The organism is Achromobacter sp. T5-5 (genome assembly GCF_055397965.1).
Genome location: NZ_AP027919.1, coordinates 4,341,982 through 4,399,652, shown reverse-complemented (window position 1 = coordinate 4,399,652; position 57,671 = coordinate 4,341,982). Strand labels below are relative to the sequence as shown.

The 57,671-nt window shown below is 65.4% G+C and carries 40 protein-coding genes, 2 tRNA genes and 3 rRNA genes (2 of these 45 only partly in view); 21 read left to right on the top strand and 24 right to left on the bottom strand.

The window, feature by feature from the left end; all coding sequences use genetic code 11:
* Both ACZ50Q_RS19925 and ACZ50Q_RS19920 read right to left on the bottom strand, forming a co-directional pair.
* Positions 1-388 carry the 5' portion of a YdcF family protein gene (locus tag ACZ50Q_RS19925; RefSeq protein WP_076519848.1) on the bottom strand. The gene continues 377 nt to the left of window position 1, outside the view, so only the first 388 of its 765 coding nucleotides appear in the window; the start codon lies at positions 386-388; its stop codon lies beyond the left edge, outside the window.
* Positions 389-404: 16 nt separating this feature from the next.
* Positions 405-1,376: a glycosyltransferase family 9 protein gene (locus tag ACZ50Q_RS19920; protein WP_464079367.1), complete on the bottom strand. Its 972-nt coding sequence runs from the start codon at positions 1,374-1,376 to the stop codon at positions 405-407.
* A 103-nt stretch (positions 1,377-1,479) separates the two neighbouring features.
* Here ACZ50Q_RS19920 and msbA point away from each other — a divergent pair, with 103 nt between their 5' ends.
* The 4 genes from msbA (at position 1,480) to ACZ50Q_RS19900 (ending at position 7,284) form a co-directional block, all read left to right on the top strand.
* A complete protein-coding gene (gene msbA / locus ACZ50Q_RS19915) occupies positions 1,480-3,255 on the top strand; it encodes a lipid A export permease/ATP-binding protein MsbA (RefSeq protein ID WP_092581607.1) in 1,776 nt (591 codons plus the stop codon).
* Positions 3,256-3,420: 165 nt separating this feature from the next.
* Positions 3,421-5,226 carry a monovalent cation:proton antiporter-2 (CPA2) family protein gene (locus tag ACZ50Q_RS19910; RefSeq protein WP_464079366.1) on the top strand — a complete coding sequence of 602 codons (1,806 nt, stop codon included), beginning with the start codon at positions 3,421-3,423 and terminating at the stop codon, positions 5,224-5,226.
* A 134-nt stretch (positions 5,227-5,360) separates the two neighbouring features.
* On the top strand, positions 5,361-5,591 hold the full coding sequence (locus tag ACZ50Q_RS19905) for a hypothetical protein (RefSeq protein ID WP_076519852.1): 231 nt from the start codon (positions 5,361-5,363) through the stop codon (positions 5,589-5,591).
* A 220-nt stretch (positions 5,592-5,811) separates the two neighbouring features.
* Positions 5,812-7,284: a GGDEF domain-containing protein gene (locus ACZ50Q_RS19900; protein ID WP_464079365.1), complete on the top strand. Its 1,473-nt coding sequence runs from the start codon at positions 5,812-5,814 to the stop codon at positions 7,282-7,284.
* 95 nt (positions 7,285-7,379) lie between these two features.
* On the opposite strand, the gene ACZ50Q_RS19895 is transcribed toward ACZ50Q_RS19900, so the two are convergent.
* Positions 7,380-8,081, bottom strand: coding sequence for a DUF3053 domain-containing protein (locus ACZ50Q_RS19895; protein ID WP_092581604.1), 702 nt, complete (start codon positions 8,079-8,081; stop codon positions 7,380-7,382).
* Positions 8,082-8,389: 308 nt separating this feature from the next.
* Positions 8,390-9,853, bottom strand: a complete 1,464-nt coding sequence (gene rng / locus ACZ50Q_RS19890; RefSeq protein WP_076521997.1) for a ribonuclease G — start codon at positions 9,851-9,853, stop codon at positions 8,390-8,392.
* An 890-nt stretch (positions 9,854-10,743) separates the two neighbouring features.
* On the opposite strand from rng, the gene ACZ50Q_RS19885 reads away from it, so the two are divergent.
* From ACZ50Q_RS19885 to rrf, 5 genes are all read left to right on the top strand, one after another.
* Positions 10,744-12,274: ribosomal RNA gene (locus ACZ50Q_RS19885) — 16S ribosomal RNA — on the top strand.
* A gap of 132 nt (positions 12,275-12,406) precedes the next feature.
* Positions 12,407-12,483: transfer RNA gene (locus tag ACZ50Q_RS19880), tRNA-Ile, on the top strand.
* 24 nt (positions 12,484-12,507) lie between these two features.
* Positions 12,508-12,583, top strand: a tRNA-Ala gene (locus ACZ50Q_RS19875).
* 293 nt (positions 12,584-12,876) lie between these two features.
* Positions 12,877-15,759, top strand: a 23S ribosomal RNA gene (locus tag ACZ50Q_RS19870).
* A 200-nt stretch (positions 15,760-15,959) separates the two neighbouring features.
* A 5S ribosomal RNA gene (gene rrf, locus ACZ50Q_RS19865) occupies positions 15,960-16,072 on the top strand.
* The 16S, 23S and 5S rRNA genes sit together here with 2 tRNA genes alongside, the layout of an rRNA operon.
* A 127-nt stretch (positions 16,073-16,199) precedes the next feature.
* On the opposite strand, the gene ACZ50Q_RS19860 is transcribed toward rrf, so the two are convergent.
* On the bottom strand, positions 16,200-17,573 hold the full coding sequence (locus ACZ50Q_RS19860; RefSeq protein ID WP_464082018.1) for a sigma-54-dependent transcriptional regulator: 1,374 nt from the start codon (positions 17,571-17,573) through the stop codon (positions 16,200-16,202).
* Positions 17,574-17,590: 17 nt separating this feature from the next.
* Between ACZ50Q_RS19860 and ACZ50Q_RS19855 the strand changes: the two genes are divergently transcribed.
* A complete protein-coding gene (locus ACZ50Q_RS19855; protein WP_464082017.1) occupies positions 17,591-17,728 on the top strand; it encodes a pentapeptide repeat-containing protein in 138 nt (45 codons plus the stop codon).
* On the opposite strand, the gene ACZ50Q_RS19850 is transcribed toward ACZ50Q_RS19855, so the two are convergent.
* Positions 17,686-19,662, bottom strand: a complete 1,977-nt coding sequence (locus ACZ50Q_RS19850) for a sensor histidine kinase (RefSeq protein WP_464079364.1) — start codon at positions 19,660-19,662, stop codon at positions 17,686-17,688. The two genes, ACZ50Q_RS19855 and ACZ50Q_RS19850, sit on opposite strands and share 43 nt — an antisense overlap.
* 268 nt (positions 19,663-19,930) lie before the next feature.
* Here ACZ50Q_RS19850 and ACZ50Q_RS19845 point away from each other — a divergent pair, with 268 nt between their 5' ends.
* On the top strand, positions 19,931-21,274 hold the full coding sequence (locus ACZ50Q_RS19845; RefSeq protein WP_092582272.1) for a dicarboxylate/amino acid:cation symporter: 1,344 nt from the start codon (positions 19,931-19,933) through the stop codon (positions 21,272-21,274).
* A 128-nt stretch (positions 21,275-21,402) separates the two neighbouring features.
* Here the strand turns inward: ACZ50Q_RS19845 and ACZ50Q_RS19840 are convergent, their stop codons facing one another.
* The 7 genes from ACZ50Q_RS19840 to ACZ50Q_RS19810 all read right to left on the bottom strand — a co-directional run bounded on the left by ACZ50Q_RS19840 (position 21,403) and on the right by ACZ50Q_RS19810 (position 26,719).
* Complete coding sequence (locus tag ACZ50Q_RS19840; RefSeq protein WP_464079363.1) at positions 21,403-22,029, bottom strand: Maf family protein; 627 nt, start codon at positions 22,027-22,029, stop codon at positions 21,403-21,405.
* Between the two features lie 32 nt (positions 22,030-22,061).
* Positions 22,062-22,532, bottom strand: a complete 471-nt coding sequence (rlmH, locus tag ACZ50Q_RS19835; RefSeq protein ID WP_076519858.1) for a 23S rRNA (pseudouridine(1915)-N(3))-methyltransferase RlmH — start codon at positions 22,530-22,532, stop codon at positions 22,062-22,064.
* 7 nt (positions 22,533-22,539) lie between these two features.
* Complete coding sequence (gene rsfS / locus ACZ50Q_RS19830) at positions 22,540-22,950, bottom strand: ribosome silencing factor (RefSeq protein ID WP_092582270.1); 411 nt, start codon at positions 22,948-22,950, stop codon at positions 22,540-22,542.
* Positions 22,951-23,023: 73 nt separating this feature from the next.
* Entirely contained in the window at positions 23,024-23,611 is a 588-nt protein-coding gene (nadD, locus tag ACZ50Q_RS19825; RefSeq protein WP_076519860.1) for a nicotinate (nicotinamide) nucleotide adenylyltransferase, read from the bottom strand.
* Positions 23,608-24,519: an oxygen-dependent coproporphyrinogen oxidase gene (gene hemF, locus ACZ50Q_RS19820; protein WP_464079362.1), complete on the bottom strand. Its 912-nt coding sequence runs from the start codon at positions 24,517-24,519 to the stop codon at positions 23,608-23,610. Before hemF ends, nadD begins: the two co-directional genes overlap by 4 nt.
* A 13-nt stretch (positions 24,520-24,532) precedes the next feature.
* Entirely contained in the window at positions 24,533-25,840 is a 1,308-nt protein-coding gene (gene purD, locus ACZ50Q_RS19815; RefSeq protein ID WP_464079361.1) for a phosphoribosylamine--glycine ligase, read from the bottom strand.
* A 147-nt stretch (positions 25,841-25,987) separates the two neighbouring features.
* A complete protein-coding gene (locus ACZ50Q_RS19810) occupies positions 25,988-26,719 on the bottom strand; it encodes a YebC/PmpR family DNA-binding transcriptional regulator (protein ID WP_076519863.1) in 732 nt (243 codons plus the stop codon).
* A 160-nt stretch (positions 26,720-26,879) separates the two neighbouring features.
* Here ACZ50Q_RS19810 and ACZ50Q_RS19805 point away from each other — a divergent pair, with 160 nt between their 5' ends.
* The 3 genes from ACZ50Q_RS19805 (at position 26,880) to ACZ50Q_RS19795 (ending at position 30,600) form a co-directional block, all read left to right on the top strand.
* Positions 26,880-28,418, top strand: coding sequence for a helicase HerA-like C-terminal domain-containing protein (locus tag ACZ50Q_RS19805; protein ID WP_464079360.1), 1,539 nt, complete (start codon positions 26,880-26,882; stop codon positions 28,416-28,418).
* 121 nt (positions 28,419-28,539) lie between these two features.
* On the top strand, positions 28,540-29,607 hold the full coding sequence (locus tag ACZ50Q_RS19800) for a tartrate dehydrogenase (protein ID WP_092582265.1): 1,068 nt from the start codon (positions 28,540-28,542) through the stop codon (positions 29,605-29,607).
* A gap of 33 nt (positions 29,608-29,640) precedes the next feature.
* Complete coding sequence (locus tag ACZ50Q_RS19795; protein ID WP_076519866.1) at positions 29,641-30,600, top strand: hypothetical protein; 960 nt, start codon at positions 29,641-29,643, stop codon at positions 30,598-30,600.
* Positions 30,601-30,667: 67 nt separating this feature from the next.
* Here the strand turns inward: ACZ50Q_RS19795 and ACZ50Q_RS19790 are convergent, their stop codons facing one another.
* The 5 genes from ACZ50Q_RS19790 to ACZ50Q_RS19770 all read right to left on the bottom strand — a co-directional run bounded on the left by ACZ50Q_RS19790 (position 30,668) and on the right by ACZ50Q_RS19770 (position 36,445).
* Positions 30,668-32,281: a DHA2 family efflux MFS transporter permease subunit gene (locus ACZ50Q_RS19790; RefSeq protein ID WP_175493259.1), complete on the bottom strand. Its 1,614-nt coding sequence runs from the start codon at positions 32,279-32,281 to the stop codon at positions 30,668-30,670.
* A complete protein-coding gene (locus tag ACZ50Q_RS19785; protein ID WP_464079359.1) occupies positions 32,278-33,471 on the bottom strand; it encodes an EmrA/EmrK family multidrug efflux transporter periplasmic adaptor subunit in 1,194 nt (397 codons plus the stop codon). The genes ACZ50Q_RS19790 and ACZ50Q_RS19785 overlap by 4 nt, the downstream gene beginning before the upstream one ends.
* A 21-nt stretch (positions 33,472-33,492) precedes the next feature.
* Complete coding sequence (locus ACZ50Q_RS19780) at positions 33,493-34,908, bottom strand: efflux transporter outer membrane subunit (protein ID WP_464079358.1); 1,416 nt, start codon at positions 34,906-34,908, stop codon at positions 33,493-33,495.
* A gap of 93 nt (positions 34,909-35,001) precedes the next feature.
* A complete protein-coding gene (locus ACZ50Q_RS19775; protein WP_464079357.1) occupies positions 35,002-35,517 on the bottom strand; it encodes a MarR family winged helix-turn-helix transcriptional regulator in 516 nt (171 codons plus the stop codon).
* A 31-nt stretch (positions 35,518-35,548) separates the two neighbouring features.
* Positions 35,549-36,445 carry a DMT family transporter gene (locus tag ACZ50Q_RS19770; protein ID WP_092582280.1) on the bottom strand — a complete coding sequence of 299 codons (897 nt, stop codon included), beginning with the start codon at positions 36,443-36,445 and terminating at the stop codon, positions 35,549-35,551.
* A gap of 69 nt (positions 36,446-36,514) precedes the next feature.
* Between ACZ50Q_RS19770 and ACZ50Q_RS19765 the strand changes: the two genes are divergently transcribed.
* Together ACZ50Q_RS19765 and ACZ50Q_RS19760 are read left to right on the top strand one after the other, a co-directional pair.
* Positions 36,515-37,492 carry a DMT family transporter gene (locus ACZ50Q_RS19765; RefSeq protein ID WP_076519871.1) on the top strand — a complete coding sequence of 326 codons (978 nt, stop codon included), beginning with the start codon at positions 36,515-36,517 and terminating at the stop codon, positions 37,490-37,492.
* Positions 37,493-37,581: 89 nt separating this feature from the next.
* A complete protein-coding gene (locus tag ACZ50Q_RS19760) occupies positions 37,582-38,571 on the top strand; it encodes a quinone oxidoreductase family protein (RefSeq protein ID WP_076519872.1) in 990 nt (329 codons plus the stop codon).
* Between the two features lie 123 nt (positions 38,572-38,694).
* Here the strand turns inward: ACZ50Q_RS19760 and ACZ50Q_RS19755 are convergent, their stop codons facing one another.
* Positions 38,695-39,369: an epoxyqueuosine reductase QueH gene (locus tag ACZ50Q_RS19755; protein ID WP_076519873.1), complete on the bottom strand. Its 675-nt coding sequence runs from the start codon at positions 39,367-39,369 to the stop codon at positions 38,695-38,697.
* A 48-nt stretch (positions 39,370-39,417) separates the two neighbouring features.
* Positions 39,418-42,198, bottom strand: coding sequence for a bifunctional [glutamate--ammonia ligase]-adenylyl-L-tyrosine phosphorylase/[glutamate--ammonia-ligase] adenylyltransferase (glnE, locus tag ACZ50Q_RS19750; protein ID WP_464079356.1), 2,781 nt, complete (start codon positions 42,196-42,198; stop codon positions 39,418-39,420).
* A 103-nt stretch (positions 42,199-42,301) separates the two neighbouring features.
* On the opposite strand from glnE, the gene ACZ50Q_RS19745 reads away from it, so the two are divergent.
* On the top strand, positions 42,302-45,937 hold the full coding sequence (locus tag ACZ50Q_RS19745) for a YhdP family protein (RefSeq protein WP_464079355.1): 3,636 nt from the start codon (positions 42,302-42,304) through the stop codon (positions 45,935-45,937).
* A gap of 118 nt (positions 45,938-46,055) precedes the next feature.
* Here the strand turns inward: ACZ50Q_RS19745 and rho are convergent, their stop codons facing one another.
* Both rho and trxA read right to left on the bottom strand, forming a co-directional pair.
* Positions 46,056-47,315: a transcription termination factor Rho gene (rho, locus tag ACZ50Q_RS19740; protein ID WP_043541410.1), complete on the bottom strand. Its 1,260-nt coding sequence runs from the start codon at positions 47,313-47,315 to the stop codon at positions 46,056-46,058.
* Positions 47,316-47,431: 116 nt separating this feature from the next.
* Positions 47,432-47,758 carry a thioredoxin TrxA gene (trxA, locus tag ACZ50Q_RS19735; protein ID WP_006218534.1) on the bottom strand — a complete coding sequence of 109 codons (327 nt, stop codon included), beginning with the start codon at positions 47,756-47,758 and terminating at the stop codon, positions 47,432-47,434.
* A gap of 323 nt (positions 47,759-48,081) precedes the next feature.
* On the opposite strand from trxA, the gene ACZ50Q_RS19730 reads away from it, so the two are divergent.
* The 4 genes from ACZ50Q_RS19730 to ACZ50Q_RS19715 all read left to right on the top strand — a co-directional run bounded on the left by ACZ50Q_RS19730 (position 48,082) and on the right by ACZ50Q_RS19715 (position 54,294).
* The gene (locus tag ACZ50Q_RS19730; RefSeq protein WP_464079354.1) at positions 48,082-50,043 is read left to right on the top strand and encodes a DNA topoisomerase IV subunit B; all 1,962 of its coding nucleotides are present in this window, start codon (positions 48,082-48,084) and stop codon (positions 50,041-50,043) included.
* Positions 50,043-50,642 carry a YcxB family protein gene (locus ACZ50Q_RS19725; RefSeq protein ID WP_092582260.1) on the top strand — a complete coding sequence of 200 codons (600 nt, stop codon included), beginning with the start codon at positions 50,043-50,045 and terminating at the stop codon, positions 50,640-50,642. The genes ACZ50Q_RS19730 and ACZ50Q_RS19725 overlap by 1 nt, the downstream gene beginning before the upstream one ends.
* 45 nt (positions 50,643-50,687) lie before the next feature.
* A complete protein-coding gene (gene parC / locus ACZ50Q_RS19720; protein ID WP_092582259.1) occupies positions 50,688-53,018 on the top strand; it encodes a DNA topoisomerase IV subunit A in 2,331 nt (776 codons plus the stop codon).
* A gap of 76 nt (positions 53,019-53,094) precedes the next feature.
* Positions 53,095-54,294 (top strand): DUF418 domain-containing protein, encoded by a 1,200-nt coding sequence (locus ACZ50Q_RS19715; RefSeq protein WP_464079353.1) that lies wholly within the window; start codon positions 53,095-53,097, stop codon positions 54,292-54,294.
* Positions 54,295-54,298: 4 nt separating this feature from the next.
* Here ACZ50Q_RS19715 and ACZ50Q_RS19710 read toward each other — a convergent pair whose 3' ends face one another.
* Both ACZ50Q_RS19710 and ACZ50Q_RS19705 read right to left on the bottom strand, forming a co-directional pair.
* The gene (locus ACZ50Q_RS19710) at positions 54,299-56,917 is read right to left on the bottom strand and encodes a TRAP transporter permease (RefSeq protein WP_464079352.1); all 2,619 of its coding nucleotides are present in this window, start codon (positions 56,915-56,917) and stop codon (positions 54,299-54,301) included.
* Positions 56,918-57,055: 138 nt separating this feature from the next.
* A protein-coding gene (locus tag ACZ50Q_RS19705) for a TAXI family TRAP transporter solute-binding subunit (protein WP_464079351.1) crosses the window boundary here: on the bottom strand, positions 57,056-57,671 show its 3' portion. The gene runs 389 nt beyond the window's last position; only the last 616 of its 1,005 coding nucleotides appear in the window; the start codon falls outside the window, past its right edge; its stop codon occupies positions 57,056-57,058.

Below are 57,671 nucleotides of genomic sequence, written 5' to 3'. Positions count from 1 at the left end.
GCGCGCCGCCCGACAGCACCACCTTGGGCGCGCGTCCGGCCAGGTAAAGCTCGGCGGCGGCGTCCACCCGCACCACGGCCGTGTCCTTGTCATAGGGCAGGAACCAGTTGGCGCGGCCATTCGCGGTATTTCCGCCCAGCACCACGATCGCGTCGGCCGTCGGCATCTCGGCGGCGGGTTTGTGCGGATAGCGGTTTTCCAGCGCGCCGCCGGCCCACAGCGACGTGACCGGCAGGGACCAGGCCAATGCCCAGAGCAGGCCCGCGGCGACGAGCGTGAGGCCCGTCTTGCGCAGCCGGAGCAGCCCCAGCACCAGGCCGACGACCACCAGGGTGATGCACAAGTTGTAGGGAATGATCAGATTCGTGAGATAGCTGGAAAAGGTCATTTCAAGACAATCCTGTTTACTGCGTACCATCCAGCAGGCGGTTGGCCTGCCGTTCCACTTCTTCCGGCGATGGCCACGCGTGGTCGGTTCCGACGCACACGGCGCGGGGGGACCAGGGACCGGTCCGCTGCGGCTGCGTCACGCCGAACAGCGTGAGTTGCCGGGCCGATGCGGCGGCCGCCACGTGCGACACGCCGGAATCGTTACAAATCACCAGCGTCGCGCGGGCGGTCAAGGCCGCGAAGGCGCCCAGTCCCAGCGGGGGCAGCAATTGCGCCGTCCGGGCATTGCGCCGGGCTTCGTCGGTTTCGGCCGGAGGGGGGCACATTACCACGGTATGGCCGCGGGCCTGCAGGGCGCGCGTCAGTGTATCGAATCCCGGCCAGACCTTGATTCTGCCTTTGTGCAGGCCGGTCGCGGTCGGCGCGATCAGGACAAACGGCCGGCCTTCCAGCCCGGCCGCGGCCAGCGCCTCGTCAGCCGCGCGTTCGTGCGCCGCCGTCAGGGGCAGATCCAGCGTCGGCCCCGGCTTGGCCGGACCGCCGCTCAGGCCCCAGCGGTTCAGGGCTTCGCGGGTCAGGTGATGCCAGGATTCGACCGCGTGCAGCGGCTGGACGGGTTTGGCGAACGGCCAGCGCAGCAGGAAGCTGCGGCCGTCGTCGCGGTAGCCCGCCGACGGCAGGCCGGCCAGCCGGAACACCAGCGCGCTGGACAGGGAGTCCGGCAGCAGCAGGCCCCGGGCGCGCCGGCCCTGTGCGCCCAGGCCGCGCCGGTGCGCGCTGACCGCCGCCCGGTCCGGTCCCACCTTGCCGCGCATCGGAATGAAATCCTGCTTGTCCACGCCATCGAGCAGGTCGCGGGCCCAGGGGCGTGCGCAGATCACCAAGGGAAGGCCGCTGGCCTGCAGGGTGCGCAGGCTGGGCAGGCTCATGCAGACATCGCCCACCCAATTGGGTAACCGGACGTACAAGCAACTGATATCGGACATGGGAGGGCGCAAAGGCGCGGCTAGGGCTAAGGGGCAGGGGACGGCGCGCACGCGCGCAGCCGGTACAATCCTGGGCACAATTGTATAAAAGCGAGTGATCCCTTTGAATTCTGCCGCACGCAATGCGCCAGCGGGTTCCCAACCCGTGAAATCCGAACTCTGGACCCGGATCTACAGCCGCGTGGGTTCCTACTGGAAAGGCTTGCTGGCGGCCGTCCTGCTGATGGCAGGCGCCGCCGCCACCCAGCCGGTGCTGGCGGTCATCATGAAGCCCCTGCTGGACGGCGGCTTCTCCGGCGCCAAACCCTATTACGTCTGGGCGCTGCCGCTGGCGGTCGTCGGGCTGATCCTGTTGCGGGGCATCTGCAACTTCTTCAGCGACTATCTGCTTGCCTGGGTGGCCAACAACGTGCTGCTGGGCATGCGCCGCGACATGTTCGAACGCCTGCTGGGCCTGCCGGACGCCGACTTCAAGCGCGGCGACACCGGGCGCCTGCTGAACCGCTTCACCATCGACGCCGGCAACGTCACGGGCTACGCCACCGATGTCATCACCGTCCTGGTCCGCGAAACCCTGGTGGTCCTGGCCCTGATCTGCGTGCTGCTGTACATGTCGTGGGTGCTGACGCTGATCATCCTGGTCATGCTGCCGGTGTCGGTCATGATTTCGCGCTTTTTCATCAAGCGCCTGCGCCGCATCAACCGCGAGACCGTCAACATGAACGCCGAGCTGACCCGCGTGGTCGGCGAGGGCATCGACGGCCAGCGCGTCATCAAGCTCTTCGACGGCTACGAAGTCGAACGCGGCCGCTTCGATTTCGTCAGCCGGCGCCTGCGGCGCTTCGCCATGCGCACGGCCACGGCCGACGCGGCGCTGACGCCGCTCACGCAGGTCTGCATTTCCATCTCCGTCGGCGCCGTGATCGCCGTGGCGCTCAGCCAGGCCAACAGCGGCTCGCTGACCGTGGGCAGTTTCGCGTCGTTCATGGCCGCGCTCGCCCAGATCTTCGATCCCATCAAGCGCCTCACCAACGTGGCCGCCCGCATGCAGAAGATGCTGGTGTCGGCCGAAAGCGTATTCACCCTGATCGATCAGGTGCCGGAAAACGACACCGGCACCAAGGAACTGCCCGAGCCCGTGCGCGGCAAGGTCGAATTCCGCAACGTGTCGCATCGCTTCCCCGACGCCGACCGCGACACGGTCAACGACATTTCCTTCGTGGTCGAGCCGGGCCAGACCGTCGCCCTGGTGGGCCGCTCGGGCAGCGGCAAGACCACGCTGGTCAACATGCTGCCTCGCTTTGTGCTGGCCGACAGCGGCGCCATCTTCGTGGACGACGTGCCGATCAACGACCTCACGCTGCGCAGCCTGCGCTCGCACCTGTCGCTGGTCAGCCAGGACGTGGTGCTGTTCGACGACACCATCGCCGCCAACGTCGGCTATGGCGCCCTGGGCAAGTCCAGTGAGCAAAAGGTGCGAGATGCCCTCGAAGCCGCCAACCTGCTCGAGTTCGTCGAGGGCCTGCCGCAAGGCATCAACACCCCGGTGGGCGAAAACGCCGCCCGCCTGTCCGGCGGCCAGCGCCAGCGCCTGGCGATCGCCCGCGCGCTCATCAAGAACGCGCCCATCCTGATCCTGGACGAAGCGACCTCCGCGCTGGACAACGAATCGGAACGCCAGGTGCAGGCCTCGCTGGAGCGCCTGATGAAGGGCCGCACCACCCTGGTCATCGCCCACCGCCTCTCCACCGTGCAGAATGCCGACCGCATCATCGTCCTGGACGCCGGCAAGATCGTCGAACAGGGCCCGCACGCCGACCTGCTGGCGGCCGACGGCCTGTATGCATCGCTCTACAAAATGCAGTTCCGGGAAGACTGAGCCGCCGCGCCCCGCTTTCTCCAGCCACCGCCCCTCGGGGCGGTTTTCATTGCCGAAGTTCCTGTTTGCCATTCCCGCGGATTGCCTGAAAATGGCCGCATCCCGCGCGTAGCGGGCGGGGCCGCGTCCCGGCGCTTCGGCCCGCCATGCAACCAGGAGCGCCCCATGGCCCTGCCTTCCGAAGGCAATCAAGTCCTCAACGTCGTCGTCCTGCTCGGCGCAGCGGTGATCGCCGTCCCTCTGTTCAAGCGCCTCGGGCTGGGGTCGGTCCTGGGGTATCTGGCGGCCGGGCTGGCCATCGGCCCGTTTGGCATCGGCTTTTTCTCTGATCCGAAATCCATCCTGCACGTGGCCGAACTGGGCGTCGTGATGTTTCTTTTCATCATCGGCCTCGAAATGCAGCCCTCGCGCCTCTGGAAGCTGCGCGGCGAAATCTTCGGACTGGGCGTTGCGCAGGTCGTGGCCTGCGGCGCGCTGCTCATGGGCGTGGGCCTGCTGGCGGGCATGTCGGGCGCCGCGGCGTTCATGGCCGCGATGGGCTTCGTCCTGTCGTCCACGGCCATCGTGATGCAGATCCTGGCCGAACGCGACGAAACCACCAGCGCGCAGGGGCAGCGCATCGTGTCCATCCTGCTCCTCGAAGACCTCGCCATCGTGCCGCTGCTGGCGCTGGCCGCCTTGCTGGCCCCCGCCGGCGCGGACAACCAGGGCGATCCCTGGCTGCAATCGGCCATTGCGGTCGGCTGCATCCTCGCGCTGCTGGCGGCGGGCCGCTGGCTGCTCAACCCGCTGTTCCGCCTGCTGGCCGCCGCGCGCGCCCGCGAAGTGATGACGGCGGCCGCCCTGCTGGTCGTGCTGGGCGCGGCCCTGCTGATGGAACTGGGCGGGCTGTCCATGGCCATGGGCGCCTTCCTCGCTGGCGTCCTGCTGTCCGAATCCACCTTCCGGCATCAGCTCGAAGCGGAGATCGAACCCTTTCGCGGCATCCTGCTCGGGCTTTTCTTTCTGGGCGTGGGCATGTCGCTGGACTTGTCGGCCGTGGCGCGCGAATGGCCGCTCATCCTGGCGGGCGTCGTGGTGTTCATGCTGGTGAAGTCCGTCGGGGTCTACGTCGTGGCGCGCATGCTGCGCGCCTCGCACGCCGAGGCCCTGACCCGCGCCGCGCTGCTGGCGCAGGGCGGCGAGTTCGCCTTCGTGCTGTACAGCGCCGCCGCCGACAAAGGCATCTTCGATGCGCATACCGGGGCGGTGCTGACCGCCATCGTCATCATCTCGATGGCGCTCACGCCGCTGTGCGTGCTGGCCCTGCGCTGGCTGCTCCCCAAGCCGGCGCCGTCCATGGATGGGGTGGACGTCGCCCGCGACCTGGATGGCTGCGCCCTGATCGTGGGGTTCGGCCGTTTCGGCCAGATCGTGACCCAAGCCATGCTGGCCCGCGGCGTCAAGGTGTCCATCCTGGATACCGACACCGACGCCATCCGCGCCGCGGCAAAGTGGGGCGTGAAGGTGTATTACGGGGACGGTACCCGCATCGACATGCTGCGTTCCGCGGGGGCGGAAAATGCCTGCGCCATTCTCATCTGCATCAATGACCCGCGCGCGGCCACCCACATGGTGCAGTTGATCAAGTCCGAATTTCCGCTCGTGCGGGTGGTGGTGCGGGCCTACGATCGCATTCATTCGCTGGCGCTGGCCAAGGAAGGCGTGGACTTCCAGGTCCGCGAAACCCTGGAGTCGGCCCTGGTCTTCGGCGAAGCGGCGCTGCGCACCATCGGCGTTCCCGCGGATGAGGCCGAAGAAGTCATCCAGGACGTTCGGCAGCGCGATTCCGAACGATTCGAGCTCGAAGTGGCGGGTGGCCTGTTCGCGGGACGTTCGCTGCTATACGGAAATATGACTAGCCAACCGGATGGCAGAAACGACCGCCCGGACCGCGAAACGGACGATGCGGCCCCCAGTCCATCCCCCTAACGGCCATTTTTGGCCCTGCATTTCCGTATCTTTGCATTACTTTACGCATCATTTCATGCGCAAACCCGAACGGCTAAGGTAGATTGATCTGCATCGACGCTTCATTCAGGAAGCGCATTTGCCAGGGGGCTGCCATGCTGCTTACGGACCGTAATACGACCACGTCGCACGCGATCGGAATCGAGCTTGCCCGGCGTCAGGCCTTGACGCTTCGTTGCGGATTCTCGGGCGTGCTGACGCGCCAGTTGATGTCGCAAGCCGGCCGGGTAGGGCCGGCGTGGGCCATCGGCGCCCATCGCGAAACCGACAAGGCCCGCGGGGCGAAGGCCTTTCCCTTCCGTATCGCCGCCACCGCGGCGTCCTGACGCCCGGCCGGGCCCGCCGCGCCCGGCGCTCCATCCGCCACGCCCGTCCGGCACGCCGGCGGACGCCGCACACCCAGACCCGCTTCCCCGCGATCGACCGCCGCCCGTGGCTTGCCGCCCCGGGCGGCGGTATCTTGCGCCTGGCATCGGACACCGGCATCATCGTGCTGGACCGGATCAGACCAAGCCACCCCGCCCGCCATCGCGAAGGAGCGCCGTATTGAATTCTCGTGGGATCGTGCACCGAACCCTGTATGCGCTGGCCTGTCTGGTCGGCATCGGTATCTGTGCGGCGGCGGTCGCATTGTTATGGATGGACCGCCGCGTCACCTGGGACTCGGCCTACGTCTCGGCGCGTAACCTGGCCAGCGTGCTTGCGGCGGACATCGGCAGGACGCTGCACGTCTACGACCTGTCGCTGCAGGGGGTGGTGGAACGCCTGCGCGAGCCCGGTATCGCCAGTCTCGACCCCGAAACCCGGCATCGTTTCCTCTTCGACCGCTCGGCCACGGCGGCGTACCTGGGCGCCATCGTCGTGCTCGACCCCGATGGCAACATCCTCTACCACTCGGGCGCCATCGCCCCGCCCGCGCTGAATTTCGCGGATCGGGATTACTTCCAGGTGCACCGCGACGCGGCCGGCGTCGGCCTCTTCGTCAGCCGCTCGTACCATAGCCGCCTGCGTGGCGGCGACGAAAGCATCGCCATCAGCCGGCGCATATCCAATCCGGATGGCAGTTTTGCGGGCGTGGTGGTCGGGTCTCTGCGCACGGCGTATTTCCGCGACCGCTTCGCGGAAGTGTCGATCGGTCCGCGCGACGCCATCACGGTGTTTCGCAACGATGGCGCCGTCCTGCTGCGCAATCCCTATTCGCTCGCCGACGCGGACAGCGAGGTCGACGTGCCGCCCGACTTCCAGCAATACCTGATCGGACGCGAAGGGGCGTTTGTCGGCATGCTGTCGTCCGACGGCGTCAATCGGCTGTATGCGTTCGATGCGATCGACGGCGCGCCGCTGGTGATCGATGTTGCGCTGGCCGTGGACGACCTCCTCGAACCCTGGGTGCGGCGCGTTGCGCTGATCGTGCCCGTGACGCTGGCGCTGTTCGCGTCCGTGCTGGCGCAGATCGTCCTCTTCCGGCGCGAGATGCGCTGGAGGCAGGCGTTCGAAGCGCAGTTGGCGCTGCAGGCGCACACGGACGGACTGACCGGTATCGCCAATCGCCGCACCTTCGACGAGGCGCTGCAGACCGAGTGGGCCGCCGCACGTCGCGACCGCACGCCGCTATCGCTGCTGTTCCTGGATGCCGATCACTTCAAGCGCTACAACGACCGATACGGACACCAGGAAGGCGACGTGCTGCTCAAGCGGCTGGCCCTTGCAGTCAAGGACAAGGCCCGCCGGCCCCGCGATCTGGCGGCTCGCTATGGGGGCGAGGAGTTCGTGGTGCTGCTGCCCAACACCAGCCACCAACGGGCAACGGCCATCGGCGAAAGCATCCGGCGCGCGGTCGCCGAGCAGGCCATTTTGCATGAGGACAACGAGGGAGGCATCGTCACGGTCAGTATCGGCGTGGCCACCGCGATCCCGCAGGACGATGAATCGGCCGCGGGTCTCGTGGAGGCTGCCGACGCGGCGGTCTATCAGGCAAAGGAAGCCGGCCGCAATCGTGTCGCGGCAGCGCCGGCGTGAGCGCCGCGATGGCCGTCCGTTTCCTCGGCCCCAAAAAAACGCCCCGTCTCACGCTGGCGTGAGACGGGGCGGAGAGCAGTGTTGCGGTGGGGGGCTCAGCGGCCCAGCATCACGGCCTGCAGACGGGTCTGGGCCTGCTGCACCTGCTTTGCCTGCGTGTTCAGGTCTTGCAGAAGCTTGTTGAGCTCATCCTGCACGGCCGGGTCCTTCACCTTCACGATGGGGCCCGAAATCTCGATCTGCGACTTGTGCGCCTCGACGTAATCCGCGATCTTCAGGCTGCTGTCGAACGTGGCGTTGAGCTGCGGCAGCACGTCGCGGAACGTATCGGCGGGCAGGCTGACCGTTTTCTCGTAGGCCTTGTCGTAAACGACCTTCAAGTCCTCCGGCTGCTTGAGCTGCGCGCGGGCCGCGTCGGCCTTGGCCTGCTGTTCCTTCAGCGAGGTGTTCATGTCGTTGAGCGCGGTCTGCACCGTCTTCAGATCGTCGCGCCGGCTCACGATATCGTTCAACGAGCGCATCGCGCCCTTCTGCATGATGCCCGACAGCGGCTTGACCGATGCATCCATGCCCGCATTGAAGTCGGTGATCACTGCATACTGGGCAGCGTAGTCGCCAAAGGACTTCTTCTCTTCGTCCGTCAGTTTCGGCACACGCACGCCGGGCTTGTCGACGATGCGCGTCTGCAGGAACTGCGTGAACGCGGCGCGCTGTTCGGGCTCCTTGTCGCCGCATGCGGCCAACACCAGCGGCAAGGCCGCGATCAGCGCCACGAACGGACGAAATAGGGACTTCATTGCAATGACCTCCGGAAAAGCTAGGGGAAAACGCCAGGACGGTCCTCGACCCGGCAAAGCGCCCGCAGCTTATCGGCATCGTTTCCGAGCCGCCATTGCTTTCAAACTTCATTTCAATCGAATCGTTACGTCACACAATCTATACAACTCGGGTTGATTGGCGGCCGGGAATCGAGTAGGCGTTTGCACGCCGACGGTCGCGCGTGGCGCGTGCATCCGCACAGCCCGTGGGCCACATCTCGGGTCACACCTCGGGTCACCCCCCCCCGGGCCACCGAGTGCAATGCCGGTTCCTCCATCCAGGGAGATCAGACGAGGATGATGTCGTATTTTTCCTGCGAATACGTCGCTTCCACTTCCAGCGACACCCGCTTGCCCACAAAGTCCCCCAGCATCGCCAAGTGCTGGCTTTCCTCTTCCAGGAACAGGTCCACCACCTCCTGCGAAGCAAGAATGCGGAACTCCTTGGGGTTGAACTGCCGGGCCTCGCGCAGGATCTCGCGCAGGATTTCATAGCAGACGGTGCGCGGCGTGCGCACATTGCCACGCGACTCGCACATGGGGCAGGGCTCGCAAAGCTGATGCGCCAGCGAATCGCGCGTGCGTTTGCGCGTCATCTCCACCAGGCCCAGTTGCGTGAATCCGTTGACCGTCATGCGGGTGCGATCTCGCGACAAGGCTTTCTTCAACTCCGCCAGCACGGTATCGCGATGTTCCTGTTCCTCCATGTCGATGAAGTCCAGGATCACGATCCCGCCCAGGTTGCGCAACCGGAGCTGCCGCGCAATGGCCTGCGCGGCTTCAAGGTTGGTCTTGAAGATCGTATCGTCGAAATTGCGGCCGCCCACGAAGCCGCCGGTATTGACGTCAACCGTTGTCAAGGCTTCGGTCTGGTCGATGATCAGATAGCCGCCCGACTTCAGGTCCACCCGGCGCGACAGCGCCCGCGCAATCTCGTCGTCCACGTTGGCCGTATCGAACAGGGGGCGTTCACCGCTGTAGTGCTGGATGCGGTCCACCACCGACGGCGTGTAAATGCGCGCCCATTCCAGCATGGCCGCCGTGGTCGTGCGCGAATCCACCAGAATCGATCCGGTCTCCGGCCCCACCATATCGCGCAGCACCCGCTGCGCGAGCGTCAGGTCCTGGTGCAACAGGGCAGGGGCGGGCTGCGTGCGGGCGGCAGCCTGGACGCTCGTCCACAGCTTGCGCAGATACTCCACGTCCGCCGTCAGTTCCGCATCATTGGCGCCCTCGGCCTGCGTGCGGACGATGAAGCCGCCTTTCTCGTCCGTGGGCATCAGGGCCTGCAGCCGCTCCCGCAACTGAATGCGCTCGGACTCGGAATCGATCTTCTGCGAAATGCCGATGTGCGGATCGTGGGGCAGATACACCAGCATGCGCCCCGCCATGCTGATCTGTGTGGAAAGCCGCGCGCCCTTCGTGCCCAGCGGATCCTTGACCACCTGCACCATCAGGGTCTGTCCCTCGAAAATCAGCTTCTCGATAGGGGTCGGCGTGAGTCCCTGGCTGCGCTCGGCACGATTCTCGCGAAGATCCGCAATATGGATGAACGCCGCGCGCTCCAATCCGATGTCGATGAAGGCGCTCTGCATTCCAGGCAGCACTCGCACGACCCGCCCCAGATAAATGTTGCCCACGTGGCCCCGCTGGATGCTTCGTTCCACATGCAGTTCCTGGACCGACCCCTGTTCCACCAGCGCGACGCGGGTCTCAAAAGGGGTGACGTTGATCAGGATGTCTTCGCTCAGGGCGATCGCGGGGGGCATAAGGGGTTCGTCTCCAATAAGCTGCGGCGTGCAGGCGAATAGTAAACGTACATACTAGTCTCCCGAGCAGGGGGCACGCGACGTCTATATATATAGGGAAGACGACAGGCGCGCCATTGCGCTCCCCAATCTTGGCGCGCCCGCGTCACGGCCCCGCCGCGCCAACAATGAATTTGCGACATGTGCATGACAGCCAGAAAATCTGTGCTATAGTCTCGCTCCTTCGCAGTTCAAGCAGTTCTGAACCGCGAAGCCAAGCAAGTGCAACAGGCGGACGGGGCAACCCACCACCGCCTGCCGCGAAGGCAATCAGTCATGAGCGCCAAGCGGTTATTGCAAGGATCGACGCAAATCAGGCAGAAGCCAGTTGCAAGATCTGCAAAAATTGTGCTATAGTTTTGGGCTTGGCAGTTGCCGAAAATTCAGGGTTTACCCTGATGTTTCGATAGCTGCTAAGGCAGGGCGAAAGCCCTGGCGAGACCTGAAGAGGTCGCGGCAAGAAAGCGAAGTTAAAAACGACGCTGACTTGACAAGCGATAAAAACTTCTTCATAATCTCGTTTCTCTGCTGCAACGACAGCGACGACGCAAAAGCGAAGTTGGCCGAAGTTGAAAGCAGAAGCAGTACAGAATTTAGCAGTACCCGCTCTTTAACAATTAAACAACCGATAAGTGTGGGCGCTTGATGTGAGTGCAGCGGTTTGGGTTTCGGCCTTAATCGCAAGCACAAGAAATCAAGTGCTCACTAGAAGTGAAGTACCTTAGACGTCAAGTTTAAGAACATACCTCACTTCCTTTGAGTAGCGACGTATGACCTGGTTTGAATTGGCGTAAGCCAAGGTGGACCAAGAATACGAAACAAATACAGAGATTAAACTGAAGAGTTTGATCCTGGCTCAGATTGAACGCTAGCGGGATGCCTTACACATGCAAGTCGAACGGCAGCACGGACTTCGGTCTGGTGGCGAGTGGCGAACGGGTGAGTAATGTATCGGAACGTGCCTAGTAGCGGGGGATAACTACGCGAAAGCGTAGCTAATACCGCATACGCCCTTCGGGGGAAAGCAGGGGATCGTAAGACCTTGCACTATTAGAGCGGCCGATATCGGATTAGCTAGTTGGTGGGGTAACGGCTCACCAAGGCGACGATCCGTAGCTGGTTTGAGAGGACGACCAGCCACACTGGGACTGAGACACGGCCCAGACTCCTACGGGAGGCAGCAGTGGGGAATTTTGGACAATGGGGGAAACCCTGATCCAGCCATCCCGCGTGTGCGATGAAGGCCTTCGGGTTGTAAAGCACTTTTGGCAGGAAAGAAACGTCCCGGGATAATACCCCGGGAAACTGACGGTACCTGCAGAATAAGCACCGGCTAACTACGTGCCAGCAGCCGCGGTAATACGTAGGGTGCAAGCGTTAATCGGAATTACTGGGCGTAAAGCGTGCGCAGGCGGTTCGGAAAGAAAGATGTGAAATCCCAGAGCTTAACTTTGGAACTGCATTTTTAACTACCGAGCTAGAGTGTGTCAGAGGGAGGTGGAATTCCGCGTGTAGCAGTGAAATGCGTAGATATGCGGAGGAACACCGATGGCGAAGGCAGCCTCCTGGGATAACACTGACGCTCATGCACGAAAGCGTGGGGAGCAAACAGGATTAGATACCCTGGTAGTCCACGCCCTAAACGATGTCAACTAGCTGTTGGGGCCTTCGGGCCTTGGTAGCGCAGCTAACGCGTGAAGTTGACCGCCTGGGGAGTACGGTCGCAAGATTAAAACTCAAAGGAATTGACGGGGACCCGCACAAGCGGTGGATGATGTGGATTAATTCGATGCAACGCGAAAAACCTTACCTACCCTTGACATGTCTGGAATGCCGAAGAGATTTGGCAGTGCTCGCAAGAGAACCGGAACACAGGTGCTGCATGGCTGTCGTCAGCTCGTGTCGTGAGATGTTGGGTTAAGTCCCGCAACGAGCGCAACCCTTGTCATTAGTTGCTACGAAAGGGCACTCTAATGAGACTGCCGGTGACAAACCGGAGGAAGGTGGGGATGACGTCAAGTCCTCATGGCCCTTATGGGTAGGGCTTCACACGTCATACAATGGTCGGGACAGAGGGTCGCCAACCCGCGAGGGGGAGCCAATCCCAGAAACCCGATCGTAGTCCGGATCGCAGTCTGCAACTCGACTGCGTGAAGTCGGAATCGCTAGTAATCGCGGATCAGCATGTCGCGGTGAATACGTTCCCGGGTCTTGTACACACCGCCCGTCACACCATGGGAGTGGGTTTTACCAGAAGTAGTTAGCCTAACCGCAAGGAGGGCGATTACCACGGTAGGATTCATGACTGGGGTGAAGTCGTAACAAGGTAGCCGTATCGGAAGGTGCGGCTGGATCACCTCCTTTCAGAGCTTATGTGCTCGTGTTAAGCGTCCACTCTTATCGGTTGTTTGATATAGCTGGGATCAGTTGTAGGCTTGGGTCGAGGGAATCTTCCCTGGGTCTTCAGCTTCCTGACTGCTGATCCGAGAAGGTTTTGGGTCTGTAGCTCAGTCGGTTAGAGCACCGTCTTGATAAGGCGGGGGTCGTTGGTTCGAATCCAACCAGACCCACCAGGTATTTCGCGGCAAGCGAAGTATGGGGGTGTAGCTCAGCTGGGAGAGCGCCTGCTTTGCAAGCAGGATGTCATCGGTTCGATCCCGTTCACCTCCACCATCGATTTTCAAGTCGCCTGGTAGATGTAGAGGCCAACTCATAGTGTCGTCATCAACGATCCTATGAGTTGGGTTTTACCCAACAGCTATATTTGTTCTTTAACAATCTGGAAGAAGCACAACGAAAATGTGTTCATCGAGTAATCAGCGTTGCTGATGAAGATGGGCACGGGTTGTGATTGCATTAATTTTGTTCCAAGTTCTCAAGACTGGGGTGATAAGCCTCAGACTGCTTTGAAACTTATGAACGGCACAAACGCTAATACTCAGGTCCTATAGCCTACAGCGTTATAGGATCAAGCGACTAAGTGCATATGGTGGATGCCTTGGCGATCACAGGCGATGAAGGACGTAGTAGCCTGCGAAAAGCTGCGGGGAGCTGGCAAACAAGCTTTGATCCGCAGATATCCGAATGGGGAAACCCACCGCAGCAATGCGGTATCCCTAGCTGAATACATAGGCTAGTGGAAGCGAACCGGGTGAACTGAAACATCTCAGTAGCTCGAGGAAAAGAAATCAACCGAGATTCCGAAAGTAGTGGCGAGCGAAATCGGAAGAGCCTTTACGTTTTAGCATGCAAGATAATCGAACGGAATGGAAAGTCCGGCCGTAGCAGGTGATAGCCCTGTAGATGAAATTTTGTGTGTGGAACTAAGCGTAAGACAAGTAGGGCGGGACACGTGAAATCCTGTTTGAAGATGGGGGGACCATCCTCCAAGGCTAAATACTCGTGATCGACCGATAGTGAACCAGTACCGTGAGGGAAAGGCGAAAAGAACCCCGGAAGGGGAGTGAAATAGATCCTGAAACCGTATGCATACAAACAGTAGGAGCCTCCTTGTGGGGTGACTGCGTACCTTTTGTATAATGGGTCAGCGACTTACATTCAGTGGCAAGGTTAACCGAATAGGGAAGCCGTAGCGAAAGCGAGTCCGAATAGGGCGATTCAGTCGCTGGGTGTAGACCCGAAACCAGATGATCTATCCATGGCCAGGTTGAAGGCACGGTAACACGTGCTGGAGGACCGAACCCACTAATGTTGAAAAATTAGGGGATGAGCTGTGGATAGGGGTGAAAGGCTAAACAAATCTGGAAATAGCTGGTTCTCTCCGAAAACTATTTAGGTAGTGCCTCAAGTATTACTGCGGGGGGTAGAGCACTGTTATAGCTAGGGGGTCATGGCGACTTACCAAACTATGGCAAACTCCGAATACCCGCAAGTACAGCTTGGGAGACAGAGCACCGGGTGCTAACGTCCGGACTCAAGAGGGAAACAACCCAGACCGCCAGCTAAGGTCCCGAATTATCGCTAAGTGGGAAACGAAGTGGGAAGGCATAGACAGTCAGGAGGTTGGCTTAGAAGCAGCCATCCTTTAAAGAAAGCGTAATAGCTCACTGATCGAGTCGTCCTGCGCGGAAGATGTAACGGGGCTAAGCGATAAACCGAAGCTGCGGGTGTGCACATTGTGCACGCGGTAGGAGAGCGTTCTGTAAGCCTGCGAAGGTGGCTTGTAAAGGCTGCTGGAGGTATCAGAAGTGCGAATGCTGACATGAGTAGCGATAAAGGGGGTGAAAAGCCCCCTCGCCGTAAGTCCAAGGTTTCCTGCGCAACGTTCATCGGCGCAGGGTGAGTCGGCCCCTAAGGCGAGGCAGAGATGCGTAGCTGATGGGAAGCTGGTTAATATTCCAGCACCGTCGTACAGTGCGATGGGGGGACGGATCGCGGAAGATCATCAGGGTGTTGGATGTCCCTGTTGCTGTATCGAAGATGGCGCTTAGGCAAATCCGGGCGCGTAAATCAAGGGTATGGCACGAGCGAGCATTGCTTGCGAAGTGATTGGAAGTGGTTCCAAGAAAAGCCTCTAAGCTTCAGCTGTACGAGACCGTACCGCAAACCGACACAGGTGGACGGGATGAATATTCCAAGGCGCTTGAGAGAACTCAGGAGAAGGAACTCGGCAAATTGATACCGTAACTTCGGGAGAAGGTATACCCCGGTAGTGTGAAGCGCCTGCGCGCTTAGCATGATGGGGTCGCAGAGAATCGGTGGCTGCGACTGTTTATTAAAAACACAGCACTCTGCAAAGACGAAAGTCGACGTATAGGGTGTGACGCCTGCCCGGTGCCGGAAGGTTAAGTGATGGGGTGCAAGCTCTTGATCGAAGCCCCGGTAAACGGCGGCCGTAACTATAACGGTCCTAAGGTAGCGAAATTCCTTGTCGGGTAAGTTCCGACCTGCACGAATGGCGTAACGATGGCCACACTGTCTCCTCCTGAGACTCAGCGAAGTTGAAGTGTTTGTGATGATGCAATCTACCCGCGGCTAGACGGAAAGACCCCATGAACCTTTACTGTAGCTTTGCATTGGACTGTGAACCGGCCTGTGTAGGATAGGTGGGAGGCTTTGAAGCGTGGTCGCCAGATCACGTGGAGCCATCCTTGAAATACCACCCTGGTTTGTTTGCGGTTCTAACCTTGGTCCGTTATCCGGATCGGGGACAGTGCATGGTGGGCAGTTTGACTGGGGCGGTCTCCTCCCAAAGTGTAACGGAGGAGTTCGAAGGTACGCTAGGTACGGTCGGAAATCGTGCTGATAGTGCAATGGCATAAGCGTGCTTGACTGTGAGACTGACAAGTCGAACAGGTGCGAAAGCAGGACATAGTGATCCGGTGGTTCTGAATGGAAGGGCCATCGCTCAACGGATAAAAGGTACTCTGGGGATAACAGGCTGATACCGCCCAAGAGTTCATATCGACGGCGGTGTTTGGCACCTCGATGTCGGCTCATCTCATCCTGGGGCTGTAGCCGGTCCCAAGGGTATGGCTGTTCGCCATTTAAAGAGGTACGTGAGCTGGGTTTAAAACGTCGTGAGACAGTTTGGTCCCTATCTGCCGTGGGCGTTGGATACTTGACGGAGCCTGCTCCTAGTACGAGAGGACCGGAGTGGACGTACCTCTGGTGTACCGGTTGTCATGCCAATGGCATTGCCGGGTAGCTAAGTACGGAAGAGATAACCGCTGAAGGCATCTAAGCGGGAAACTCGTCTGAAGATTAGGTATCCCGGGGACTTGATCCCCCTGAAGGGTCGTTCGAGACCAGGACGTTGATAGGTCGGGTGTGGAAGCGCAGTAATGCGTTAAGCTAACCGATACTAATTGCCCGTGAGGCTTGATCCTATAACACTGATGGTTATGACCTGGTGTATAGCGTTCCAAGTGTCGTTCAATACAAATTACTGGCTGCCCCGTCAGCAGCCAGCCAACACCAATTACACCCACTGTGCGTGATCATCGAGCCCAAGCTCTGACCACCACACGTTGCGCTTCTTCCAAGATTGGAGCCGTTGCCTTAACCCGCAACCGCTCAACCCGTTACGCCTGACGACCATAGCAAGGTGGTACCACTCCTTCCCATCCCGAACAGGACAGTGAAACGCCTTTGCGCCGATGATAGTGGACGGACGTCTGTGAAAGTAGGTCATCGTCAGGCTTTTATTGTGCAAACCCCCGCAGGGATACCCTGCGGGGGTTTGTTTTTTGTGCAGAGTGAATTGATTGATTGAACCCCTCGCGGCTTGCGCCGCGAGGGGTTTTTTATTTGGACAGACGTTCTCCGGTCACAGCGGGGCTCGGGGCTGCGTGCCGACGTATTCCTGGCGGTCGATGCCGTGGCGTTGGAGTTTGTCGTAGAAGGTCTTGCGGGGGATGCCGAGCGCGTCGAGGGTGGCTTTGATGTCGCCTTGGTGCGCGGCGAGCGCGTCGCGGATGACTTGGGCTTCGTACCGTTCCATGCGCTCGGGCAGGCTGAGCGAGCCGGCTTGCGCCGGAACGGGCTCTAGGGGCGGATCGTTCAAGACGCCCAGCACGAAGCGTTCTGCGAAGTGGGCGAGTTCGCGCACGTTGCCCGGCCAATCGTGGGTCATGAGATGCTGGCGGATCGCTGCGGGCATGTCGGGAATGTCTCGGTGGAAGCGGCGGGAGGCGTGGCCCAGGTAGTGGGCGAAGAGCAGGGGAATGTCCTCCCGGCGCTCGCGCAGCGGGGGGAGCCGTATCGTGACGACGTTCAGGCGGTAAAACAGATCTTCGCGAAACTTGGCCCGGAGGGCGGGGCTGCCCAAGTCTTCCTTTGTCGCTGCGACGACGCGCAGGTCGAGGTTGCGCACTTCGTTGCTGCCCAGCGGCGTGATCTGCCGCGATTCGAGCACGCGCAGCAGCTTGACCTGCAAGGCGAGCGGCATGCTTTCGATTTCGTCGAGGAACAGGGTGCCGCCGCTGGCGTGTTCAATGCGTCCGATGCGTTTTTTCTGGGCGCCGGTGAAGGCGCCGGCTTCATGCCCGAAGAGTTCGCTTTCGATCACGCTTTCGGGGAGCGCGCCGCAGTTGATGGCGACGAGCGCGCGGTGCCTGCGGCGGCTGAGGCGATGCAGTGCCGTGGCGACGACCTCTTTTCCCGTGCCGGTTTCTCCTTCGACGAGCACGTCCACGTCGGCGTCCGCGATGTGGCGCAAGGTCTGCTTGATCCGTTGCATGGCGGGGGTGGTGCCGATGAATGGCACTTCATCGGCTTCGACGGCGAATGCGGCTTCGCGAAGGCGTCGGTTTTCGAGGACCAGACGGCGTTTTTCGGCAGCGTGCCGGATGGCCGCGACCAGGCGGTCGGCGGGGTAGGGCTTGGACAGGAAGTCGTATGCGCCCTCCCGCATGCACTGAACCGCCGTGGCGATGTCGCCATGGCCGGTGATGAGGATGACCGGGATGTCGGCATCCACGTTGCGCAGTCGCTGGAAGAGTTCGAGCCCGTCCATGTCGGGCATGCGGATGTCCGTGACGACCACGCCGTCGAAGTCGCGGTCCAATGCGGGCAGCGCGGCGCGCGCGCGGGCGTGTGCATCGGTCTGGATGCCGTGAAGCGTGAGGGTCTGCACGGCCGCGCGGCGCAGCTCCTCGTCGTCGTCGATAAAGACGACGCGCGGAGCGGCAGGCCGGGGCAGGCTGTCGTCGGACGAACCTGCGGCAGGCGACCCTGCGGCAGGCGACCCTGCGGTGGGCGACCCTGCGGCGGTCGGACCTGCGGCGGGCGGACCATTGGCGGGCGTTTGGGAATCAGGAGCGCGGGTCATGGCTGTTGCTCGATGCAGGATGTTGAGCCGGCGTCTTGCGCAGGGTCAGGATGAACAGGGCGCCGCGGTCAGGCGCCGCGGGGAAGGAGGAGCCGGCGTCCGGGGGATAGGCGGCGCGCAGCTCTCCGCCGAACTCGGCGACGATGTCGCGGCTGATGACCAGGCCCAGGCCCAGGCCGTCCGGCTTGGTGGTGTGAAATGGCGTGAAGAGGTGCGCGCGCGCCGCGTCCGACAGCCCCGGGCCGTTGTCGTGAACGTATAGCAGCACGGTTTCCCCCGCATCGTGCAGGGTCAGGACGATCCTGCCCTCCGGCAGGCCTTCAAGGGCTTCCAGGCCGTTCTGCAGCAGATTGACCAGCACCTGCTCCAATCGGACCCGGTTGGCCTGCACGCTGCAGTGCGTGCTGCGGGGCGGGCTCTGCAGGACGACGCCCTGCCGCCGGGCGCGCGGGCCCACCAGCAAGAGCGCGCCTTCCAATGCTTCCATCAGGTCGGTCGGCCCGACCGTGGCGCCCGCCTTGCGCGAAAAGGCGCGGAGCTCGCCAGTGATGTGGCCGATGCGGTCGGTCAGGGCAGCGATGGTGCCAAGGTTTTCCTGGACGGCGCCCTCGTCGCGGCGCCGCAGGAATTCGCCGGCGTTGTCGGCGTACGCGCGGATGGCGGCCACGGGCTGGTTGATTTCGTGCGCCACGCCCGCCGCCACCTGGCCCAGCAGTGCGAGCTTGCTGGCCTGCACCAGTTCATCCTTCATGGTGTGAAGCTGGGACTCGGCGCGCTGGCGCTCGTCCATTTCCTGGACGAGCTGTTCGTTCACGTCGCGCAATTGCGCCGTCCGCTGGTCGACCAACGCCGCCAGCTGTTGCTGGATGGCGGCTTGCTGCTCCGCGCGTTCGAGGTTGCGGTGACGGCGGTACAGCACCATGCTCACCAACGCCGCCAGCATGCTGAGCGCCAGCGCCGTGCCCAATTGGGCGTTGGCGGTGGCCTGGTTGACGGCCGCTTGCACGGGCGACAACTGGTGCAGCGTCCAGCCTGGCGATTCGATGACAGGCAAGGTGGTGTGCAGCAACGCGGTGCCGGCGGCGGCGCGCGGCAAGGCGTCTTCCGTGCGCACGAGCTGGCCGTTGCTGGCGGCCTGGAGCGGCGGCGTGACGGGCAGCGGCTGGAACCTGGCATCGCCGAACTGCAGGCTGGTGCGCAGGGATTGCGCGAGGGCGGGCGCGAGCGGCGCCAGCACCTTGAAACGCCAGTCGGGCAGGTTGCCGAGCAGCACGACGCCGTGCTCGTCGGTCACGAAGATGGCGGCGTTGGCTTGCCGCCAGTCCGATTCGAGATCCCGGAAGTCGACCTTCAGCACCACGACGCCCAGCATGGCGCCTTGCGGGCCGTCCACGCGCCGCGCGAGGTAGAGGCCGGCTTCGTGGCTGACCGTGCCCAGCGCGAAATGCTCGGCCGAGCCGCGGGTGACCGAACCCTGGAAGTACGGCCGGAATTCGTAGTCGACCCCGACGAAGGTCGCGGGCTCGCGCCAGTTGCTTGCGGCGATCGCCAGGCCCTTTTTGTCGAGCACGTAAATCGCCGACGCGCCCACTCCGCGGCTGAGGGCCTCGAGTTTTTGGTCGAGCGCTTCGATCTGTGCCTTGCCGGCCCCTTGCAGGGCCGCGCGCAGGTCCACGTCCTGGGTCAGCACGAATGGCAGCGCCCTGAATTTGTCGAGGTTGTTGCGCAGGAGGGCGGCGTGGATCTGGCCGGCGCTGCGGGCCTGGATGGCGGCTTCGCCGAGCGCGCGGTCGCGGGCCCACTGCGCGGCCGCGTACAGCGCGACGGCGGCGAACCCGACAGCCACGCATACCCACGCGGCTCGCCATGGCCATGACCCCCGGCGCTGGCGGGCGGATGGGGGAGAGGGGGGAGCGGAGGCGGGAGGGTAAGCGTTCATGGTGTGCGATTTTCCGCACATTCTAGCGGGTTTCTGTGCGGAATTCCGCCGAAAAACGCCGGATGCAGGCCCGGGGAGATTTCAAAAGCCCATGAATATCAATGGGTTGTGGGGATGCCAGCCCTTTGCCGATCTTGGCACGGCTATTGCATATATACCTGCAAGCCGCCCGGCACACGCGCGGTGAAATCGGCTGGCAGCTGGAACGCATGGCCATAAAACAGATAACGCCCCGACGTCGCCCGCGCCAACCCGCGCGGAGCAAGGGGCCCAGGTGGGGACAATCCCAATGATCGAAGTGGATCACAGCGCGCCTGCGCGCAAGCTCAAGTTCTATCAAATCCTGTACGTCCAGGTCATTTTCGCCATCGTGGTCGGCATCCTGCTGGGCGCATTCAAGCCCGAGCTGGGCCAGCAGATGCAGCCGCTGGGCGACGCGTTCATCAAGCTGGTGAAGATGATCATCGCGCCGGTCATTTTCCTGACCGTCGCGACGGGCATCGCCGGCATGAGCGACCTGAAGAAGGTTGGACGGGTGGCGGGCAAGGCCATGCTGTACTTCCTGGTGTTTTCCACGCTGGCGTTGATCGTCGGCATGATCGTGAGCCATATCGTGCAGCCGGGCGCCGGCATGCACATCGACCCGGCGACGCTGGACCAGAAGGCGGTGTCCGGCTACGTCGCGAAGGCGCACGACTCGACCATCACCGGCTTTCTGATGAACGTGATTCCGACGACGATCTTCAGTCCGTTCGTCGGTGGCGACATCCTGCAGGTGCTGTTCGTGGCGGTACTGTTCGGTATTTCGCTGGCCATGGTGGGCGAGCGCGGCAAGCCGATCCTGAATTTCATGACCGCGCTGGCGCAGCCTATCTTCAAGATGGTGGCGATCCTGATGAAGGCGGCGCCGATCGGCGCGTTCGGCGCGATGGCCTTCACCATCGGCAAGTACGGCATCAAGTCCGTCATCAACCTGGCGATGCTGGTGGGGACGTTCTACGCGACGTCGGTGTTGTTCGTCGTGGTCGTATTGGGCCTGGTGGCCCGCTACAACGGATTTTCGATTTTCAAGCTGGTGCGCTACATCCGCGAAGAACTGCTGCTGGTGCTGGGCACGAGCTCGTCCGAAGCCGCATTGCCCACGCTGATGCAGAAGATGGAACGGGCGGGCTGCTCGAAGTCGGTGGTCGGCCTGGTGGTGCCCACCGGTTATTCGTTCAACCTGGACGGCACCAACATTTATATGACGATGGCCGCGCTGTTCATTGCCCAGGCCTGCGATATCCCGCTGTCGCTGGGCGACCAGATCCTCTTGCTGCTGGTGGCGATGCTCAGCTCCAAGGGCGCGGCCGGCGTGACGGGCGCGGGGTTCATTACCCTGGCCGCGACGCTGTCGGTGGTGCCGTCGGTGCCGGTGGCCGGCATGGCGTTGATCCTGGGCGTGGACCGCTTCATGTCGGAATGCCGCGCGCTGACCAACCTGGTCGGCAACGCGACCGCCACCGTGGTCGTGGCGCGTTGGGAAGGCGAACTGGACCAGGAGCAGTTGCACACCGCACTGGAGAGCGCCGGTACGCCCGCCGGGGCACAACCGCCGCAGGTCGCCCTTGGCGAGCCGGTGCGGCAGAGCTGAACGCGATCGCGCCGGGGATGGTACTTCGGCGCGGCAAACCCGGCTTGCGCATAACCGCGCACGGCCTGAAAAAAAATCCCCCGGCGCCTCGCGGTGCCGGGGGATTTTTCATTGGGGCGACGCCGCGTTCAAGGCACCGGGATGCCGGCTTCGCGAAGCAGATTGGCCGTTTCAAACAAAGGCAGGCCCATGACGCCCGTGTAGCTGCCCGAGATATGTGAGATGAAGGCGCCGGCCAAGCCCTGGATGCCGTAGGCGCCAGCCTTGCCGAAGGGTTCTCCGCTGTCGCAGTAGCGCCCGATTTCGTCGTCTCCCAGTTCGCGCATGCGGACCTCGGTGATGGAGACGGCGTCCAGCAAGCGATCGCCGGTCCACACCGCGACCGCCGTATGGACTTCATGCGTCGAGCCGGACAGCGCGCGCAGGATGCGGAGGGCGTCGGCGCGGTCGGCCGGCTTGCCCAGCACCTCGCCGGCGAGGATGACCGTCGTGTCGGCCGCCAGCAGGGGCAAGGCGGGCAAGGGCTGCGACCGCATCCAGTCGCGGCCGCGCACGGCCTTGTCGCGGGCCGTGCGCAGTACGTAGTCGGCGGCGCGCTCGCCCGGGTGCTGCGGCTCGTCTTCGCCAGGCGGCGCGGGCACGAGCAGGACTTCGTGCGCCAGGCCGATCTGCGTCAGCAGTTCGCGCCGGCGCGGGCTGGCGGAGGCCAGGTAGAGGCGTGGGGCGGGCAGGGAAGTGTCGGCGGTGTCGGTCATGCGGTGCACAGGGCGGGCGCCGCCAGCGGCGGTCAGGCGCGGTGATAGGGATGGTTGGTCATGATGGCCCAGGCGCGATAGAGCTGTTCGGCCAGGACGACACGCACCATGGGGTGCGGCAATGTCAGCGACGACAGGCGCAGTTGGCCGCTGGCGGAGGCCTTCAGGCCGGGGTCCAGGCCATCGGGCCCGCCAACGAGAAACGCGACATCCTGTCCGCCCGCGCGCCATTGTTCGAGCTTTTGCGACAGCGCCATGGTGGTGAGGTCGCGGCCGCGCTCGTCCAGCGCCAGCCGCAGCGCATTGGCGGGCAGGGCCGCCTCGATACGCTTGGCTTCGGCCGCCATCATCTGAGCCGGCGTCTTGCCGGTGGTGCGGGGTTCGGGCTTGATCTCGCGCAGTTCCAGCGCGCAGTCGGCGGGCAGGCGTTTTGCGTAGTCGTCCCAGGCAGTCTGCACCCAGTCCGGCATCCGCGTGCCCACCGCAACGACGATCAGTTTCACGACGCGCTCAGTCTTCGGCGTCGTCGTAGCCGTTGCCGCTGTCGCTGGCGACAGGGGCGGGCCGGGTGGAGTCGGGCAGCAGCTTCACGCGCACCGGCTTGCCGCCCCAGATTTCTTCCAGGTTGTAGTACTGGCGGATGGCCGGCTGCATGATGTGCACGACGACATCGCCCAGGTCGACGACGACCCATTCGCCGGTGTCTTCGCCTTCGATGGTGATGCCGGTGAGCGACATGGCGCGGCCGCGGTCGGCGACGCTGGATGCGAGCGCGCGGGTCTGGCGGTTGGAGGTGGCGCTTGCAATCACGACGCGATCGAACAGGCTGGTCAGATGCGTGGTGTTGAAGACCTTGATGTCTTGCGCCTTGACGTCTTCGAGGGCGTCGATGACGGCGCGTTGGAGTTTCTGTATATCCATAGCTGCAAATATAACCCGCTCGATGCGCGCGATGGCAGCGCAGGCTGGCCGGTGGCGCCGGGCGGGAAGGGGTTTATCGGTAGAGTTTGTGCGCTGCAATATACGCGGCGACGCGAGCGTCGAGCAGTCCGTCGGTGGATTCGCCCTGCGCCAGCCGCCGACGGATGTCGGACGCCGAGACCGGCATGGGCGGGAAAGGCAGTTCCTGCAGTTCGCGGCCTTGTTCCCGCAGCCATTGCGCCAGTTCCGGCGGTGCGCTGAGCGCCGTGCCGGGGCGGGTGGCCACGGCCAGGTCGACCAGGCTGGAAATGTCGCGCCAGTTGCGCCAGGTGCAGAAATTGGCGAGCTGGTCGGCGCCCAGCAGCCACACATAGCGCGCGTCCTGCGGCAGGGCGCGCAGCGTGTCGATGGTGTAGGTGGCGCCGCCGCGCTCGATTTCGATGGGATTGACCGCCAGGCCGGGGTGGCCGGCGATGGCCAGTTCCAGCATCTGGCGGCGCTGCTCGCCGGTCGCGTTCAGTGCGGCCCGCTGCCAGGGATTGGCGGCGGGGATGAGTTGCACCTGGGCCAGGCCGAGCGATTGCAGGGCGTTCTGGGCCAGGGCGATGTGGGCGACGTGGACGGGGTCGAAGCTGCCGCCCAGCAGGCCGATGCGCTTCAAACCCAGTCCCGCGGTTTGAGGTACGCGGCCAGTTCGGCCTCGGGCGTGCCGGCTTGCGGTTGCCAGTCATAGCGCCAATGGGCCAGCGGCGGCATGGACAGCAGGATCGATTCGGTGCGCCCGCCGGATTGCAGGCCGAACAACGTGCCGCGATCGAAGACCAGGTTGAATTCGACGTAGCGGCCGCGCCGATAGGCCTGGAAATCGCGTTCGTGCTCGGTGTAGGCGATGCCGCGCCGCTTTTCTACGATGGGCAGGTAGCTGTCCAGGAAGGCGTCGCCGACCGAGCGGGTCAGGGCAAAGGAGGCATCGAAGCCGGGGGCGTTCAGGTCGTCGAAGAAGACGCCGCCGATGCCGCGGGTTTCGTTGCGATGCTTGAGGAAGAAGTATTCGTCGCACCAGCGCTTGTAGCGCGGGTAGTAATCGGGCCCGTGGGGCGCCAGCGCATCCCGGCATACCGTGTGGAAGTGGCGCGCGTCTTCCTCGAAAGGATAGTAGGGGGTCAGGTCGATGCCCCCACCGAACCAGAAGACGTCGGCCTCGTCATGGCCGGGCCGGGCCGCGGCGACGAACATGCGCACGTTCATGTGCGTGGTGGGCACGTAGGGATTGCGCGGATGCAGCACCATGGACACGCCCATGGCCTCCCAGGAGCGGCCGGCAAGCTCGGGACGGTGCGCGCTGGCGGACGGAGGCAGCTTGGTGCCCTGGACATGGCTGAACAGCACGCCCGCGCGTTCGAAGAGCTGGCCGCCTTCGAGCAGGCGCGACAGCCCGCCGCCGCCCTCGGGCCGCACCCATTCGTCGGCGCGGAAGGGGCCGCCCTCGGCCGCTTCCAGCGCACCCACGATGCGGGCCTGCAGGCCGGTGAGGTAGTCCCGGACGGCGGAGACGGGCAGAGCGGTCATGGGCGGTTCCGGATTACGCGTTGGACTTGGGCTTTTGCTGCGACGGCTTGAGCGCGCGCCAGCCGATGTCGGTGCGGTACTGGCGGCCGTCGAAGTGGATGCCGTCGATGGCTTCGTAGACGCGGTCGCGCGCCATCTTGACGGAATCGCCCAGCGCCGTGACGCACAGCACGCGTCCGCCGGTGGTCTTGGTTTCGTCGCCGTCGAGCTTGGTGGCCGCATGGAAGACCATGCAGTCTTCGGCGTCGGCGGGCAGGCCGCGGATGACGTCACCCGTGCGCGGGGTGTTCGGATAGTTGTGCGCGGCCAGCACGGCGCCCAGGGCGGTGCGGCGGTCCCAGACGATGTCGGCCTGGTCGAGCGTGCCTTCCACCGCATGCTCCAGGGCATCCAGCAGGTCGCTCTTGACGCGCATCATGATGGGCTGGGTTTCGGGGTCGCCCATGCGGCAGTTGAATTCCAGCGTCTTGATGTCGCGGTCGGGATCATCGCCGGGGGCGATCATCAGGCCGGCGTACAGGAAGCCGGTGTAGGGGATGCCGTCGCGCGTCATGCCCTGCACGGTGGGCAGGATGATTTCGCGCATGATGCGGTGGTGGAGTTCGGGGGTGACGATGGGCGCGGGCGAATAGGCGCCCATGCCGCCCGTGTTGGGGCCGCGGTCGCCGTCCTGCAGGCGCTTGTGGTCCTGGCTGGTGGCCAGGGCGAGCACGTTGCGGCCGTCGCACATGACGATGAAGCTGGCTTCCTCGCCGACCAGGCATTCCTCGATGACGACGCGGGCGCCGGCTTCGCCCATGGAGCCGTCGCCCAGCATGGCGTCGACGGCGGCGTGCGCTTCTTCCAGCGTCGCGGCGACCACGACGCCCTTGCCGGCCGCCAGGCCGTCGGCCTTGATCACGATGGGGGCGCCTTCCTGGTCGATGTAGGCGTGGGCCTTGGCCGGATCGGTGAAGGTCTCGTAGCGCGCGGTCGGGATGTTGTGCCGGACCATGAAGGCCTTGGCGTAGTCCTTGGAGCTTTCGAGCTGCGCGGCGGCCTTGGTGGGCCCGAAGATCTTCAGGCCGCGTGCGCGGAAGACGTCGACGACGCCGGCGGCCAGCGGGGCCTCGGGGCCGACGACCGTCAGGGCGATGCCCTCGCGCTGGACGAAATCGGCCAGTTCCTCGGCATTGGTGAGCGCGATGTTCTCCATCTGCTCGGCCCGTTGCGTGCCGCCGTTACCCGGGGCGACGTACACCTTGTGTACGCGCGGGGAGCGGGCCAGCCGCCAGGCGAGGGCATGTTCGCGGCCGCCCGAGCCAATTACCAGGAGTTTCATGTTGCGTGAGTCTGAGTGGTTGCCACGCCAGGATCCGTGAGGGGCCCTGGCCCGTGGAGAAGGCAACGGATCCGATACGGCGCGGATCCGGATTACACCCTGGCGCGATGGCGGGCGGTGCCGCCTGCGCGCCAGGAAAAGGGGGATTTACTGCGCTTCGTCGAAAACGACGTTCGTATAGACTTCCTGCACGTCGTCCAGGCTTTCCAGCGCGTCGAGCAGTTTCTGCATCTTGGCGGCGTCGTCGCCAGCCAGTTCGGTTTCGTTCAGGGCCTTCATGACGATGCCGTCGACTTCGGCCTTCAGGCCGGCGTCGTCGAACGCCTTGCGCACGGCGGCGTAGTCGGACGGGGCGCAGACGACTTCGATCACGCCTTCTTCGTCTGTGGTGACGTCTTCGGCGCCGGCCTCGAGGGCGGCTTCCATGACCTTGTCTTCCGGGGTGCCGGGGGCGAACACGAATTGGCCGCAGTGCTTGAACATGAAGGCCACGGAGCCTTCCTGGCCGAGGTTGCCGCCGTTCTTGGAGAAGGCGTGGCGGACTTCGGCCACGGTGCGGGTGCGGTTGTCGGTCATGCAGTCGACGATCACGGCCGCGCCGCCGATGCCGTAGCCTTCGTAGCGGACTTCTTCGTAGGCTTCGCCGTCGGCGCCACCGGCGCCGCGCTGGATGGCGCGCTGGATGTTGTCCTTGGGCATGTTGGCGTCGGTTGCCTTGTCCCAAGCCATGCGCAAGCGCGGGTTGCTGTCCGGGTCGGGGCCGCCGGCGCGCGCCGCCACGGTGATTTCACGAATGATCTTGGTCCAGAGCTTTCCGCGCTTGGCGTCTTGGCGCCCTTTGCGGTGCTGAATATTGGCCCATTTGCTGTGTCCGGCCATGGCTTCCCAGGAAAATGTGTCTGCAAAGACGGCATTTTACCGTGCCGGCGGCCCTCGCGTCCGGCCAGAGGGCTGCATGTGTCCATATAGCCACGCGCACAAGGCGGGCGGCAGGCTCTACACTTGGGCATCCTTTTGAATCCCTGGTCCGGAGCCGCACATGTCCAACCCCCTTGTCATCGCCAAGAACGCGCAGACCGAGTTGGGGCTGCTGCCGGCCCTGGCCAACCGCCACGGGTGCATCACGGGCGCCACCGGCACCGGCAAGACCGTTACCTTGCAGGTCCTGGCCGAATCCTTTTCCCGGATCGGCACGCCGGTATTCATGGCCGACGTCAAGGGCGACCTGACCGGCATTTCGCAGGCGGGCGTGGCCAGCCCGAAGCTGCAGGAACGCCTCAAGAACCTGAGCCTGGCCGAACCGGCCTGGGGCGCCAGCCCCGTTGCGCTATGGGACGTCTACGGCGAGCAGGGCCTGCCGGTGCGAGCCACCATTACGGACATGGGCCCGCTGCTGCTGTCGCGCATCCTGGAATTGAACGACACGCAGGAAGGGGTCCTGACCCTGGTTTTCAAGGTGGCCGACGACGAGGGGCAACTGCTGCTGGACCTGAAGGACCTGCGGGCGATGCTGCAGAACGTGGCCGACCGCTCGGCCGAGCTCAAGACGCGGTATGGCAATGTGTCCTCGGCCAGCGTCGGCGCCATCCAGCGGGGCCTCTTGGCCCTGGAATCGCAGGGCGCGGAAAGGTTCTTCGGCGAACCGATGCTGGACGTCGCCGACCTGATGCGCACGGACGCCCAGGGGCGCGGCATCGTCAACATCCTGGCCGCCGACAAGCTGATGCAGGCGCCGCGCCTGTATGCCATCTTCCTGCTGTGGCTGCTGGCCGACCTGTATGAAAAGCTGCCCGAAGTGGGCGACATGGACCAGCCCAAGCTGGTGTTCTTCTTCGACGAAGCGCACCTGCTGTTCAACGACGCGCCCCAGGCGCTGCTGACCAAGATCGAGCAGGTGGTGCGCCTGGTGCGTTCCAAGGGCGTGGGCGTGTACTTCGTGACGCAGAACCCCCTGGATATCCCCGATACCGTGCTGGGCCAGTTGGGCAACCGCGTGCAGCACGCCCTGCGCGCGTTCACGCCGCGCGACCAGAAGGCGGTCAAAACGGCCGCCCAGACCATGCGTCCCAATCCCGGCCTGGATATCGAGGCCGCCATCACGGAACTTGGCGTTGGCGAGGCCCTGGTGTCGCTGCTCGATGCCAAGGGGCGGCCGATGCCGACCGAGCGCGCGTATATCGTGCCCCCCGGCAGCCGCATCGGGCCGGCCACGGATGCCGAGCGGCAGGCGCTGCGCCAGGGCAATCCCCTGGCGGCCAAGTATGAAAAGGCGGTGGACCGGGAGTCCGCCTATGAAATCCTGGCCGGTCGCGCGGCCGTGCCGGCCGATCCCCAGGTGGCGCGGGATGATCCCGCCAGGCCTGGACAGCCGTCTGCCCGGTCCGGCCAGGCGCCTGCCGAAGAGAGCGGCGGCCTGATGGACAGCCTGAAGGACGTGCTGTTCGGATCGACCGGACCGCGCGGCGGCAAGCGCGACGGGGTGGTGCAGACCTTCGCCAAGAGCTCGGCGCGCTCCATTGCCCGCGAACTGACGCGCGGGATATTGGGGTCGCTGCTGGGCTCGAAAGGCCGTCGCTGAGCCGCATCGGCAGTCATCGACGCCTCGCCTCCCGTTGGTTTTGTAACGGGGGGTGTTGTGTTGCCCGCATTTATGCCTAAGATTGCGGGCGTTGAACCAATGAAAACCAAAGGAAAACGTGGTGGCTAAGAAACACAAGATTGCAGTGCTTCCAGGAGACGGGATCGGCAAGGAGGTCGTGCCGGAAGGGTTGAAGGTGCTCGATGCGGTGGCGACGCGGTTCGACATCGCGTTCCAGTGGGACCACTTCGACTGGAGCTGCGACTACTACGCCAAGCATGGCAAGATGATGCCCGACGACTGGAAGGCGCAGATCGGCCAGCACGAAGCCATTTTCTTCGGCTCGATCGGCTGGCCCGCCACGGTGCCCGACCACGAGGCGCTGTGGGGTTCGCTCTTCAAGTTCCGCCGTGAATTCGACCAGTACATCAACCTGCGCCCGGTGCGCCTGATGCCTGGCGTGCCGTCGCCGCTTGCCAACCGCCAGCCCGGCGAGATCGATTTCTTCATCGTGCGCGAGAACACCGAAGGCGAATACTCCAATAGCGGCGGCCGCCTGTTCGAGGGCACCGACCGCGAGGTGGTGATCCAGGAAAGCGTGTTCACGCGCATTGGCGCCGAGCGCGTGCTGAAGTTTGCGTTCGAATTGGCGCAAAAGCGCGGCAAGCACCTGACCGCGGCCACCAAGTCCAATGGCATTTCGATTTCGATGCCCTGGTGGGACGAGCGCGTCGCCGAGATGGCCGGGAACTATCCGGACGTGCGCTGGGACAAATATCACATCGATATCCTGTGCGCGCACTTCGTGCAGCATCCCGACTGGTTCGACGTGGTGGTGGCCTCCAACCTGTTCGGAGACATTCTCTCCGACCTGGGACCGGCATGCACGGGCACGATCGGTATCGCCCCGTCGGCAAACCTGAACCCGGAGCGCAAGTTCCCGTCGCTCTTCGAACCGGTGCATGGTTCGGCGCCCGACATCTATGGCAAGGGCATCGCCAACCCGATCGGGCAGATCTGGAGCGGGGCATTGATGCTGGATTTCTTGGGGTATCCCGACGCTTCGGCCGCGGTCGTGAAGGCAATCGAATCCGTGCTGGCTGACGGGCCGCGGACGCGGGATATGAAAGGCAACGCCTCGACGGCCGAAGTCGGCGACGCAATCGCGTCGCTGGTCAGGGCTGGTTGAGTGCTTTGGCGGGCAGGCCTGTCCGATTGGTAGATGAACGACTCGATTTTTTCTCCCCCCTCCGACCACGTGGGCGGCGGGCGGGCCGACCGCTTCGTGCGCAAGCTTTTCCGCATGCTGCGCTCGCGCACCCAGCGGCACAATCAACACCTGTGGCCGTTCGTACGAATCTGGCGGGACAAGGACGGCGCGATCAGCGGTTTTCGCGCCTTCGGCCGTTCTCTGCCCGTCACGCCCCTGTCGCAGGGCTACGACCCTGCCGACAAGGTGGTGCACCTGATCCTGAGCGGCCCGTCGATCGCCGAGATTCCCTATGACCGGATGAACATCGGCGTCGCGATGGGCGTCAATGGCGCCATCGCGCTGTCGCGCAAGTTCGATCTGCAATTCAAGTATTACTGCATCATCGACCAGAATTTCGTGCGCGACCGCATCGACCTGGTGCGCGAGATCGTGGCGCGGGACCTCACGCTGTATGTGTTCCCCGAGGTGCTGCGCTACATCATGCAGGGCATTCCCCAGGAGCAGATCCGCTGCCGCATCTGCATCATCGAACTGATCTCCAGGCGGGCCTACGAGCGCAGCGTGGCGCCGGCCGTGCTCAAGCGCATTGCCGCGGCCTCGCCGGACGTCCAGCTGCTGGACGCCAAGCAGGGACTCGGCTACAGCTTCGACGCCTCGCTCGGGGTCTTCGATGCCGATACCGTCGCCTATGCCGCCTTGCAGGTTTTGGTGTCCGGCGGCGCGCGCGAGGTCTACGTGCACGGGCTGGACCTGACCCTGCAGGGCGGATTGCGTTTCTACGACGAGGGGGGAAAGCCCCAGACCAGCCGGCTGACACGCAACTTTCCGCGCCTCATCGAACCGTCGTTCCGCTTTGCATCGGCGCTCTGGCGCGCGCGGGGGGTATCCGTGTTCAATCTGTCTCCGATCAGTGCGCTGTCGGCCGACATCATCGAACGCCGGGACTGGCAAACGCTGCTCAGGGACTGACGGGCACGCTGCCAAAAAAGAACAAGGCGCCGCGAGGCGCCTTGTTTTCGTCTGGCAACAGGGTGGTTCAGTGGGCGCCTGCTGCCGCTTCCGCCGCGCCGTCGCCGCCCGCCTTGGCCGACCGGGGCCGGGCGAACCAGACCAGGCCCGTCAGCAGCAGGAAGATGAGCGCGGACGCATAGAACACGTCCGTCGCCGACATGGTGAAGGCCTGCGCGTTGATCAGGCCGTCGACCATGGTGAGCGCCTGTTGATGCGTGACGCCCAACCCGTTCTGCAGGGTGTTCATGGTCTGGTCGAACGCCTGCTGGCCCGGCTTGGCGACCTCGGTCAACTGCGCGTGGTGCAGGGTTGCGCGGTTTTCCCACAGCGTGGTGGAGATCGACGTGCCGAACGCGCCCGCCGTCAACCGCAGGAAGTTCGACAGGCCCGACGCCGCCGGGATGCGCCATGGCTCGATGCTGGACAGCGTGATGGAGGTGAGCGGCACGAAGAACGCCGCCATCGCCGCGCCCTGGATGATGGTCGGGATCATCAGCGTGCGCACGTCCGTCTGGGTGTTGAAGCCCGAGCGCATGAAGCAGACCAGCGCAAAGATCAGGAAGGCGACGGTCACGATCTGCCTGGGGTCACGCGTGGCCAGCATCTTGCCCACGATGGGCGTGAGCAGGATGGCGAGCAGGCCGACGGGGGCGGTGACCAGACCCGCGTAGGTCGCGGTGTAGCCCATATTGCTTTGCAGCCACAGGGGCAGCAGCACCACGTTGCCGAAGAAGACGCCATAGGCCACCGCCAGCGTCAACGCGCCGACCGAGAAATTTCGGATCTTGAACAGCCGCAGGTCGACCACGGGGTGGGCGTCGGTCAGTTCCCAGATCAGGAAGAACACGAAGGCCACGAAGGCGATCGCCGCCAGCGCGATGATGGTCGGACTGGCGAACCAGTCCAGTTCCTTGCCCTTGTCCAGCATGATCTGCAGCGCACCCACCCAGACCACGAGCAGGACGAGGCCGAGCTTGTCGATGGGCAGCTTGCGGGTCATGGATTCGCGCTTGCCGTAGATGCGCCAACTGATCCAGGCGGCCAGCAGGCCCACCGGCACGTTGATGTAGAAGATCCAGGGCCAGGTGTAGTTGTCCGAGATCCATCCGCCCAGCAACGGCCCGGCCACCGGGGCCACCAGCGTGGTCATGGACCAGATCGCCAGCGCCATGCCCGCCTTGGCCTTCGGAAAGCTGGCCAGCATCAGCGTTTGCGACAGCGGGATCATCGGGCCCGCCACCGCTCCTTGCAGCACGCGAAAGGCGATCAACGCCTCCAGCGATGGCGAAAAGCCGCACAGCCAGGAGGCCACCACGAAGAGCAGGGTGGAAATCAGGAACAGGCGCACCTGGCCGAAGCGTTGCGTCAGCCAGCCCGTGAGCGGCACGGTGATGGCGTTGGCCACCGCGAACGACGTGATGACCCAGGTGCCCTGGCTGGAGCTCACGCCAAGGTCGCCGGATATCGTCGGGATGGACACGTTCGCGATCGAGGTGTCCAGCACGTTCATGAAGACGGCGGTGGACAGCGCGATGGACCCGATGATGCGGGTCGCGCCCTCCAGGGGCGGGTAGGTGCCCGGCGGGCGGGCGGCGTCACTGGGCGCGCCTGCGCCCGCGGGCTGGGCGGCGGTGCTCATGATGCGAGGTTGGCCGCGATGATCTTGCCGATCATGGCGTCGACTTCATTGTGCGCGGGCTCGAACGCGCGCGTCGACCATGCCGGTTCCTTGCGCGCGACCTGGGCCAGCGGCGCGCCGTCGTCCTTGCCCACGTCGACTTCCACGTCCATCGACAGGCCCACGCGCAGCGGATGCTGCTTCAGGTCTTCGGGATCGAGCGTGATGCGCACGGGTACGCGCTGCACGACCTTGATCCAGTTGCCGGTGGCGTTCTGCGCGGGAAGCAGGGCAAAGGCGCTGCCCGTGCCGGCGTCCAGGCCGGCGACGGTGCCGTGGTAGGTCACCGAGCTGCCGTACAGGTCGGCCACCATCTTGACCGGCTGGCCGATGCGCATCTTGCGCAACTGGCCTTCCTTGAAATTGGCCTCGACCCAGACCTGGTCCAGCGGCACGACGGTCATCAGCGCGGCGCCGGGGGCGACACGCTGGCCGACCTGCGCGCTGCGGCGCGCGATGATGCCGCCGACGGGCGCGGGCAGCACGGTGCGCGATTGCGCCAGCCAGGCGTTGCGCAGCTCGGCGGCCGCCTGGCGCACATCGGGGTGCTCGGCCACGGAAGTGCCTTGCGTCAAGGCCTGGTTGGTCGCCAGCTTGGCCTTCGCGGCGGCCAACGCCGCCTTGGCCTGCGCGACGCCGGACTGGGCGGACTTCAGGGCCACCTCGGCGTGCAGGATTTCCTCGCCGCTGACGCCGCCCGACTTGGCGAGCTGCTGGCGGCGCTTCACGTCGCTCTGCGCGCGGGTCAGCTCGGCCTGGGCGCGCAGGATGTCGGCATTGCGCAGGTCGACGTCGGCGGCGAGCGCATCGTTCTGCACGTAATAGGTCTGCACCTGGCGGACCGTCTGGGCCAGCTTGGCCTGCGCCTGCTGCAGGGCGATGTCCGTATCGGCGGGATCGAGTCGCACCAGCGGCTGGCCAGCGGTGACGGTTTCGGTGTCGTCGGCTTCGATGGCCACCACGGTGCCGGGCACCTGCGGCGTGATCTGCACCAGGTTGCCGTGCACGTAGGCATCGTCGGTGCTTTCGAAGTGCGCGCCGAACAGCGCCCACCAGATGCCGTAGGCGATGGCGACAACGATAAAGGCCCCGGTCGCCATCAGCAGCAGGCGTTTACGGGCGGGATGGGTCGAGGGAGTGGCAGCGTTCATGACGTCTGAATCCGGGATCGTTCAATGAATGGAGTTCGGGGCGGGCTCGGCCGGGGGCGCGTAGCCGCCGCCCAGGGCGGTGGCCAGGTTGGCGTCGAGCTGGTAGGCGCGGATGCGCAGATCGGTGTCCAGGCGAGCCTGGGTGAGGACGCCCGTCTGCGCGATCAGCACGGTGATGTAGTTGCCCATGCCCGCCTTGTAGCGATCGACGGCCAGGGCGTAGGCCGCCTCGATGGCCTCGCGCGCCTGGCGTTGCTGGGCCTTTTCCTGGTCCAGCAGGCGCAGGCCATCCAGCGCGTCCGCGACCTGATGCGCGGCGTCTAGCACGGTCTGGTTGTAGTCCGACACCGCCAGGTCGGCATCGGCGCGGCGGCCCGCCAGGTTGGCGTTGAGCTCGCCGCCGTGGAAGATGGGCAGCGTGATGGCCGGGCCAAAGCCGGCCATGCGGGCGTCGGCGCCCAGCAGGTTGCCGGTGCCGATGGCCTGAAAGCCCACGAAAGCGGCCAGGTTCACGTTGGGATAGAACTCGGCTTTGGCCGTGTCGATGGCGTGGCGCGCGGCCTCGGCGCGCCAGCGCGCGGCCGTGACGTCGGGACGATGCCCCAGCAGATCGAGCGGAACGCTGGACGGAATGCTGCCCGAAGGCGCGGTCAGCGTGACCTGGACCAGGTCCTGCCCGCGCTGCGGACCGGCGCCCGCCAGCGCGGCGACCTGGTTGCGCAATTGCGCCAGCGTGGTTTCGATCTGGGTCAGTTCGACCTTGCCCGAGGCCAGGGACGATTCCGCCTGCTTGACCTCGACCTGGGTGTCCAGCCCGGCCGTGTAGCGGCCCTGGGTCAGCGACAGCACTTCGGCACGCTGCGAAATCACCCGGTTCAGCACGTCGCGCTGCGCAAAGGCGTTCTGCAGGTTCAGGTAGGCGCGCACGGTGGCGCTGGCCAGCAGGTTGCGCGCGGCTTGCGCGTCGGCGCTGGCGGCTTCCTGCTGCGACACCGCGGACTGCAGGCGCGAGCGGTTCTTGCCCCAGAAATCCAGTTCATAGCTGAAGTCCAGCGCCAGCCGGTTGTCGCTGACGACGGAACCGCCCAGCGGCGCGGGGTAGATGTAGTCCTTGGACAGATGCTCGCGGGTGAGCGTGTAGCCCGCGTCCACGCGGGGCAGCAACGGCGCGCGCGCGATGCCGACCGCTGCGTTGGCCTTGGCCAGGCGCGCCTGCGCGGCGCTCATCGACGGACTGTTTGCCAGCGCTTCGGCCATCAGGGCATTGAGCTGCGGATCGCCGTAGCGCTCCCACCAATGCGTGGCTGGCCAGTCGGCGGTCTGGCCGGTCAGCCCAAGCTTGGCCGCGTCCAGCGCCGCGACGGGCTGCGGCGCGGGTTCCATCAGCGCGCAACCGCCGAGGGCCAGCACCATTACGGTAGATAAAAGGCGTTTCATCCTGACTGTTAGCTGAAAGTAATTGATTAATCTGTATTTGCCTAGGCAGTGATTATGCCAAATAAAAACCCCGGTTCGGTGCGGGGCGGCGGGTCAGCGTTCGGCGGTCGAGCCGGATGCGGACCCGTTGGCGATCATCCGTCGCAGGAAATGCATGAGTTGGGCGACTTCGTCGGTGGAGAAGCCGCGCAGGTGGTGATTGAGGGCGCGGGCGATGTTCGCGGGGATCTGGCGGGCCTTGGTTTCGCCCAGTTCGGTGAGTTCGATCTTGACCACGCGGCGGTCTTCCTGGCAGCGGTTGCGGCGCAGCAGGCCCTTGGCTTCCAGGCGGTCCAGGGCGCGGGTCATGGCGCCGGTGTCCATGTCGTTGAGCCGCGCGAGTTCGGCGGGCGTGTCGGCGCGGCCCAGGAACACCATGGCCAGCGGCCGCCACTGCATCGCGGTGAGATCGAGCGGCGCCATTTCCTGGTCCAGCATGCGGGTCAGGGAGTGATAGACCAGCTTGATCAGGAAGCCCGCGTTGTCGTCCGCCATGCTGCGCGTGTCGCTGCGGTAATGGACGGGAGACTCGGAAGGTTCGGACGTGGAGGGGGAAGGCGCGGCAGTCATGCGGCGAATTTTACTGCCTAGTCAGTTATTGTCAAGGCTGTATCTTCGAGGGCGCTTCGGCGGTGGAGGACGGCGGCGTCTGCTTGCGCAGCCCCGACCACACAATGGCGGCCACGATGAGCGCGGCGCCCGCCAGCATGCGCGGCGTGGGCTGCTGGCTGAACAGCACCCAGGCGAAGGCAATCGCATAGACGGGTTCCAGCGCGATCACCAGGCCGGCGCTGCGGGCATTCAGGCGCGTAAGGCTGGACACGAACAGGTAGTGCGACAGCCCGGTGCAGAAGATACCCAGCAGCGCCAGCCAGAACCAGTCGAGCGCAGGCACGGCGGGCAGCTGGCCGACCGCGAAGGGCACCATCACCAGCGCAACCACCAGGTTCTGCCAGCATGACACCTGCATCGGGTCCATGCCGGAGGCCGACCGCCGGTTGCTCAACGCCAGCAGCGCAAAGCTCAGGCCCGACAGCAGGCCCCACGCGAGGCCGATGGTGCCCTGGTCGGCCAGGTCGAACGACGGGGTGACCAGCACCAGGCCCGCGGTGACCAGCCCCAGCAGCAGCCATTCGGCCAGGCGGACGCGTTCGCGGAATATCAGGCCTTCAAAGAGGGTGATGAACGCCGGAAAGCTGGCAAAGCCAAGCGTCGCGATGGCGATGCCGCCCACTTTCACGGAAATGAAGAACGTGACCCAGTGCGCGGCAAGCAGCGCGCCGGCGATCACGAGGACGAATAATTGCGCCGGGGTGAGCACGCCCAGGAGCGGCTTGCGCCGCATGCGCGCGAAGATGCCCAGCGCCATGACGGCGAACGCCGCCCTGCCCAACGTGATGACCGCGGCGCTCGCCTGGATCAGTTCGCCAAAGACTCCGGTCAGCCCGAACAGCACGGCGGCGATATGGATGTAGGTGAGGGCGCGGTGTCGGGTCATGCGGCGGAAAAGGCAGAATGCGTCATGGAAGGTGTGCAAATATTTTCGCGGTGAACTTAAAATCATCGCATGAATCGTATTGCCAAGCTTACGGCGCTTCCGCTGGCCTCCGGCCGCGCCGCCGGAATCGCCATGGCCGTGCTTGGCGCGATCCTCTTTTCCGCCAAGGCCATCGTCGTCAAATTCACCTACCGCTACGGCATCGACGCGGTCACCCTGATCGCCTTTCGGATGCTGTTCGCCATGCCGTTCTTCGCGGCGGTGGCCTGGCACCAGTCCCGCCGCGCGGCGCGGGGCGAAATCGTCGTGATGACCACCAAAGAGCGCGTGCAGGTGTGCGTGCTTGGCCTCCTGGGCTATTACCTTTCCAGCTTCCTGGACTTCCTGGGCCTGCGCTACATCACGGCCAGTCTCGAACGCCTGATCCTGTTCCTGTCTCCCTCGCTCGTCGTCCTGTTGTCCGCGATCTGGTTCAAGCGTCCGATCGAGCGCCGGCAATGGCTGGCCATGGTGCTGTCTTACGCCGGCGTGGTGCTGGTGTTCGCGCACGATCTGTCCTTCGGCGGGGGCGGCGAGGTGCTGTTAGGGTCTTTGTTCGTTTTCGGCTCCGCCGCAAGCTATTCTGTGTACCTCATCTGTTCCGGGGAACTGATCAAGCGGATCGGTCCGACGCGGCTGGTGGCGTACGCGATGCTCGTGTCGTGCGTGGCGTGCATCATCCAGTTCTTCGTCGTGCATCCGCCGTCGATGCTGATCCAGCCTGCCGCGGTCTATAAATATTCGATCATCCATGCCACGCTCAACACCGTGGTGCCGGTGTTCATGCTGATGTGGGCGGTCTCGCTGATCGGCGCGCCGACGGCATCGCTGCTGGGCATGGTCGGGCCGGTATCGGTGCTGTTCCTGGCGTCATGGTTCCTGGACGAGCCCATTACGGTGTGGCAGATGGCCGGAACCGTGCTGGTGCTGGCGGGCGTGTTCGCATTGATGGGCGGCGGCGCGGCCCGGCCGGCCGCCAGGCAGGACGACCGGCAATCCCCGCGGTGAACGCTGTGAACGCTGTGGCTCCCCGGGGTAAGGTCGGCATTTTTGGATCAGTTCGCGTTATTTCCAATTTCCAATGAAAGGAGGCCAGCATGGCCAGCAATCTCGTCAAGGCAATTCGTATCGAGCAGCACGGTGGTCCCGAAGTCCTGAAGCTGGTTGAGGTGGAAGTTCCGCCGCCGGCCGCCAACGAAGTCACGATCGAGCAGCACGCTGCCGGGCTGAACTTCATCGATATCTATTACCGCACGGGCTTGTATCCGCATCCGCTGCCGCATGGCCTGGGCTTCGAAGGCGCCGGCGTGGTGACCGCCGTGGGCGCCGACGTCAAGCACCTGAAGAAGGGCGACCGCGTCGCCTACGGCCAGAGCCCCCTGGGCGCGTACGCCCAGGCGCGCAACGTGCCTGCCGCGCAGGTCGTCAAGGTGCCCAAGGGCATCGCGTTCGACGAGGCCGCGGCCTTGATGCTCAAGGGCCTGACGGTGCAGTACCTGTTCCGCCAGACCTATCGTCTGCAGGGCGGCGAGACCATCCTGTTCCATGCCGCGGCCGGCGGCGTCGGGCTGATCGCCTGCCAATGGGCCAAGGCGCTGGGCGTCAAGCTCATCGGCACCGTGTCCAGCCCCGAAAAGGCCGAACTGGCGCGCGCCAACGGCGCCTGGGAAACCATCGATTATTCGCGTGAAAACGTGGTCGAGCGCGTGCTGGAACTGACCGGCGGCAAGAAGGTGCCGGTGGTGTATGACGGCGTGGGCAAGGACACCTGGGAAACCTCGCTGGACTGCATCGAGCCGCGCGGCCTGATGGTCAGCTTCGGCAACGCGTCGGGTCCGGTGGCCGGCGTCAACCTGGCCGTGCTGAACCAGAAGGGCAGCCTGTACGTGACGCGCCCGTCGCTGGGCATCCACGTCAATACGCTGGAAAAACTGCAGTCGGCGTCCGAAGAGCTCTTCGACCTGGTGCTCAAGAAGAAGATCAAGGTTCGCATCGACCAGCGCTACTCGCTGGATCAGGCGGGCGAGGCGCAGACCGCGCTGGCCTCGCGCAAGACGACGGGCGCGACGGTGCTCACGCTGGACTGATCGCCCCATAAGAGAAACGGCGCCCCGCGGGGCGCCGATGCAGGCCTGGAGGACGCGCGGCGCGCGGACTGCCAGGCTTTTTCATTGGCGGCGATGCGCCGCCCGGACAGGCTCAGCGGGCGGTCAGAGCTGTTCCTCGTTGATGAGGTCTTCCTTGCCGTAGAACTTCACGCCGATGTGGATGCGTTCGCGGCCCTGCGCGCGGCGATGGCGGTTGGTGTCGCGCAGCGAATAGACGCAGCCGCAATATTCCTGCTGGTAGAAGTTCTCGCGCTTGCTGATTTCGATCATGCGGGCCGAGCCGCCGCCCTTGCGCCAGTTGTAGGTCCAGTAGACCAGGTCGTCGTAGCGCGCGGCCGCGCGTTCGCCGCAGCCGTTGATCTGGTTCATGTCCTTCCAGCGCGAGATGCCGAGCGAGCTGGTGATGGTGTCGAAACCGTGCTCGTGGGCGTACAGCGCCGTGCGCTCGAAGCGCATGTCGAAGCACGCCGTGCAGCGTTCGCCGCGCTCGGGGGCGTCTTCCATGCCCTTGACGCGTTCGAACCAGTTGTCCATGTCGTAGTCGGCGTCGATGAACTCGATGCCGTGCTTTTCAGCGAAGCGGATGTTCTCCTGCTTGCGGATTTCGTACTCTTTGACCGGATGGATGTTCGGGTTGTAGAAGTAGATCGCGTAATCGATGCCGGAGGCGGTCATGGCCTCCATGACCTCGCCGGAACAGGGGGCGCAGCACGAATGCATCAGCACCTTGCTGCGGCCGGCAGGCAGGTCGAGTTTGGGGCGGACGAGTTCAGACATGGCTGGCAGGCAAAAGCGGAAAAACCCTTATTTTACGACGAGTTGCCGTCAGCCCAGCACCGTGGTCCAGAGTTCGCGCACCGCAGCCCGCTCGGCCTGCAGCTGCTCGGGCGCGACGCGCGCCTTTTCCACGCCCTGCAGGCGCAGCTGATGCTGGACGCGCCGCAGGGTGCGGTAGGCATCGCCCGAGCGCGCCGCCAGCTCCGGCGGGATCAGGCCGGCTTCGCCGGCCAGCCGCAGCAGCGCGATGTTGCCGAGGTTGCGCACCAGCACCGGATGCGTGCCGGCGTGGCACAGCACCAGATACTGCGTGACGAACTCCACGTCGACCATCCCGCCGCGGTCGTGTTTCAGGTCGAATCGGTCGGTGGTGTTCGGATGGCCGGCGTTGATTTTTTCGCGCATCGCCAAGACCTCGTCGCGCAGCGCCGCCGTATCGCGCGGCAGCACCAGGATGTCCTCGCGGATTTTCTCGAAGCGGGCGCCCACGCTGGCGTCGCCGGCGGCAAAGCGCGCCCGGGTGAGCGCCTGGTGTTCCCAGGCCCAGGCGTGCTTGTGCTGGTATTGCTCGAAGGCCTCGAGCGACACCGCGAGCAGTCCCGCGTCGCCGTCGGGCCGCAGGCGCAGGTCAATCTCATAGAGCCGGCCCGACGAGGTCATGGTCGACAGCCAGGACGTCATGCGCCGGCCCAGCTTGGCATAGACCTCGGCAGCGTCCTCTCGCGGGTCGTCGAACAGGAAGACCAGATCCAGGTCCGACGCGTAGCCCAGTTCCTTGCCGCCCAGCTTGCCATAGGCGATGACGGCAAAGTGCGGTTCGGCGCCCTCGACCTTGTTCACGAGCGGCCAGGCGCGGCGGATGGTTTCGGCCAGCAGCAGGTCGGCCAGCGCCGACAACTGGTCCGCCAGCTTTTCGACCGTCAGTTCGCCTTCCAGGTCCTGCGCCAGGAGCTGGAAGCTGGCCTGGCGCTGCACGTCGCGCATCAGATTCATCTGGCGCTCGATGTCCGGGCTGCCGTCCGGCAGGCGGCACGCATCCAGGTCCGATGTCAGCTGGCGGGCGATCTGGGTGAAGTCCAGCGCTTCGAAGAGGGTGCGCCAGTCGATCAGGCTGTCGAGCAGCAGCGGATGCTGCGTCAGGTACTGCGCGGCCCAGGGGCTGGCGGCCACCATCCGCGCCACGCGGGCCAGCGTGTCCGGATACTCGGCAAGCAGCGCGAGGTAGGCGCTGCGCTGCGCGATCTTCTCGATCAGGTCGAAGAGGCGGACCGCGGCGTCGCGCGGCGCCGGCGTCTGCAGGGCGGCGCGCAGGGCGGCCGGCAGCAGGATCTCCATGCGGCGGCGGCTGCTTTCGGGCAGGCTGCGCACGCGGTGGCTGCCGGACAGCGTCTGGGCCCGGCGCAGCAGGTCGTCGGCGTCGTCGCCGAAAGCCTGGCGGATCTGGTCGCTCAGTTCGCTTTCGCTGTCGGGTTCGTCCTGGCCGGACGGCGCGTCGCTGCCCGCGGGGGCCGGCGCGGCGTCCTCCTCGCCCATGCCCACCATGCGGAACACGTTGCGAAAGGTCTGCGACACGAAATCGCGGTGCGCGGCCAGCGTGCTTTCGAAGTCGTCGGGGGCGAAACCCAGCGCCGCGGCCAGGGCGGCGCGCTGGGCTGGGTCCCCGGGCAGCAGATGGGTCTGCTCGTCTTCCCGGTATTGCAGCGCGTGTTCGGTGCGCCGCAGGAAACGATAGGCGTCTTCCAGGCGCCGGGCGTCGTCCTCGGGCACCAGGCCGGCCACGCATTCGGCGTGCAGCGCCTCCAGCAGGCCGCGCTTTTGCAGGGCGGGCATGCGCCCGCCGCGGATGAGCTGCGCCAACTGCACCACGAATTCGATCTCGCGGATGCCGCCGTCGCCCAGCTTGATGTTGTTGGCGCTGTCGATGCCATTGCGCGCCGACGCGCGGCGCTGCCAGTCCTGGCGGATGCGCTCGCGCAGCGCGCGCAGGGCGGCCAGCGCGTCGAAATCGAAGTACTTGCGATAGACGAAGGGCACGCGCAGGCTTTCCAGTTGCGTGGCCTGCGCCGCGCTGTCGCTGCCTTCAAAGGCCTGCGCGGGCATCAGCCGGGCTTTCAGCCAGGCGTAGCGCTCCCATTCGCGGCCCTGGCCGATCAGGTAATGCTCCAGCGCATCGAGACTCCAGGCCAGCGGGCCGGCATCGCCATCGGGGCGCAGGCGCAGGTCGGTGCGGAACACCTGGCCGTTGGCGTCCACCTCGGACAGCACCGGCATCATGCGGCGCGTCAGGCGCCCGTAGAACTCGTGGTGGCTGATGCGGCGGGGGCCGTCGGTTTCGCCTTCCTCGCCATAGAGCATGATGAGGTCGATGTCGGACGACACATTCAATTCGCAGCCGCCCAGCTTGCCCATGCCCACGATCAGCATTTCCTGCGGCTTGCCAGTGGCGGGATCGCGCGGGACGCCGTGCACCGCCGCCAGCTCCGCCGCCACGCTACGGTAGGCGGCTGCCACCGCCATGTCCGCCAGCGTGGTCATGGCGCCGACCACTTCCTCGAGCGCTGCCTGCCCGGCCAGGTCGCGCACGATGAGCACGCTGAAAACGCGTTCGCGCAGCTTGCGCAGCACCATGCGGCACACGTCCACCGGCAGGGTGTCGGACGCGGCGGCGGGGCCGGCGAGTTCGGCTTGCCATTGCGCCATCAGGGCCGGCGTGACGGGTTGCTTCACGGCTTCGGCCAGCCAGGCGGCCAGGTCCGGATGGGCGTCGAGCCGGCGGCGCAGATGGCCGGACCAGGCGAGGGCGGGGGCGAGGGGGGATGGATTCGACATGGTGCAAAGGGCGGCAGACGGATGGACGTGTTTCAGGTATAAGTGGGGACGATACTGCAAGACCTCTCCTCCTGCCCACTGATCCGTGTCTGTTCCAAAAAAAGTGCTCCGCAGCCTATTCTGGGCCGCGCTGATCGTATATGGCGTTGTCGCCATCGGGTTTCTGGGAGTGCGCTATTGGGTCCTCCCGCGGGTGGACCAATGGCGCCCTCAGATCGAAGCCTACGCCAGCCAGGCGTTGGGCGCCCGAGTTACGATCGGCGCGATCGACGCGAATTGGCAGGGGCTCAATCCCAGGCTCGATCTTGCCTCCGTCCAGGTCCACGACGACGAGGCCGGTCCGGTATTGAGCCTGCCGTCCGTGTCCGCGGTGGTGGCCTGGCGCAGCATTCTGTCGCTGTCGCCCACGCTGGTGCGCCTGCGGGTGGAAAGGCCGGAGCTGATCCTGCGGCGGGACCCATCCAATCATTTGTGGGTGGCCGGGCAGGACATCGACCTCAACACCAGCGACCATGCCTCCGACCTGAATCATCCCGGCCTGCGCTGGCTGGCGGCGCAGCGCGAGCTGCTGGTGCGCGACGCCACGCTGCGCTGGCAGGACGAATTGCGCCAGGCGCCCGAGCTGACGCTGGAAGGCGTGGACCTTCTGGTGCGCAACGGCAATCTGTCGCACCGTTTCGTGTTGCAGGCATCGGCGGGCGCCGCGCTCGCCCACAAGCTGGAACTGCGCGGCGAATTCAACCGCAGCCTGTTCGCGACGGACGCCAAAAAGCCGGCCAACTGGAGCGGCCAGCTCTTTGTCCAGGCCGATGACGTGGAGCCGCTGGCCTGGGCGCCCTGGGTGGACGTGCCGCCGGTGGCAGGGCGGCTGGCCGCGCGGGCGTGGTGGCAGTTCGACCATGGCAAGTTCACCACGGTAACGAGCGACGTCGCGATGCGCGGCGTTTCCTGGACGTCCGGACCGGACGGGCCCGCGGTCCAGGGCGGCTCGGGGCAGGTGCGGATGTCGGCGCTGCCCGGCGATTTCGTGCAGATCGATGGCCTGCCGCTGGCGCGCAGCGCGGGCGCGCCGGACGTCGCGGTCAAGGGGGCGCTGCATCAGTTGCGCGTGACGGTGCCGGGTGTTTTCGAAACGCCCACGCTGCTGGCGAACGACCTGGAGCTCGACGCCCGGGTCAAGGGCCCGGATCCGAAAAGCTGGTTCGTGGACGTGGCCCAACTGCGCGTGGCCAACGACGACCTGGACGTGCGCCTGCAGGGCCAATGGCGCCGGGAAGGCAAGACCGCCGCCGGCAGCGCCGACGTGCGCGGCACGATGGTCCGCGGGTCCATGCCGGCCATCCATCGCTATCTGCCGCTGGAGGTCAACGCGGATGCCCGGGAATGGCTGGCGACCGGCCTGCCGGCCGGACAGATGCATTCGGCGGCCATCACCCTCAAGGGCGATCTGGACGACTTTCCGTTTGGCGCCCCGGACGCCGCGGGCGAATTCGTCATCGCGGGGGGGTACTCCGGCGCCAAGGTCGACTACGCGCCAGCCCGGCCGCACAGCAAGGGCTGGCCGATGCTGGAAAACCTGTCGGGCAATTTCCGCATCGACAAGGTGAGCCTGTCGCTGGACAGCGCGGGCGGCGCCGTGGCTCATACGGGTCCCGGTCACACCATCACGCTGGGCGCCGTGAAGGCGTCCATTCCCGACATGGAAAACAACTCGCAGCTCCAGCTCACCGGCGAGACCGCGGGGCCGGTGGCGGCCTATCTGGCCCTGGCCGCGAATTCGCCGCTGGGCGAACTGCTGGACGGCGCGCTGGAAGAGGCGCACGGCACGGGCGACTGGCGCATGCCGCTGGAGCTGAAGGTGCCGCTGCTGCATACGGACGACACGCAGGTGCAGGGGACCATCAGGTTCTCGGACAATTCCTTCACCTTCATGCCCGAGATTCCGCTGCTCAGCCAGATCCACGGCGACCTGGAGTTTTCCGAAAAAGGGGTGCAGACCAAGGGCATCCGGGCGCAATTCCTGGGCGGACCCGTCACCATCCTGGGCGCGCTGGCGAAGGGCTCGGACGTCCTGCGCTTTGACGGCACGTTGACGGGGGAGGGACTGTCGCAGTTGAGCCGGGCCCCCTCGATGTCGCGCTTTTCGGGCCGGGCGGCCTACAAGGGGCGGTTGAGCTACCAGAAGGGCGGCGCCATCGACATTTCGGCCGAATCCGACCTGGTGGGCATGGCGATCGACATGCCGGCGCCGGCGGGCAAGTCCGCCAAGTCCGCCCAGCCGCTGAAGGTGCAATGGGCGCCGGCGCAGGACCGCGGCGCGCGGGACCGGCGCTGGCTGACGGCCAACCTGGGCGAAAACGTGAACGCGCTTTTCGAACGGGATCCGGCCGATCGCTCGGCGTCCTATTTCTCGCGCGGCGCCCTGGGCATCGGGCGGCCGGCCAGCCTGCCGGAGCGCGGGCTGAGCCTGAATGCCAGCCTTCCGGAACTGGACATGGACGGGTGGGAGGCGGTGTCGGACGGATTCAGCGTGGCGCCGGCCAAGGGCCGGGCCCCTTCCAAGCCGATCCTGCCGCAGCCGGAGCGCGTCAGCCTGGCGGCCGGCGTCCTGCGCACCAGCGGCTACACGCTCAATGACCTGACGCTGTACGCGACGCGTCCCGCGCCGGCGCAGTGGCACGTCGACCTGGAATCGCGCCAGGCAGCGGGCACGCTGGCGTGGCGGGAGGCGTCGGGCGCCATTGCGGGGCAGATCACCGCTCGCCTGAAGCACCTGTCGTTCGGCGGAGAGGGCGACGCCAATCAGGCCGACAAGGCGTTGGCGTCGGGCAATGACCTGTCGGACATTCCCGCCATCGACTTGCAGTCCGAACGATTCCTGCTGTATGGCAGGAATCTGGGCGTGCTGCAGGTGACCGGCACCAATCTCGAGCGCGGGCGGCAGTGGCGGCTGGACAAACTGTCCATCACCAATGATTCGGCGGCCTTGAACGCCACGGGCAATTGGCGCCTGGAAGGACCGGATCGCGGCTTGGCCGTCGACGCGGCCCTGAAGCTGGAGAACATCGGCGAGCTCATGAACCGGCTCGGCTTCCAGAACGTCGTGTCCAACGGCAAGGGCACCGTCCAGGGCAAGGCGACCTGGCGCAACCTGCCCTGGACGCACAACATCGCGGACGTCCAGGGCGACGTGATCGTCAGCCTGGACAACGGCCGTTTCATGCACGTGAACTCGCGCACGGCGCGCCTGCTGGAATTGCTGTCGCTGCAATCGCTGCAACGGTTGGCGCGCCTGGACGTCAATCCCACCAACCTGCTGCGCGACGGGTTTCCCTTCGACACCATCCGCGGTCACGTCAAGGTGGCCGACGGCATGCTGACCACCGAGGGCTACAAGATCAACGGGCCGGTCGCCGCCATCGTGCTGGCCGGTGGGGTGAACCTGATCAAGGAGCGCTGGGACCTCAAGGCGGTGGTCATCCCCAACCTGGATGCGAGCGGCGCGGCAATGGTGACCGCGCTGGCCGTCAATCCGCTGATCGGCCTGGGGGCTTTCGTGACGCAGTGGCTGCTCAAGCAGCCGCTCGCGCGCGCGATGACCATGGAATATTCCGTGACGGGCAGTTGGGACGACCCGCGCGTCGAGCCCATCGAAAGCGCCGGCAAGGAGCCGCCCAAGCAGACGCCGCGGCCGGCCGATTCGATGCCGCGCCGGATGCCGGAGTTCATCGAGCATTGAGGCGGTGCGCAAGGGGGGCGGCGGGCCGGACGCTCCCCTGGCAAGATCTTGCGCGCAATGAAAAGCCGCCCATTCAGGGCGGCTGCGGCTGTGGCTGCTGCGGGCGCGGACGGCCTGCTTACTTCTTCTTCATCATGTCGAAGAATTCGGCGTTGGTCTTGGTGGCGCGCATCTTGTCCAGGATGAACTCCATGGACTGGACTTCGTCCATGTCGTGGATGAACTTGCGCAGCACCCACACCTTCTGGAGCAGGTCGGGGGCGATCAGCAGCTCTTCGCGGCGGGTGCCCGACTTGTTCAGGTTGATGGACGGGTAGACGCGCTTTTCGGCCAGGCGGCGCTCGAGGTGGACTTCGGAGTTGCCGGTGCCCTTGAATTCTTCATAGATGACTTCATCCATGCGGCTGCCGGTTTCGATCAGCGCGGTGCCCAGGATGGTCAGCGAGCCGCCTTCCTCCAGGTTGCGCGCGGCGCCGAAGAAGCGCTTGGGGCGCTGCAGGGCGTTGGCGTCCACGCCGCCGGTCAGCACCTTGCCGGAGGCCGGCACGACGGTGTTGTACGCGCGGGCCAGACGGGTGATCGAGTCCAGCAGGATCACGACGTCCTTCTTCATTTCGACCAGGCGCTTGGCCTTTTCGATGACCATTTCGGCCACTTGCACGTGACGGGTGGCGGGCTCGTCGAAGGTGGAGGCCACCACTTCGCCGCGCACCGTGCGCTGCATTTCGGTCACTTCCTCGGGGCGCTCATCGACCAGCAGGACGATCATGACCGCGTCGGGGTAATTGGTGGTGATGGCGTGCGCGATGTGCTGCATCATCACCGTCTTGCCGGACTTGGGGCTGGCGACGATCAGGCCGCGCTGGCCCATGCCGATGGGGGCGAAGACGTCGAGGATGCGGCCGGTGAGGTTTTCCTCGCTCTTGATGTCGCGTTCCAGGCGGATGACGCGGTTCGGGTGCAGCGGCGTCAGGTTCTCGAACATGATGCGATGCTTGATCGCCTCGGGCGCCACGCCGTTGACCTTGTCCACCTTCACCAGCGCGAAATAGCGCTCGCCATCCTTGGGGGTGCGCACTTCGCCTTCGATGGAGTCGCCGGTGTGCAGGTTGAAACGGCGGATCTGCGACGGAGAAATGTAGATGTCGTCGGTGCTGGCCAGATACGAGGTTTCCGGCGAGCGCAGGAAACCGAAGCCGTCGGGCAGGACTTCCAGGACGCCGTCGCCGAAGATCTGCTCGCCTTGCTTGGCGCGCCGCTTCATGATGGCGAACATCAGTTCCTGCTTGCGCAGGCGGTTGGCGTTCTCGATTTCCAGGCCAGCGGCCATTTCGAGCAGCTGCGAGACGTGCAGCGCCTTCAGTTCGTTGAGGTGCATCGCGGTGAGTTTGGGGGAAAAGTAAAGGAGGGCTCTGGCGGCGCGCCACGGACGGGCTCGCGCGGTACTGAATGAGCGCCGCCTCAGCGGCGGCGCCTTCGTTTACAGCACGCGGTTTACAACGCGCCGTCCAGGAATGCGGTGAGTTGCGACTTCGACAGCGCGCCAACCTTGGTGGCGGCCGCCTGGCCGTCTTTAAAGAGCATAAGGGTAGGAATGCCGCGGATGCCGTACTTGGTGGCCGTGCCCTGGTTTTCGTCCACGTTCAGTTTCGCGATCGTCAGGCGACCCGCGTATTCGGTGGCGACTTCTTCCAGGATCGGGGCAATCATCTTGCAGGGGCCGCACCAGGCAGCCCAGTAGTCCACCAGCACCGGCTGGCCGGATTTCAACACATCGGCATCGAAGCTCGCGTCACTGACGTTCTTGATTTGGTCGCTCATGATGGTGATTCTCGGTTCGGCAGCAAAAGGCGCGTTAAGACGCGCCTTGCCGTTGTTCTTGTTTGTGGAATGGGCTCAAGCATACCACTGTCAATAACAACAGGCATACCACTGTTAATAACAACAGGGTTTGCAGGATTTGTGTAGGATGTTGCGGCGCGGCCGTCGCGATCCGGGTCACTGAACCCCGGTGCGCCGGTCGTGACTGTCATCATCCTACCGAAATCGGACTTGGTCAGGTCGTGCGCATCCCACCGGGAGCCGCGCAGAATCTAGGCTTGTCCGTAAAATGTCGGTTTTTTTCCACAGATGTTGGGGATAACTTGGCCACTCCACGTTACAACGAGGCGTCCATCCGCGTCCTGAAGGGGCTGGAGCCCGTGCGCCAGCGCCCGGGCATGTACACCCGCACCGAAAACCCCCTGCACGTCGTGCAGGAGGTCATAGACAACGCCGCAGACGAGGCCCTGGCCGGCTACGGCAAACAGATCCAGGTCACGCTGCACGCCGATGGCAGCGTGTCCGTCGAGGACGACGGGCGCGGCATCCCCGTCGGCCTGCATCCCGAAGAGAACGCGCCCGTCGTCGAACTGGTCTTCACGCGCCTGCACGCGGGCGGCAAGTTCGACAAGGCCGGCGGCGGCGCCTACGCCTTCTCCGGCGGCCTGCACGGCGTGGGCGTGTCCGTCACGAACGCGCTGGCCACCCGTCTGGAAGTCGTCGTCTGGCGGGACAACGCCGTGAGCCGCCTGGTGTTCAAGGGCGGCGACGTCGCCGAACCTCTGGCGCCCTACGACCAGGGCGGCCGCAAGAAGTCCGGCACGCGCGTGCGCGTCTGGCCCGACGCCAAATATTTCGACAGCCCGAACATCCCGCTGGGCGAACTGACGCACCTGCTGCGCAGCAAGGCCGTGCTGCTGCCGGGCGTGAAGGTCTCGCTGGTCAACGAAAAAACCGGGGACACCAAGACCTGGCAGTACCAGGACGGCCTGCGCGGCTACCTGGCCGAGGCCCTGGCCGGCGCGGAGCTGATGGTGCCGTTCTTCGAAGGCGAACAGTACGCTGGCGCCGACCACGAGAACTTCGCCGAAGGCGAGGGCGCCCAATGGGTGGTGGCCTGGACCGAGGACGGCAACGCGGTGCGCGAGTCCTACGTCAACCTCATTCCCACGCCCGCGGGCGGCACCCATGAATCCGGGCTGCGCGAAGGCCTCTTCGGCGCGGTCAAGGGCTTTGCCGAGCTGCACAGCCTGCTGCCCAAGGGCGTGAAGCTGCTGCCCGAAGACGTGTTCGCGCGCGCCAGCTTCGTGTTGTCGGCCAAGGTGCTGGATCCGCAATTCCAGGGCCAGATCAAAGAGCGCTTAAATAGCCGCGACGCCGTGCGTCTGGTTGGCGGTTTCTCCAAGAGCGCGCTGGACCTGTGGCTGCACAGCAACGTCGAATATGGCAAGAAGCTGGCTGAGCTGGCCATCCGTCAGGCGCAGGCGCGCCAACGGTCGGCGCAAAAGGTCGAAAAGCGCAAGAGCTCGGGCGTGGCTGTGCTGCCCGGCAAGCTGACCGACTGCGAATCCAGCGACGCGACCCGCACGGAAGTGTTCCTGGTCGAGGGCGACTCGGCCGGCGGCTCGGCCAAGATGGGACGCGACAAGGAGTTCCAGGCCATCCTGCCGCTGCGCGGCAAGGTGCTGAACTCCTGGGAGGTCGATCGCGACCGTCTCTTCGCCAACAATGAAATCCACGACATCTCGGTCGCCATCGGCGTGGACCCCCACGGTCCCGGCGATACCCCCGACCTGTCCGGCCTGCGCTATGGCCGCATCTGCATCCTGTCCGACGCGGACGTCGACGGCTCGCACATCCAGGTGCTGCTGCTGACGCTCTTCTACAAGCACTTCCCCAAGCTGGTCGAGGCGGGCAACGTCTACGTCGCCAAGCCGCCGCTGTTCCGCCTGGACGTGCCGGCCCAGGGCAAGCGCCCCGCCCGCAAGATCTACTGTCTTGACGAAGGCGAACTCGAGGCCGCACAGGACAAGCTGCGCAAGGAAGGCGTGCGCGAAGGCGCCTGGTCGGTCAGCCGGTTCAAGGGCCTGGGCGAAATGAATCCCGAGCAGCTCTGGGAAACCACCATGAACCCCGACACGCGCCGCCTGCTGCCGGTGGGCTACGGCGACCAGACGCCCGATGACACCACCCGCATGTTCGACATGCTGATGGGCAAGGGCGAATCCTCGCAACGCCGCGCGTGGATCGAGGAAAAGGGCAACCTGGCGGAGCTCGACATCTGATGACGCCGTCCGCGCCCGGGCAAGCCCGCATGGTCGTCGACCTGACCGCCGACGACTACGCGGATTTTGCCGCCTATGTGTACAAGCGGCCGGAACTGCGCCGCCGCCGTTACCGGTCCCATCTGCGCTTTGCGATCCTGATGATCGTGGCCCTGCTTGCCTACCTGATGTGGCAGACCTGGGACGGCAAAGGGCCCAATTGGGGCCTGCTGCTGCCGGTGTACTTCCAGGGGCTGGCGGTGGGGCTGGGCATCCTTGCCTTGCTGGCGCTGTCCTATGAATACCTGCTGCCCGGCCTCGTGAGGATGAACACGCGCCGCATGCTGGCCAGGCAGCCCGACACGCTGTATCTCGGCCGGCACGAGCTGGACTTCGGCCCCGAGGGCGTCACGGACACCACCGCCACCGCCTCCGGGCGCATGGACTGGACCGACGTGCGCCGGGTCGAGGAAACCCCGGAACACCTGTACGTCATCCTCGGCACCCTGCAGGGCGTGATTATTCCCAAGCGCGGGCAGGACGCCGCCACGCTGCAGGCGGTGCGCGCCCAATTGCGCGCGCACGTCGCCGACACGCAGCTCATGGCCGCGTCCGCCTGAGGCGCATTGGCGCCGTTTCGATGAAATTGTCTACCTGAAACCATCATGACCGACAGCAATCAACCCGGCCTGTTCGACTCCAACCCGCCCGGCGGCGATGGCGATGACAACGCCGCCATCACGCTGGCGCGCTACGCGGAGCAGGCCTATCTGGACTATGCGGTGTCCGTGGTGCGCGGCCGCGCCTTGCCCGACGTGGGCGACGGACAAAAGCCCGTCCAGCGCCGCATTCTTTTCGCCATGCAGGCGATGGGACTGGGCGCCGGCGCCAAGCCCGTGAAGTCCGCGCGCGTCGTCGGCGACGTGCTGGGCAAATACCATCCGCACGGCGACCAGGCCGCGTACGACGCCATGGTGCGCATGGCGCAGAATTTTTCGCTGCGCTATCCCCTGATCGACGGCCAGGGCAACTTCGGCTCGCGTGACGGCGACAACGCCGCCGCCATGCGTTACACGGAAGCGCGCCTGACCCCCATCGCCAAGCTGCTGCTCGACGAGCTGGACGAAGGCACCGTCGATTTCGTGCCCAACTACGACGGCAGCCAGCAAGAGCCGCAGATGCTGCCCGCGCGGCTGCCGGTGATGCTGCTCAACGGCGCCTCGGGCATTGCCGTGGGCATGGCCACCGAGATCCCGCCGCACAACCTGCGTGAAGTCGCCCAGGCGTGCGTGGCGCTCATCAAGCAGCCGCAGTTGCCGGACGAGGAACTGTACGCAATGATCCCCGGCCCGGACTTCGCGGGCGGCGGCCAGATCATCACGCCGGCGGCCGACATCGCGCAGATCTACGGCGGCGGCCGCGGGTCGCTCAAGGTGCGCGCGCGCTGGCAATTCGAGGAACTGGCGCGCGGCCAGTGGCAGCTCGTGGTCAACGAACTGCCGCCCGGCACCTCCTGCCAGAAGGTGCTGGAAGAAATCGAGGAAATCACCAACCCCAAGGTCAAGACGGGCAAGAAGAGCCTGACGCCCGAGCAGACGCAGTCCAAGGCCGTCATGCTCAACCTGCTGGACGCCGTGCGCGACGAGTCCGGCAAGGACGCTGCGGTGCGCCTGGTCTTCGAACCCAAGACCTCGCGCGTGGACCGCGACGAGTTCGTCAACACGCTGCTGGCGCAGACCAGCATGGAAGGCAGTTCGTCCGTCAACCTGGTGTGCATCGGCACCGATGGCCGGCCGCGCCAGAAGGGCTTGCGCGACATCCTGGTCGAATGGCTGGCGTTCCGCACCAACACGGTGGTGCGCCGCACGCGCTTCCGCCTGGACAAGGTCATCGACCGGATCCATGTGCTGGAAGGGCGCATGGTGGTCTACCTGAACGTGGACGAGGTCATCCAAACCATCCGCGAATCCGACGAGCCGCGCGCCGCGCTGATGGAACGCTTCAAGCTGTCCGAGCGCCAGGCCGAGGACATCCTCGAAATGCGCCTGCGCCAGCTCGCGCGCCTGGAAGGCTTCAAGATCGAACAGGAGCTGGCCGACAAGCGCAAGGAACAGGTTTCCCTGCAGGAGCTGCTGGACAACCCCACGACGCTCAAGCGCCTGCTGATCAAGGAAATCGAGGCCGACGCCAAGCAGTACGGCGACGACCGTCGCACCCTGATCGAGACCGCCGAGCGCGCCGTGCTCGAAACCAAGGTGCTGGACGAGCCGGTCACCGTGATCGTCTCGCAGAAGGGCTGGCTGCGCGCCCGTCAGGGCCACGGCCACGATGCCGCGCAATTCGGCTTCAAGCAGGGCGATGACCTCTACGGCGCTTTCGAGTGCCGCACCACCGACACCCTGATCGCGGTGGGCGACAATGGCCGGGTCTATTCGGTCCCGGTGTCCGGCCTGCCGTCCGCGCGCGGCGACGGCCAGCCGGTCACCACCATGATCGACCTCGAATCCGGCACGCGTATCGTCCATACGATCGCGGCAGCCAGCGACAGCCGCTGGCTGCTGGCCACGCGCGGCGGCTATGGCTTCGCGGCCAAGCTGTCGGACATGGTCAGCCGCCAGCGGGCGGGCAAGCAGTTCATCACGCTCGAAGAGGGCGACGAACTGCTGCGTCCGGTGCCGCTGTTTGCGGGCGCCGTGCAACTGGCGCTGCTGTCGCAGAAGGGCAAGTTCCTGGTGTTCGGGCTGGACGAGGTCAAGTCGCTGTCTGGCGGCGGACGCGGCACCATCCTGATGGGGCTGGACGGCGCGGACAAGCTCGACCAGACCGTGCCCATCGGTCCGCTGGGATTGCGCGCCACGGGCATCTACCGCAACAAGATGACCGAGGACATCCTGGTCGGCGCCGCGCTGGCGGTGTATGTCGGCAAGCGCGCGCGCAAGGGCCGGGCGCTGGACGTGCGGCCCAAGCAGCCGCTGCTGTCCCCGGTGCTGGGTTGAACCGGGCGCGCCGCCTGATACCTGAGCCGGCAGGCGGCGCGCGCCCCTTGCGCCGCCCTCGCCATCAAGGGCAGGCATGAGCGGCGCGGCTGCTCGCCAGCCCAGGCTCGCGCATGTGGATGCCCTGCGCGGCTTTGCGCTCTTTGGCATCCTCGTCGTTAATATCGGCGTGCTCGCGTTTCCGTTCTACGGCGCGGGCGTGCCGGACCCGGCCTGGTCCAGTCCGGTGGACGTGACCGTCCGCTGGTTCGTTGCCTGGCTGTTCGAGACCAAGTTCTACCTGCTGTTCTCCTTCCTGTTCGGCTACAGCTTCACGCTGCAGATGGCGGCGGCGGAACACGCCGGCGCGGCGTTCGCGCCGCGTTTCCTGCGCCGGCTTGTCGGATTGGCCGTGCTGGGCCTGGCCCACGCGATCCTCTTCTACCAGGGCGACATCCTGGTGACCTACGCCTTGCTGGGCCTGGCGCTGCTGCTATGCCGGCGCATGGACCCGGGCCGCGCGCTGCGCCGCGCCCTGTGGCTGATCGCGCTGGCGTCGGCGGCGTGGGTGATCCTGGGCGCGTTGAGCCTGTTGGGGCCCGCGCCGGTGGACTATGGCGCGCAATACAAGGCCGAGGCGCTGGCCTCGATCCAGGCATACCGCGGCACCGTCGGCACCACGATCGCGCAACACATCAAAGAGCTCTCCGAGACCGTCTGGTTCACGTTGCTGTTCGTGCAGGGGCCGTTCGCCTTTGCCATGTTCCTGGCGGGCTACGCGCTGGGCCGGCGCAATGCGCTGGCGGATCCCTGGCGGTCGCCCCGCGCGCTGGGGCTTTTGTGCGCGCTGGGCCTGTTGCCCGGGCTGGCGGGGGCCGCGGCCTACGCGACCAGCGCCTTGCCCCAGGCCCGCGTGGTGTGGGAACTGCCCGGGCTGGCCGTGGGCCTTTTCACCGCGCCGTTACTGAGCCTTTCCTACGCCGCCGCGTTCCTGCTCGCGCTGCGCACGGGCCCGGGCCGGCGCCTGGGCGAGTGGCTGGCGCCGGCGGGCCGCATGGCCCTGAGCAATTACCTGATGCAGTCCGTGGTCTGCGCCTGGCTTTTCACGGCCTGGGGGCTGCGCCTGTACGCCGCCGTCTCGCCGCTGGCTGCGTTTGTCATCGCCGTCGCGATCTTCGCCGTGCAGATGCCGCTGTCCGCCTGGTGGCTGCGCCGGCACGCCTACGGCCCCGTGGAGTGGTTCCTGCGCGCGCTCACCATCGGCGCGTGGCCGGCCTGGCGGCGCGCGCAGGGTTGACAGCCTAGACCGCCCGGGTGCGCAACCGGCCTTGCGGCTTGCCGCCGTCGCGCCGGCCTTGCCAGGCCCACATGCCGGCCAGCAACGCCATCGCGGGCAGGTAGACCCAGAAATCGGACCAGCGGTGCGGGTTGGGCGCCTTCACGCTGACCACGTCCCATCCCTGTTCCCAGCCTGCGCGTTGCGCGCGGCTGCCGAAGCGCACCCCGCCGATCTGGATCTGGTCGCCCAGGCGCATCAGCGTCAAGCCGGCTTCGGCCAGCCGCTTGCGCCCGGCGTCGGCGCCGTCGCCGCCCGCTTCAAGCGCGGGCAGGGCGACCGCCACCGTCTTGGTCAACTCGTCGCCTTCCAGGTTGAGACCCTTGAGCACCACGGTCAGCCGGCCGTTGTCGGGCAGGGCGGCTGCCGTGGCCTGGATCTCGGACGCCGGGCGGTTTTCATGGCTGGGCGCGAAATGGTCCATGAACCAGTCGGGCCGAAACAGCATGAACGTGACCAACAGCAGCACGGCGACTTCCGCCAGGGTGCAGCGGACCCTGAACCATCGCATGGTGGCGGCGGCGAAGGTCAGCGACGCCAGCGTGGCGCCCGCGACCACCAGCGCCAGCTCCCAGCCGTAGTTCACGTCGATCAGCAGCAGCGTGGGGTTGAAGACGAACATGAACGGCAGGATGGCCGTGCGCGCCGCGTAGGTGACGCCCTGGATGCCCGTTTTGATCGGGTCCTCGCCGGAGATGGCGGCGGCCGCGAAGGTGGCCAGCCCTACCGGCGGCGTGATGTCGGCCATGATGCCGTAATAGAACACGAACATGTGCACGGCGATCAGCGGAATGACCAGGCCGTTCTGCGCGCCCAACTCCACCACCACGGGCGCCATCAGGGTCGCCATCAGGATGTAATTGGCCGTCGTGGGCATGCCCAGTCCCAAGACCAGGCAGACCGCCGCGGTGAAGATCAGCATCAGCAGCACATTGCCCATCGACACCAGTTCGACGAAGGCCGTCATGCGCAGGCCCAGCCCGGTCAGCGTGATGGCGCCGACGATCAGCCCGGCGGTGCCGCAGGCGATGGCGATGCCGATCATGTTGCGCGCGCCGTCCTGCAGGCCCCCGACGGCGTCGCGCCAACCCTGGCGCCAGGCGGGCGCGGCCGGCTGCTTGCGAAACCAGGCCAGGATCGGACGCTGCGTGACCATCTGGAACAGCATCGCCATCGCCGCCCAGAAGGCCGACAGGCCGGCCGACAACTGCTCCACGCTGAGGCACCAGACCAGGATGCCGATCGGAATCAGGAAGTACAGGCCGGCGCGCACCGTGGGCCACGGCTGGGGGCGCACGGGATGATTGATGTCGATGTCCTGCGGCAAGTCGGGGTGGCGGGCGGCCACGCGCAGCAGCCACACGTAAAGGACCGCCAGGAGGGCCAGCAGGATCGGCGTCGCCGCCTGCCCGGCCAGCGCCTGCACGCCCGTGCCGATTCCGTAGACCGCGCCCATCACGAGCAGCGTGCCGCTGATGCCCATGCCCCAACCCGCCAGCTTTTGCAGCGGCGTGCGGGCGGGGCCCGACGCCATCATCGGCTGGATGCCCAGCTTCAGCGCTTCCAGGTGGACGATGTAGAAGAGCGCGACGTACGAAATCGCGGCGGGCAGGATGGCGTGGCGGATGATGTCGGCATAGGGGATGCCCACGTACTCGATCATCAGGAACGCGGCAGCGCCCATGACGGGCGGCATGATCTGGCCATTGACCGAGGACGCCGTTTCGATCGCGCCGGCGCGCACGCCGCCATAGCCCGCCTTCTTCATGAGCGGGATGGTGAAGATGCCGCCGGTCACCACGTTGGCGACGGACGATGCGGACACCAGGCCGTTGACCGCCGAGGACATGACCGCCACCTTGGCAGGCCCGCCGCGCAGGTGGCCCAACAGCGCGAACGACACCTGCATCATGTAGTTGCCGGCGCCGCACTTGTCGAGCATGGAGCCCAGCAGCACGAAGATGAAGATGTACGACACCGATACGCCTAGCGCCACGCCGTAGACGCCTTCGGTGGTGAGCCACATGTGCGACATCAGCCGTTCGAGCGATGCGCCGCGGTGGGCCAGCACGTCGGGCAGCCACGGACCCGCCAGCGCATAGGCCACGAACACCAGGCCCAGCACCGTCATGGGCAGGCCCAGCGCCCGGCGGGTCACTTCCAGCAGCAGCGCGAGGCCGATCACGGCGGTGCCCACGTCCAGCGGCGTCGGCTGGCCGGGCCGGGCCGCCAGCTCGTTGTAGAAGACATAAAGATAGCTGCCGCAAAAGCCCGCCGCCAGGGCCAGCACCCAGTCATACCAGGGCATGCGGTCGCGGGCCGAGCGCTTGCTGGCCGGATAGGCGAGATAGCCCAGGAACATGGCGGTGCCCAGGTGCAGCGCGCGCGCCTCGGTGTCGTTGAAGATGCCCCAGTTCAGCGAAAACGGGATCGGCGAGGCGTACCAGAGCTGGAAGAAGGACCAGAGCAGCGCGCCGGCGGCCAGCGTGGCGCCGGCCATGCCGCGCGCGTCGCGGCCGCCGCGGTCCGCGTCGGCGACCAGCTGTTCCAGGTTCGGGGTCGGCGTGTGCGACTCGTTTGTCATGAAATTCCCCTGCGTATCGTGGCGCGCGCCGACGCGTTGGCGCGCGATGAGCCGCCCCGCGCGCCAGGCGCGCGCAAGGACGGCGCTCGCGGCCCGAGGCGGATGCCCCCGGGGCCGCAGGCGCGGCTGCGACGGGCCTTAGAGCAGGCCCTTTTCCTTGAAGTACTTCGCGGCGCCCGGATGCAGGGGCGCGGACAGGCCGTTCTTCACCATGTCGGCGGCCTTCAGGTTGGCGAAGGCGGGATGCAGCTTCTTGAAATCTTCGAAGTTGTCGAAGACGGCCTTGACCACGATGTAGACCGTGGCCTCGGGCACGTCGGCCGAGGTGACGAAGGTGGCGGTGACGCCGTAGGTCTGGGTCGCTTGCGGATTGCCCGGATACAGCCCGGCCGGAATCGTTGCGTGGGCGTAGTAGGGGTACTTTTCAACCAGCTTGTCCACGGCCGGGCCGGTCAACGGCACGAGCTTCGCGCCGCAGCTCGTCGTGGGATCCTGGATGTTGGCGGACGGGTGGCCCACGCCATAGAAGAAGCCGTCGATCTTGCCGTCGCACAGCGCCGAGCCATGCTCGTCCGGGCGCAGCTCCGACGCGAGCGAGAAATCCTTCATCGTCCAGCCCATCGTGGCCAGCAGCTCTTCCATCGACGCGCGCGTGCCCGATCCCGGATTGCCCACGTTGAACCGCTTGCCCTTGAAATCTTCGAATCCCTTGATGTTGGACTCTTTGCGCGCCACGACGGTGAATGGCTCGGGA

Bases quoted from the DNA above. Each gene is read 5' to 3' on its own strand.
- ACZ50Q_RS19920 (WP_464079367.1), bottom strand. From the start codon at position 1,376: ATGTCCGATATCAGTTGCTTGTACGTCCGGTTACCCAATTGGGTGGGC.
- ACZ50Q_RS19910 (WP_464079366.1), top strand. From the start codon at position 3,421: ATGGCCCTGCCTTCCGAAGGCAATCAAGTCCTCAACGTCGTCGTCCTG.
- ACZ50Q_RS19905 (WP_076519852.1), top strand. From the start codon at position 5,361: ATGCTGCTTACGGACCGTAATACGACCACGTCGCACGCGATCGGAATC.
- ACZ50Q_RS19895 (WP_092581604.1), bottom strand. From the start codon at position 8,081: ATGAAGTCCCTATTTCGTCCGTTCGTGGCGCTGATCGCGGCCTTGCCG.
- ACZ50Q_RS19850 (WP_464079364.1), bottom strand. From the start codon at position 19,662: ATGTGCGGAAAATCGCACACCATGAACGCTTACCCTCCCGCCTCCGCT.
- ACZ50Q_RS19845 (WP_092582272.1), top strand. From the start codon at position 19,931: ATGATCGAAGTGGATCACAGCGCGCCTGCGCGCAAGCTCAAGTTCTAT.
- ACZ50Q_RS19840 (WP_464079363.1), bottom strand. From the start codon at position 22,029: ATGACCGACACCGCCGACACTTCCCTGCCCGCCCCACGCCTCTACCTG.
- rsfS (WP_092582270.1), bottom strand. From the start codon at position 22,950: ATGGATATACAGAAACTCCAACGCGCCGTCATCGACGCCCTCGAAGAC.
- hemF (WP_464079362.1), bottom strand. From the start codon at position 24,519: ATGACCGCTCTGCCCGTCTCCGCCGTCCGGGACTACCTCACCGGCCTG.
- purD (WP_464079361.1), bottom strand. From the start codon at position 25,840: ATGAAACTCCTGGTAATTGGCTCGGGCGGCCGCGAACATGCCCTCGCC.
- ACZ50Q_RS19810 (WP_076519863.1), bottom strand. From the start codon at position 26,719: ATGGCCGGACACAGCAAATGGGCCAATATTCAGCACCGCAAAGGGCGC.
- ACZ50Q_RS19805 (WP_464079360.1), top strand. From the start codon at position 26,880: ATGTCCAACCCCCTTGTCATCGCCAAGAACGCGCAGACCGAGTTGGGG.
- ACZ50Q_RS19795 (WP_076519866.1), top strand. From the start codon at position 29,641: ATGAACGACTCGATTTTTTCTCCCCCCTCCGACCACGTGGGCGGCGGG.
- ACZ50Q_RS19790 (WP_175493259.1), bottom strand. From the start codon at position 32,281: ATGAGCACCGCCGCCCAGCCCGCGGGCGCAGGCGCGCCCAGTGACGCC.
- ACZ50Q_RS19785 (WP_464079359.1), bottom strand. From the start codon at position 33,471: ATGAACGCTGCCACTCCCTCGACCCATCCCGCCCGTAAACGCCTGCTG.
- ACZ50Q_RS19780 (WP_464079358.1), bottom strand. From the start codon at position 34,908: ATGAAACGCCTTTTATCTACCGTAATGGTGCTGGCCCTCGGCGGTTGC.
- ACZ50Q_RS19775 (WP_464079357.1), bottom strand. From the start codon at position 35,517: ATGACTGCCGCGCCTTCCCCCTCCACGTCCGAACCTTCCGAGTCTCCC.
- ACZ50Q_RS19770 (WP_092582280.1), bottom strand. From the start codon at position 36,445: ATGACCCGACACCGCGCCCTCACCTACATCCATATCGCCGCCGTGCTG.
- ACZ50Q_RS19765 (WP_076519871.1), top strand. From the start codon at position 36,515: ATGAATCGTATTGCCAAGCTTACGGCGCTTCCGCTGGCCTCCGGCCGC.
- ACZ50Q_RS19760 (WP_076519872.1), top strand. From the start codon at position 37,582: ATGGCCAGCAATCTCGTCAAGGCAATTCGTATCGAGCAGCACGGTGGT.
- ACZ50Q_RS19755 (WP_076519873.1), bottom strand. From the start codon at position 39,369: ATGTCTGAACTCGTCCGCCCCAAACTCGACCTGCCTGCCGGCCGCAGC.
- glnE (WP_464079356.1), bottom strand. From the start codon at position 42,198: ATGTCGAATCCATCCCCCCTCGCCCCCGCCCTCGCCTGGTCCGGCCAT.
- rho (WP_043541410.1), bottom strand. From the start codon at position 47,315: ATGCACCTCAACGAACTGAAGGCGCTGCACGTCTCGCAGCTGCTCGAA.
- trxA (WP_006218534.1), bottom strand. From the start codon at position 47,758: ATGAGCGACCAAATCAAGAACGTCAGTGACGCGAGCTTCGATGCCGAT.
- ACZ50Q_RS19725 (WP_092582260.1), top strand. From the start codon at position 50,043: ATGACGCCGTCCGCGCCCGGGCAAGCCCGCATGGTCGTCGACCTGACC.
- parC (WP_092582259.1), top strand. From the start codon at position 50,688: ATGACCGACAGCAATCAACCCGGCCTGTTCGACTCCAACCCGCCCGGC.
- ACZ50Q_RS19715 (WP_464079353.1), top strand. From the start codon at position 53,095: ATGAGCGGCGCGGCTGCTCGCCAGCCCAGGCTCGCGCATGTGGATGCC.
- ACZ50Q_RS19710 (WP_464079352.1), bottom strand. From the start codon at position 56,917: ATGACAAACGAGTCGCACACGCCGACCCCGAACCTGGAACAGCTGGTC.